The following is a 55,850-nucleotide window of genomic DNA, read 5'->3' as shown; positions in this document are numbered from 1 at the left end:
CGCGACGCTGAGCTCGTCGGTCGTCGCGGGGATCGAGTCGAACCCGGCGGTGCCGCCGTCGGTGCAGCAGCAGGCGAGTACCGAACTGGCCGCCGGGGTGCCGTTCCTGTCCGACACCCAGCTGACCGCGGCCCTCGACGAGGCCGGCATCCCGGCGGACACGGTGAATGCGGTGGTCGAGGTGAACGCGCAGGCCCGTCTCGAGGCGCTGCAGGTGGCGTTCTCGCTGGCCGCGCTGATCACGGCGGGTGCGCTCTTCGCGGCCCGCCGCCTTCCGCGCGATCCGGTCACCCGTGCGTGATCTTCACCCCGGTCGGGGTGAAGATCACGCACGGGCGCGTGGTGCCTCTACTTGCCGAGGGCCTCGGTGATGCGGTCGGCCTGCGCCTGGGCCTCGTAGAGCTGGCGCAGCAGCCACAGCCGCAGCACCCGCGCCACCGCTCCCGCCAGGTAGACGGCGGCACCGATGACGGTCAGCGCCAGCAGCGCGGTCGCCAGGATCTGGTACGAGGCGATGTTGCGCAGGTCGTCCAGGGACAGCGACGCGAAGTAGACGATGAAGGCCGCCACCGCGCCGACCACCATCAACACCAGGCCCACGATGCGGGCCTTGCCGTCACCGCCGCCGGTCTCGGTCTTCAACTTCAATTCGGACACGTCCTTCTTGAACTGGTCGCGACGGTCCTCCGCGATTGCGGTCATCGTCATCCTCCTAGGTAGCTGGTTGAAAGTTCACGGTCGATGTCGGCGGGTTTCCCGGTCCGGACCACCCGGCCCTGCAGGATCAGCGCCGCCGAGGTGGCGATCGGCAGGACGGCCCGGGCGAACTGTTCGGCGACGAGGATGGACAGTCCCTCGGCCGCGAGTTGCCCGACGATGTCGTACATCTCGGTCACGACACGGGGCGCCAGTCCCATCGACAGTTCGTCGAGGAGCAGTACCGTCGGCGCGGTGCCGAGCGCACGGGAGAGCGCCAGCATCTGCTGCTCGCCGCCGGACATCGATCCGGCGAGCTGTCCGCGCCGCTTGCCGAGAATCGGGAAGCGTTCGTATGCAACCTCTTCGAGATCCTTGAGGCTGGCACCGGTGCCGGTGGCCACCCAGAGGTTCTCGCGGACCGTGAGGTTGGCGAACACGCCCCGCCCCTCGGGGATGGTGCAGATCCCGAGCCGCGCCAGGGTGGCGGCGTCGACGCCGTTGACACATCGTCCGGCGAGCCGGAACTCACCGGAGGTCACCGGCAGGATGCCGGAGCAGATCTTCAGTGTCGACGTCTTGCCGCCGCCGTTCGGGCCGAGGAGCGCGACGACGGCGCCGGGGTGCAGCTGCAGGTCGACCCCGTGCAGCACCTCGATGGCCCCGTACCCGGCGCGCACGCCGGCCAGTTCGAGCAGCGGTTCCGGCTGCACCGCAACGGAATCCGCCGCGGTCTCGGTGGGTGCCGTCATGCCACCTCCTCCGTTCCGATGTAGGCGGCGATGACCGCCGGGTCGTTCTGGACCTCGGCGGGGGTCCCCGAGGCGATCAGGGATCCGTAGTCGAGGACGTGGATCTGCGAGCACACCCGCATGACGAGCGGCAGATCGTGCTCGACGAGGCAGATGCCGAGCCCCTCCCCCGCCAACCGCACGAGCAGTTCGGCGAAGTCCTCGGTCTCCTTCTCGGTCTGACCGGATGCGGGCTCGTCGAGCAGCAGCACCCGCGGGTCGGTCATCAGTGCGCGCGCCACCTCGACGACCCGGGCCCGGCCGGTCGGGATGTCGGACACGTCCTTGTCCGCGACGTCGGTCAGCCCGGTCAGTTCGAGGAGCCGATCCGTCTCGGCCGCGAGATCACGGCGACCGCGAACGCCGGTGCCCCGCAGTCCGGTGCCCCGCAGTCCGGTGCCATGGATGTCCCCGGCCACCCGCAGGTTGTCCCGCACCGACAGGGACAGGAACAGTTCCAGCCGCTGGAAGGTGCGGGCCAGTCCGAGCCGGGCCCGCTTGTAGGGCGCCTTGCCCGTCACGTCCTGCCCGTCGATCAGCACCCGCCCCGCGGTCGGCTTCTGCAGACCGGTGACGGTGTTGAACAGGGTGGTCTTGCCGGCGCCGTTGGGGCCGATGAGACCGGTGACGGAGCCGGCGTGCACGGCGAGGCTGACGTCGTTGACCGCCACGTGACCACCGAATCGCACGGTGACGCCCCGGGTTTCGAGCAGTGGTGTCGCATCAGGAGACGGCATTGGTCGTCAGCTCCTTCTCGGGCTCGGATCCGGCGGTGGTCGCCGGCGCGGCATCGTCGCGGGAGTGCCTGCCTGCCGCGGAGGTCGCCGCGACGGGTGAGGCCGGCCGCACGCTTGCGGGCAGGCCGAGTTCCCGGTCGACCCGTGCGATGACCTCGTCGTCGTACGGTTCGTCGATGCCGATCGTCTCGGGGTCGACGGGACGCCGCCGCGCGGCCTCCTCTTCGCCCAGAACCGCGGTCGGCATGAGCATCTCGCCGATCACCGGCAGCGCGAACCCGGTGACGATGGTGATCGAGGCGAACCACCAGTTGTCCAGGACACCGGTCAGTGCCAGCACGTACGCGACCGCGACGACCGCGGCCCCGCCGATCAGCACCGGCTTGGCATCCTTGAGCTTGCGGTAGCCCTCGACGACCTGGTGCACGCTGCCGGACGGGTTGTGTCCCACACCGATACCGATCAGCGCGGGGCTGACCGCGGCGATGTTGCCGAGCAGCAGGTACAGGCCCTCGAGGTCGGGCTGGGTCTTCGCCAGGTTGTTGAAGGAGACCATGATGACCGAGAAGCCGACGCCGGCCATCACGCCGCCGAAGAAGGCGCCGCTGACGTAACCGATGCCCGCGACCACGGTGAGCATGAGCAGCGACAGGCTGATGATGATCGTGAACGACTCCCCGGAGACCGAACCCATCGCCGACGACATCAGGATGCCGCCGAGACCGGCGATGCCCGCCGACAGCACGAACACACTGAGCTTCAGCTTGACCAGGCTCTGCCCGAGCATCGCCGACGCGGCGGGGCTGTCCTTCATCGCGGTGAGCCGGCGGCCGTAGCCGCTGTTGCGCAGCGCGATCAGCACGACGCCGAGCACCGCGAACACCACGGTGACGGTCATCAGGAATGTCGTCGGGTTCCCCAGGTCGAGCGGTCCGACCTGCAGCGGCGGGATCACCAGGTTGCCACCGGTGAAGATGGAGAACTTCTGCCCGAACAGCTCGTGCTCGGTGGTGTCGCGCAGCACCATGTTGGACAGGAACACGCCGAACGCCATGGTCGCCAGGGCCAGGTACAGCCCCCGCAGGCGCAGGGCGGGTAGTGCCACGAGTCCGCCGACGAGCGCCGCGACGATCACGCCGAGGATGACGCCGACGATGGTGAGCCGTTGCGCGAGACCGGATCCGGTGATGCCGAAGTGGTACACGATGATCGTGGCGATCGCGCCGAAGGACAGTGGGGCCAGGTTCATCTCGCCGGCGTATCCGGTGAGCAGGGTCAGTGACAGTGCGATGATCGCGAAGCAGATGCCGATGGTCAGGGTGGTCACCGCGGACTCGACCATCAGCAGACGGATCAGGTACACGATCACCACGAGCGCGACGGCCCAGCCGACGGCCTTGCGCACCGACGGCACGTGGTAGCGCTCGCGGGTGCGGACGGCGGCGCCGCGCAGGCGATCCTGCGGCAGCACGATCAGCACCACGAACAGCGCGATCATGGGCAGCGAGACTCGCAGGTTGGACGTCCACGTCCAGGTCGTGGGCGCGTACCCGAGCAGGTAGGTGCCGGCCAGGCCGAGCACGACCGCGCCGACGAACGTGCGCGGGATGCTGCGCAGCCGGCCGAACATGGCGGCTGCGAAGGCGTCGATCACCAGCAGCGTCAGCAGGTTGGCCTCGAGGGTGCCGCCGCTGATCGGGGTGATGAGGATGCCGGCGAGCACCGCGAGCATCGAGCTCAGCGCCCAGGAGAAGCCCGCGATCCGCTCGGGATTGTGGCCGCTCAGGCGGAGCAGGTCCGGGTCGTCGACGACACCACGCATGGTCGCGCCCATCCGGGTGCGGGTGAACAGCAGGCGCAGACCGAGAGCGATCGCCACAGCGGCGATCAGGCAGATCAGCTCGTGCACGTGCACCGTGGCACCGAAGAAGGAGAACTTGGCGTCGTCACCGAAGAACATCCGCAGGGTGCGCGGGTCCTCCGGGTGCCAGAACCACTGGGACAGGAACAGCATCCCGAGCATGATCGAGACGGTGACCACGATCTTGGTCACCTCGGCGGTGTCCCGCAGCCCCCGCATGATCAGGAAGTACAGGCCCAGGCCCATCAGCGGCCCGAAGACGCCGAGCACGATCAGCAGGGCCAGCGGGGTCGGCACCCCCCAGCCGACGCTCAGCTGCCAGTAGACGAACGCACCGAGCATGGCTTGTGCGCCGTGCGCGAAGTTGAAGATGCCGGAGGTGTTGTAGGTGAGCACCAGCCCGGAGGCGGCGATCGCGTACACGGAACCGAGCACGAGGCCCAGGATCGTGAATGTCACGAAAGTGTCCATGTGAGAACCCTTGGTGGTGGGGGCCCTAGGTGTTTAACGCTAGGTCGGATAACGGGGGCGGTGCGACGTGCGCCGCACCGCCCCCGTGAGAGTCCGTGAGCCGCAGCGATCAGACCTGCGGCTTGATCACGTTCGGTCCGAGGTACTTGGTGGAGATCCGGTCGGGGCCGAGCTCGGTGCCCCAGGTCGACGGGTCGGTCTTGATCAGGTACTTGTCGTTGCACTCGAACTCGGCGGCCTGCTCGGGGAAGACCTGGGTGTACTTGTCACCCTTCAGCGACACCATCAGGCCGCACTTGGCCGGCATGTTCTTGCCCGGGTCGGTCACCGCGTGCAGGCCGCCGCCGTCCCACTCGTGGATCTTGGACAGCTCGGTGACCATGCACTGGCGGGTCAGGTCGGAGCCGCACTCCTTCGCCGCGGTGGCCCACAGCAGGAAGGAGGAGGTGGACTGCATGCCGAGGAGCGCGGTCTTGCCGCCCTCCGCCGCGACCAACTCCTTGTACTTCGCGACGGCCGGAACCTTGTCGGCGTTCTCGAGCATCTGGAAGGTCATGTCGGCATTGAGGTTGTCGAGGATGCCGCTTTCCTTGTTGAAGGTCTGCGCGGAGTTTCCGTACCAGGTGGCCTCGCCGAAGATGATGGGGTCGATGCCGACCTGGTCCACCGCCTTGAAGAAGTTGAACTCGTTCGGCACCGGCGACCGGGAGGTCCACAGGCCCTTGACGCCGCACTGCTTGTACTTCTCCGCGAACGGCACGTAGCTCGGCTCACCCTGGTAGTTGAGGGTGACGCCGCAGTCCTTGAGCTTGAAGCCGGCGGCCTCGGCCATCGAGCGGGTCTTGGCCAGCGAGGTGATGATCGTCGGCATCGTCGACCCGACGAGATCGAAGTCGTTCAGCAGGTCGGGGTGCATCTGGGCCATCTGGAACCAGGCGGCACCGTTGGCGTAGTCCACCGGGAACGGCACGCCCTGATAGGACATCGGACCGCTCGCGGCGTCCGGGGAGACGGTGAAGCCGGGGACGGCGGCCATGTTGCAGGCCACGCGGGTCTGCTCGGCGGTCTGGTCCATGGCGAAGCCGTGGCCGACCATCATGAACTCGGAGCGGCACGCCTCCTGCATGACCGTGTTGGCGTTGGTCATCGCCGCGTCGTAGTCGGTGCCGACGATCTTGCGGCCGTTGATGCCGCCCTGCTCGTTGCACCAGTCGATCATCGCGGAGACGGCGTCGGACATCTCCTTGTTCAGGCCGGGGCTCTGCGCGTAGCCGCGGTCGTCGCCGAACCCGATCTTGATCTCGGTGTCGCTGACACCCTGATCGGTGGCGCCCTTCGCGTCGCCGGCGCCGCACGGGGAGGCGAGGGTGCCGAACTTGGTGTCGGACGCGGACGCGGACTTCGCGTCACCGGTGCCGCCCGAGGTCGGCACGCCGGCGTCGCCACCACGGTCGGTGGCGCACGCCGAGACCAACGCGGCCGACAGGGCGAGGGCCGCGAAGAGCTTCGCGGGCTTGCGTGGGTTCACGATCGGTGTCTCCGTTCTTGACGCGGTCGAGCTGTAGACGCGGAAAAGAAGTGTTCTGCGTCACTCGATGCGGGGACGCTAGCCAGCGGATAGCCGCCAGAATCGTCCATTCCCGGTGAGTGAGACCTGAGCGTGAGTTCGGCCACATCGACGAAACTCGTGTGATGCTTCCCACCCCCGAGACCCGATCGTGTCCTGCTCGCAGGGCCGATCGAACGACCAGGCCAGGGCTTGTCGCGCCTGTGCCGAAGAGCACGCCCCACAGCCGCCTCGTGACTCGACTTTTACGCCGTCGTAACGGAGGATGGAAGCTTGTGAACGCGGAACTCATCGTTCTTCTCGTCGTGGTCGTCACAGCCCTCGGGTTCGACTTCACCAACGGCTTCCACGACACCGGGAACGCGATGGCCACCTCCATCGCAACCGGGGCTCTTCGACCAAAAGTCGCGGTGGCACTGTCCGCAACCCTGAACCTGGTCGGTGCGTTCCTCTCCGTCGAGGTCGCCGCCACCGTCGCCAAGGGCGTGGTGAATCTCAGCTCGACCGGCGGCGAGGACCTCCTCCTGATCGTCTTCGCCGGTTTGGTCGGCGGCATCCTCTGGAATCTGTTGACGTGGTTGTTCGGCATCCCGTCGAGCTCCTCGCACGCCCTGTTCGGCGGCCTGATCGGCGCCGCGATCGCCGGCATCGGCATGAACGGCGTCGAGTGGGCGGGCGTGCTGAGCAAGGTGATCGTGCCCGCACTGCTGGCCCCCGTCGTCGCCGGTCTGGTCGCTGCCTGCGGGACCTGGCTGATCTACCGGATCACCCACGGCGTCCGCGAGGACACCAAGGAACGCGGCTTCCGGCTCGGCCAGGTCGGGTCGGCGTCACTGGTCTCCCTCGCCCACGGCACGAACGACGCCCAGAAGACGATGGGCGTGATCTTCCTGGCCCTGGTCGCGCACGGCACCATCACCGCGGATGCGCCGATGCCGTTCTGGGTCAAGCTCAGCTGTGCGGTCGCGATCGCGCTGGGCACCTATCTCGGCGGTTGGCGGGTCATCCGGACCCTGGGCAAGGGCCTGGTCGAGATCGCCGCGCCGCAGGGCATGGCAGCGGAGGCGTCGTCCGCGGCGATCATCCTGACCTCGAGCCACCTCGGTCTCCCGCTGTCGACCACCCACGTCGCGACGGGATCGATCATGGGCACCGGCATCGGCCGGCGCGGCGCCGAGGTGCGCTGGGGCGTGGCGGGCCGGATGGGCGTCGCGTGGCTGATCACCCTGCCGTCCGCCGCACTGGCAGGCGCGATCTGCTGGGGCATCGCCCACCTGATCGGTGGCCTGCCCGGCGTGCTGGTGGTCTTCGCGATCCTGCTGGCACTGGCCACGCTGATGTACCTGCGTTCGCGCCGTCAGCCGGTCGACCACAGCAACGTCAACGCGGAGTGGACCGGACGCGTCGAGCCGGAGGCCGCCGTCCCGTCCCTGCCGGACACGACGGACGTCGTGCTCGCAGATCTGACCGCCCTCGACGCCGCGCTGGTCAAGGACATTCCCGCCCCGCCCGGCGTGACCGAAGTCCTGCCGGACACCACAGCCGTCACGCCGGCCCCACGCGTCAAGCCCGCCGACAACGTGTCGGCCTGACCGACGGAAAGCACCCGATGGACCTGTTGACGAAAACCGCCGAATCGCTGTGGCAGGTGATCCTCGTCGGCCTCGTGCTCGGCGCCGGACTGCCCGCCATGTTCGCGTTCGGACTGCGCCTGCTCGGATCCGGCCCCACGACCGTGGACGAGTCGGGTGCCCCGGCGACCACCACCAGAAGCCCGCTGGCCACCGCGGCGGCCGTGGCATGCTTCGCGATCGTGGTGATCGCGATCGTCACCGGCATCCTGTTCATCATGGCGGACTTCCTCGATCACACGTTCGGAATCCAACTGTTCTAGCGTCGACCGCACTGGCGTGAGACCGCATGGTCGGGAGACCATGGCGTCGAGAGGCAACGTTTGTGAGCACCGTGAAAGCGTCATTCCCGCTGTCGGTCCTGAAGTGGTTGCGCGCCGGATACCCGGAGGGCGTGCCGCCGAAGGACCGTGTCCCGCTCGTGGCCCTGCTGTACCGGCAGATGTCCAGTGAGCAGATCAAGGACGTCTCGGTGGCGCTCGCCGAGGCTGCGGGCAAGGCGCCGGACCCGACGATCACGCGCAACGAGATCGGCGAACTGATCGAACAGGTCACCGACACCGAACCGTCCACCGAGGACATCACGCGGGTGGCATCGGTGCTGGTCGCCGCGGGATGGCCGCTCGCGGGCCTCGACGACGAACCCTAGGGAGAGGGGGTACCCAGTGAGCCTTCCACCGTTTCTCACCTCGATTCTCGGCTGGCTGCGTGCCGGGTATCCCAACGGCGTGCCGGAGCAGGACTACGTCCCCCTGATCGCCCTGCTGCGCCGTCGTCTGTCCGACGACGAGGTCCGCACGGTCACCGCCGCCCTCGTCGACCAGGAGTCGCCGGTCGACCGGGTCGACATCGGCGTACTGATCACGAAGGTCACCGACGAGATGCCACTCGAAACCGACGTCGCGCGGGTACGCGCACACCTCGCGGCCGGCGGCTGGCCCCTCGCCGGCCCGTGGGACGAGGAGCAGCAGAACCCGTACCGCCCGATTTGACCGGGAGATCCGAGTAGTCGGCCACTCGTGACGTCGCGGCACCCGATCACCGACGCTGGGTTGAAGCCAATCCAGTGTGAAAGAGGCGATCGTCATGACGATCCAGGGTGACCATGCCGTCGTGATCGGTGCGGGCGTCGGTGGACTCGTCGCCGCGCGGGTGCTCAGCGAGTTCTACCACCGGGTGACGGTTGTCGAACGAGACGCGCTCCCGACGGATCCGGTCCCGCGCAAGTGTGTGCCACAGGGGCGGCACGCACACGTGCTGCTGGCCCGGGGCGCGGACGCATTCGACGACCTTTTCCCCGGGTTCACCTCCGACCTGATCTCCAGGGGCGCCCCGACCGGCGACGCCGGCGAAACGTTCCGGGTGGTCCTCGACGGACAGCGTCACCTGTCGAGCCACGCGGGCGTGCGCGCGGTCGGAGCGAGCCGGCCGCTGATCGAGTGGCAGTTGCGGGACCGGGTGCGCGCGCTGCCGAACGTCTCCGTCGCCGAGTCCTGCGCTGCGGTCGATCTCACCGGTGACCAATCGGGCCGGCGGGTCACGGGCGTCACCGTGCGTCAGGCATCCAGGTACGTGGCGGTGGACGCCGATCTGGTGCTCGACGCGTCGGGCCGCAGTTCGCAGACGCAGCCGTGGCTCGAGTCGTTCGGGTGCCCCCGGCCCCCCGAGGACCGGCTGAGCATCGGCCTCGCCTACGCCACTCGCCACTTCCGGCGCGATCCGGCCCAACTCGCCGGCGCGCTCGGCGTGGCGGTGGGCGCGACCCCAGATCTCCCGCGCGGTGGGGTGATCCTCGCGCAGGAGGAGGGCGCCTGGGTGACCACCGTCACCGGCTACGCCCACGACGAACCGCCCCTGGACCCGGACGGTTTCGCGGCCTTCGCGGCCACGCTCCCGGCCCCCGAGTTCGGCAGGTTCGTCGCCGAGGCCGAACCCTTGGACGAGCCGGTGCGCTACCGGATCCCGACAACGGTCCGCCGCCACTACGAGGCGCTCCCGCTCCCCGAGCGCTATCTGCCGTTCGCGGACACGATCTGCTGCTTCAACCCGGTCTACGGCCAGGGCATGAGCGTCGCAGGCGCGCAGGCACTGGCGCTGCGCCGATGCCTGGGTCAGGGAGTCGAGGCGCTGGCACCCCGCTTCCTGCACCGCATCCGGCGGCTCCTCGACGACGCCTGGACGACGTCGTCGGACAGCGACCTGAACATTCCCTGCGTCGAGGGCCGGCGCAGTACCCGCACCCGGATCTCGAACGCATACACGGCCAGGGTGCATCGCGCCGCCGCCACCGACCCGAACGTCGGGGCGCAGTTCCTGCGCGTGATCAACCTGCTCGAGCGCCCCACGGCGCTGCTGCGCCCGGTGACCGCCGCTCGGGTCCTGCGCGGCAACCTGCGTCCGGCAGCCGCCCTCGGTGCCACCTCGCCCGTACCTGCCCGCCGCACTGCAGGCATGCCCGTGTGACCGGCGAGGCCCGAGCGTTCTGGCAGCATGGGGCGGGTGAGTTCCGTGCTGCAGACGTTGACCGTCCCGACCGGTCCGGCGGTCGCGGAGATTCTCCCCGCGCTCGAGCGCGCCCTCGTCGGCGGCGGTCCGGCACTGCTGCCGGTCCCCGCCGCCGACGACCGCGAGATCGCGCGGCTGTCCGGCGCACTGTCCCCGGGTGAACCGATCGACGGGTCGGTGGCGCTGGTCGTGGCGACCTCGGGCAGCACCGGTGTCCCGAAGGGAGCGCAGCTGTCGGCGGCGGCGCTGCGGTCCAGCGGCACCGCCACCCACGACCGGCTCGGCGGACCGGGGTCGTGGCTGCTTGCGCTGCCCGCCCACCACATCGCGGGCCTGCAGGTCCTGCTGCGCGGGCTGCTCGCCGGGCACGAGCCGGCGGTCGTCGATGTCTCGGGCGGCTTCGACCCCGGCGCGCTGCCCGGTGCGGTCGCCGCGATGCGCGGACCTCGGCGCTACACCTCCCTCGTCCCGACGCAGCTGGTCAAGACCCTCGACCACCCCGAGGCGACGGCGGCGCTGGCCGATCTGGACGCCGTCATGCTCGGCGGTGCCGCCACCCCGGCGCCGGTCCTCGAGCGCGCCCGGGCGGCCGGCATCACGGTGGTCCGCACGTACGGCATGAGCGAGACCTGCGGCGGCTGCGTGTACGACGGCGTCGCGCTCGACGGGGTGCGGGTTCGCGTCGACGACGACTCGCGAGTTCTGCTCGGCGGCCCGGTGCTGGCGTCCGGCTACCGCAACCTGCCGGAGCATCCGGCGTTCGCCGAGCCGGGCTGGTTCCGCACCGACGATGCCGGCGTCGTGGAGGACGGGGTGCTGCGCATCCTCGGCCGGCTGGACGAGGCCATCTCCACCGGCGGGCTCACCGTCGTCCCACAGGTGGTCGAAGCCGCGCTCGTCACCCACGCGGAGGTCGCGGAGGTCGCGGTGTTCGCACTGCCCGACGACCGGCTGGGGCAGCGGGTGACGGCCGCCGTGGTCCCGACGCCCGGCTCGAATCCGACACTGGAGTCGTTGCGCGAGCACGTGATTCGATCCCTCGACCCGACCGCCGCGCCCCGCGAGCTGCACCTGCTTGGCGCGCTGCCGCTGCGCGGTCCGGGCAAGGTCGACCGCCGCGCCCTCGCCGCCCGCTTCACGCGCCCCGAGCGCTGACCGGACGTCCCGGTCAGTGCCGCGCGATGCCGCGGAGCACGGTGGCGACCAGGGCGTCGATCAGCCGGTCGTCGGGCTCCGCCGCCGGAGGGACCGGGCCGGCCTGCAGTCCCCTCAGCACCAGGTCGTGCCAGGCGCCGCTGATCAGGGTGACGGCCGCGGGGACGTCGGCGAAGGCGGCGAGCCGTCCCAGTTCCTGCTCGCCGCGTAGGTAGTCCGCGAGCACCTCCCGCGCCGGAGCCGTGGCCTTCGGCAGGGATGCGTACGCGGACAACACCTTCGGCTGCGAGAGCAGTCCGGCGAACGCGGGCACGATCGCGATGTGCAGTGCGAATCCGCGGCGCACCAGCGTCCGCAGGTTCACCTCCACGGACCCCGAGCCCGGCTCCGGCACCGGGGCCGGCGGGTCGACGGCCCGCACGTGCGCGTCGAGGCCGAGCGCGAGCAACTCCTCCTTGCCCGCGAAGTGGTTGTAGAGCACGCCGTCCGCGACCTTGGCCTCACGGGCGATGTCGCGGACGGTCAGCCCGGCCGTTCCGCGTTCGGCGATGAGCCGGCGGGCCGCCTCGATCAGGTGGTCGCGCAGGCTGGTGTCGTCGCCGCGCAGGGCGGCCGCGGTTCTCGGGGACATCGGAGTCGATCGTAGGGACTCAGGGACGGACCGCCCGTACGAGCCACGCCGTCCCGCGCAGTCGCACCGCGTCCGGCTCCTCGTACCGGCGCATCGCCTGCAGGAGCGCGGCATGGACGTGCGCACCAAAAACATGAACACCTGTTCATGAACGTCTGTTCATGATGAACCCGGGCGGAATCCCGAGTCGAGACGCAAGGGCGACGCAAGGGGCGCGCAAGCGGGCCATCGGAGGGTGGGGACCAACACCGATCCGAAAGGACTCCGCATGAACCTGTCGACTCCCCCCGCCATCGAGGCGGACGGGCTGGTCAAGCGTTTCGGCGACTTCACGGCGGTCGACGTCAGCCTGACCGTCCCGACCGGTTCCGTGTACGGCGTGCTCGGCCCCAACGGCGCGGGCAAGACCACCACCATCCGGATGCTCGCGACGCTGCTGAAACCGGACGCGGGCACGGCCCGGATCTTCGGGTACGACGTCGCCGCGGAGCCGACCGCCGTCCGCTCGCTGGTGGGCGTCACCGGTCAGTACGCGTCCGTCGACGAGGACCTCACCGCCACCGAGAACCTGATGATCTTCTCCCGGCTGCTCGGCCTGAGCCGGGCGGACGCCCGACGCAAGACCGCCGACCTGCTCGAGGAGTTCGCGCTCACCGAGGCGGCGGGCAAGGCGCTGAAGTACTTCTCCGGCGGCATGCGCCGGCGCCTCGACCTGGCCGCCAGCCTGATCGCACACCCGCCGCTGCTGTTCCTCGACGAACCGACCACCGGACTCGACCCGCGCACCCGCGCGCAGATGTGGGACACCATCCGGCGACTGGTCGCCGAGGGCTCGACGGTGTTGCTGACCACCCAGTACCTCGACGAGGCCGATCAGCTCGCCGACCGGATCGCGGTGATCGACCACGGACGCGTGATCGCCGACGGCACCGCCGACGAACTCAAGGCGTCCGTAGGGACCTCGTCACTGCAACTGAACCTGGTCGACCGCGCGGACGTCGAGGCGACGCGCTCCCTGCTCGCCGACGCGCTGGGTGTCGACGTCGCGGTCAGCCCCGAAGCGGCGCGGCTGACCGCTCCCCTGACCGACACCTCGATCACCCCGGAGTTGCTGATCCGTCTGCGCGACAACGGAATCGTGGTCGACGAGATCACCGTCAGCAAGCCCAGCCTCGACGAGGTCTTCCTCACCATCACCGGCCACGACGCCGATCAGACGGCCGACGCCGACGACACCGAACGGAGCATCGCATGACCACCGCAGTGGCAACCCGGAGCAGCGTCCCCGAGGCCGGTGTCCCGCCCGCGGCCCGATCCGTCGGCCTCGGTGCGACCGTCGCGCAGTCGCTCACGATGGCCCGTCGCGGCCTGCTCAAGCTCAAGCACAATCCCGAGCAACTGTTCGACGTGGTGATCCAGCCGCTGATCTTCACGGTCATGTTCACCTACATCTTCGGTGGCGCCATCTCCGGCGACGTCTCCGCGTACCTGCCGATCATCATCCCCGGCATCCTCGTGCAGACGGTGATCACTGCATCCATCGTCACCGGCACCCAACTGCGCGAGGACATGGACAAGGGGGTCTTCGACCGATTCAAATCCCTTCCCATCGCGCGTATCTCCCCGCTCGCCGGTGCGCTGATCTCCGACATGGTGCGGTACGCCATCGCCACCACCATCACGTTCGCCATGGGCTACGCGATGGGCTACCGCCCGGACGGCGGGGCAGTCGGCCTCGTCGCCGCGGGCCTGTTGGTGATGGTGTGCGCGTTCGCGATCAGCTGGATCTTCGCCCTGATGGGAGTGCTCATGAGCAAGGCCTCGTCGGTGCAGGGCATCTCGATGCTGGTCCTGTTCCCGCTGACCTTCATGTCCAATGCGTTCGTGCCCGCCCACACCATGCCGGGCTGGATGCAGACGTTCGTGAGCGTCAACCCGGTCTCGCACCTGGTGACCGCCGTCCGCGAACTGGTGAACGACGGCCACGCCGGCATGCCCGTCGTGTGGTCGCTGGTCGGCGCCGCCGTCGTGATCGCGATCTTCGCCCCGCTCGCCGTCCGCACCTACATGCGCAAGACGTAGGACAGGCGCTGCGCGCTCGCGAGTGGTTCCGGTCCCCATGCGGGCCGGAACTACTCACGGGCGCGAAGCGCCTCGAGGATCAGGAGTCGGGCCCGGTGACGAGGCGTGCCGGTGACCGCGTCGAGCGCCTGCTCGACGCGGTCACCGCCGAGCACGTCCCGGGCCAGATCCAGGTGCCGCGCCACCCGCATCGACGGAAAGTCCTGCCGTGGGGCCACTCTCGTGGCCAGGGCGAGCAGGCGCAGACCACTGTCGTGACCGGTCGCGATGTCGTGGCTGCCGACCGCACACGCGACGGCGCCCGTCTGCGGATGGTCCCGGTGCCCGCCGGGCCCGAGCTGGTCGAGCACCCGCGGGGTCAACCAGTCGACCACATCCCCGGCCTCGGCCGCCCGACCGGCGAGGACGTGGGCGTCGACAACGGCCGACAACACCATCAGCCCGAACGGATCCGGATCGTCGTCGACCCCGGACTCCGGCCACCCGACCAGCCGCAGCGCCGACCGGTAACCGCGGAGCCCGGCGTCGAGGTCACCGGACGCCAGGTCCACCTCGGCCCGACTGGCCGCGATCGCCGCCGCGCCCTGCGTCCGATCGGATCCGGCCGTCCCCGCGGGGACGTCGGCCTGCGTCCCGGCCGCGAGGTCGGCCAGTGGTCCGGCCGACTCCAGTTCGCTCCGCGCCTCGTCGACGCGCCCCAACCCGACCAGCGCGGCGGCGATGTAGCTGTGCGTCGCCGCCGACTCGTCGAAGGCATGCAGTTCCCGCATCAACTCGGCGCCCCGGCGGTAGTAACGCACCGCCTCCTCGTAGCGGGCCGACTGGGCGGCGATGCTGCCCAGGTGCTGGCACACCATCGACACCGTCCACGACTCGCCGGCGCTGTCGGCCAGTTCGAGCGCCACCCGGGCGTCGACGCCGGAGCCGTACAGGTCGCCGGCGTTCTCGCGCAGATTCGCCCGCACGAGCAGTGCCGCGCAGCGGGACGCACGGTCGGGGTGACGGACGGCGAGGGCCAGTGTTCGCGGCACGCCGCGGCCGGTCACGGGGAGCACCATCAGTCCCGCACCCGTCGCAACCACCGGATCGAGATCGGTTCTCACCCGGACGATCTCGCGCAGTCGGACCCGCGCGAGCGCCAAGGCCCGGCTGACACCGCCGAACGCGATCACGCCGGCGAGCAGGACGTAGGTCAGCGCGACGTGGTTGCCGGGGACCGCCCGCGCCCCCGCACCCCGCGGGTCGAGGTCGAGGTCGAGGATTCGCGGCGCCCACGCGACCACCTCGGAGTGCGTGCCACGGAACGTCCACAGCGCGCCGAGCACCGGGAACACCGTCAGCGCCGAGGTGGACCTGCCCGCACCCACCGCGTGCCGCAGCACCGCGAGCAGGTTGTCGTGCTCGGCGTCGGCCGCGTGGGTGATCGCGGCCTGGTCGCCGTCCAGGAATCCGCGAACCGCGCTGCGGCAGAACCGCTCCGCCCAGCCGAGGGTCCGCTGCGTGACGATGGCGTCCTCGTCGGCACCGGCCAGGGCCAACTGCTCCTCGCCGAACTCGCGGACGGTTTCGAGCATGAGATACCGCAGACCGACTTGATCCTCGACGACCGTGAGCATCGACTGCGTGACCAGCCCCTCGACCGCGGCCGCCGCGTCGACGACCTCGCCCCACTCCGCGACCGCGACGGCGGCCTCGAGGGTGAAGCCGGCCGGGAAACGACACAACCTCCGCAGGGCCGCCCTCTGGTCGGGTTCGAGGAGGTTCCAGCTCCACTCGATGACGGCGTGCAGGGTGCGGTGCCGCTGCGGCGACGTCCGGTCACCGGTCCGCAGCAGCGTGAACCGGTCCGAGAGGCGATCGTTGATCTCCTCGACGCTCATCGTCCGGACACGCGCGGCGGCCAGCTCGATCGCCAGCGGCAGCCCGTCCAGCGTGCGGCACAGCCGGGCGACGGCCGACGGGTCCAGCCGCACCGACGGACGCACCGCCTGCGCCCGGGAGCGGAACAGTTCCGTTGCTGGCGAACCACTCTCGTCGACGGCGAGCGGCGGCAGCGGGTACACGGCCTCCGCGGTGATCGCCATCGGCGCCCGACTGGTCGCGAGCACCGTCAGCTGGTCGCTCGCCGCCACCAGGTCGGCGACGACCTCCGCGACGTCGTCGATCAGGTGTTCGCAGTTGTCGAGGATCAACAGCGACGGACGCGCCGACAGCGCCTCCCGCAGGCGGTCGCGGGCATCGCGGATCCGGGCGCGGGTCAGCGCCGTGCCCGGGGCGAGCTCCACCTCTCCGATACCGAGTGTGCCGCTGATCGCCGCGATGACGTCCGCACCGTTGCGCAGCGACGCCAGCTCGACCAGGGCAACCGGAAGTCGTTGCGCGGCACGGAGCCCGACCTCGTGCACGATGCGGGTCTTGCCGGTGCCGCCCGGACCGAGCACGGTGACGACCCGCGACGCGCCGAGCAGTGCCTCGACCGCGGCCAGGTCCGCGTCGCGGCCGAGCAGGGTGTTCGGCGCGGCCCGCAGCCCGACCGAGGTGGGCCGCAGCGACGCGGGTTCCGCGTCGATCGCCGGAATCGTCCGGGTCTTCGGCATCGGCGCCGTCCCGGTGAGCAGCGCCGTGTTCAGCTCCACCAGCCTCGGCGAGGGGTCGGTGCCGAGCCGGTCGGCGAGCCGCTCCCGCAGCCCGGCGAACACCTCGAGCGCCTCGTTGCCCAGCCCCAGTCCCGACAGCACCAGCATCAGCTGCCCGTGGGTCTGCTCGTCGAGCGGTGCCCGCGCGACCACCGCCCGCGCCAGCGGGAGCGCCTGCCGCAGTTCGCCCGTCGCGACGAGCGCGGTGAGCTCGACGACGTCCAGCGCCGCGGCCCTCGCCGCGGCCTCGCCGGCGAGTTCGTCGGCCTGCTCCCCGACCGGCAGGTCCGCGCCCGGGTCCCCGCGCCACAGTGCCCGCGCCTGCCGGACCGTCGTCACCGCGGCCAGAGGGTCCCCGTCGGCGTGTTGCTGCTGCGCCCGCTGTTCGAGTGCGCGGGCCAGCGTCACGTCGACCTGCGTCCGGGACAGGGCCAGCCGATAGCCGGCGGGGCCGCTCTCGAGGACACCGTCGGGCAACGCGGCCCGCAGCCGGGAGATCTGGGTGTGCAGCGCGTTCGTCGGCGAGCGCGGCGGGTCGTCGCCCCACACATCCTCGATCAGGGCCTGCGCGCTGCGGGCCCGACCGGGGGTCCGCGCCAACGCGACCAGGAGCGTGCGGGCGCGCGCGCCCGGCAGCGGGACCAGCGCGCCGCCACGCCGGGTCGCCACCTCGCCAAGCAAGGCCACCTCGACGCCGGTGGACGCGGCCGGGGCGAGGTCGTTCGAATCGGGTTGCACCGCCGCCAATGCTAGCCACCTACGCGGGCCCGCGGCCGCGTGGTGAAAGATCGGGGGATGGCTTCAGTTTCCGAATGGATCGAAGGCGCCCGCCCGCGCACCCTGCCGAATGCGATCGCGCCGGTGCTCGTCGGAACCGGCGCGGCGGCGTCGATCGACGGCGCAGTGTGGTGGAAGGCGGTGCTGGCGATGGTGGTGTCGATGGCGCTGATCATCGGCGTCAACTTCGCCAACGACTACTCGGACGGCATCCGCGGCACCGACGACGAACGGGTCGGCCCGCTGCGCCTGGTGGGTTCGAAGCTCGCGTCGCCGGCCGCGGTCAAGGGCGCCGCATTCACCTGCTTCAGTATCGCCGCGGTCGCCGGAGTGACGTTGTCGCTGGTGTCCGCGTGGTGGCTGATCCTCGTCGGCGCGGTCTGCATCCTCGGCGCCTGGTACTACACCGGCGGATCGAAGCCATACGGCTACAGCGGCTTCGGCGAGATCGCGGTGTTCGTGTTCTTCGGGCTCGTGGGCGTGCTCGGCACCCAGTTCGTGCAGGCCGAGCGGGTCGACTGGGTTGGCCTGGTGTCGGCGATCGCGGTCGGATCGTTCTCGTCGGCGGTGCTGGTGGCGAACAACCTGCGCGACATCCCCACCGACACCGAGTCCGGCAAGCTCACCCTCGCGGTGCGGCTCGGCGACGCCCGCACCCGCACCCTGCACCTGGCGCTGCTTGCGGTGCCGTTCGTCGTCACGCTGGTCCTCGTCGCCCGCACCCCGTGGGCGCTGCTCGGCCTGCTGGCGCTGCCGCTGGCGGTCAAGGCGAACGCGCCGGTCCGCTCCGGCGGCCGGGGCCTCGCGCTGATCCCCGCGCTCGCCGGGACCGGCGCGGCGATGCTGGTGTGGGGCGCCACAACCGGCCTCGCGCTCTGGATCGGCTGAGCGGGACGTCCGCCACCTCTCGCCGCACCGGGTTGTCTCGGGTCAGCGCTTGGCGCTGGGGAACACCGCCGTGAGCACGAAGTTGACGAGCGAGATGATCAACGCGCCCCAGACGGCCGTCCAGAACCCGTCGACGGTGATGCCGAGGCCGGTCGAGTCGGTGATCCACGACGTCAGCAGCAGCATCAGAGCGTTGATCACCAGGGTGAACAGTCCGAGCGTGAGGATCAGCAGCGGCAGCGACAGCAGCTGCACGATGGGCTTGACGAAGGCGTTCACCACGGTGAACACCAAGGCGATGAACAGCACCACGAGGACCTGGTTGACGTTGTCCTTGGTGGCGATGTCGATACCGTTCACCCATTCCGAGGCCAGCCAGATCGCGATCGCGTTGATCACCAGACGCAACAGAAAGCTCATGCGCCCATGCTGGCACACGCGCTAGACATGGGTGGTGATTCGAGCCGCCACCACCGCCGACCTGCCCCTGCTGCCCGTGATCGAGGTCGCCGCCGGTGAGCCGTTCCGCGCCCTCGGCATGACCGCGGTCGCGGACGACGCCCCGCCGACGGTCGCCGATCTCCTGCCGTTCCTGCGCGCCGGCCGGCTCTGGGTCGCCACCGCACCCTCCGCCTCGGCAGCCGGCGACCACCGGCCCGAGCGCCCGGTCGGCTATGCGACAGCCGAAGTCGTCGACGGGCGGGGCCACCTCGAGCAGGTGTCCGTCGATCCGCGCTGGGCCGGCCGCCGGCTCGGTGCCGCGTTGATCGACGCCGTCGTCGAGTGGGCCACCGACCGCGGCGACCTGTGGCTGACGCTGACCACCTTCGTCGACGTCCCGTGGAACGCGAGGTACTACCGGCGGCTGGGTTTCGAGCCGATCCCGGAGGCCGAGATCGGCCCCGGTCTGCGGGCCATCCGCGCCGAGGAGGCCGCGCACGGACTGGACGCCTGGCCGCGCATCGCGATGCGCCGCCACCTCTCTCCGGGGGCGTGACCGGATCGTCGGCTGCGGTCGGTCAGGCGGCGTCGTCGAGGAGTTCGACAACGCGACGCCGCAGTTCGGACGGCACGATGTGCGGCCCGATCACGGCGACGACCGCAGGATCGGCGCCCCGCAGCAATCCCAGCAGTACGTGCTCGGTGCCGATCTCGGTGTCCTTGCGGGCCAACGTCTCCCGTAGGGCGAGTTCGAGGGCCTTCTTCGCGTCGGAGGTGAACGGGATGTGGCCGGTGCGGCGCGCGAACCAGCCCCGCCGCCCGACGCCCTCGTCGCCGCGGTCGAGGGCGTCGGCACCGAAGCTCGCCTCGACGCTGTCACGGACCGCGTCGAGATCGATCCCGATCGACCGCAACGCCTCCGCGTCGGTCTCCCCGAGCGGCCGGTCCTCGGCGCCCCGAGCGAGGCTCGCCCGCACCTGCGGCGCAGTCAGGCCGGCCTCGGCGCACATCGCCCCGAGCGGCGAGTTCGATTCCACGACAAGGATTCCGAGAAGAACGTGATCCGTCCCGATTCGCGGCGCGGACAGGTCCTTCGCCTCCCCCTGAGCCTGGACGACGACCGAACGCGCCGCTGCGGTGAATCGCTCGAACATTTCACTTCCTCCGGTTGTGTTTCTGATGCACGGCCTGCCTGCTGACTTCGAGCGAGTCGGCGATCGCCTGCCAGGACCACCCCTGGTCGCGGGCGTTCTGCACCTGCACCGCCTCGAGCCGTTCGAGGAGCCGACGCAGCGCGAGCACCGCCCGCAGGCCGACCTTCGGGTCGGGGCTTCCCGCCGCTGCCGCCAGATTCGTCGCCTCGGTCATGCTGTCAATCTAGATTGACACGCGTGGCGCGTCAAGGAAAGTTGACAGATCGGGGGCGGCGCTACCGTGGATCAGAGTTGGACAACCACTCAGGAGGAGATTCCATGGCACTGAACAAGACCGCCGTATCCGCCCTCGCCGCAGGCGGGCTCGTCGGCGGCTACGCCGTCGCCCGGCAGACCGGCAACCGCCCACTCGGCGGCGCGGTGCTCGGCGTCGTCGGATCCGTGTGCGGGACGTACTGGGCGCGCACCTCCGGACCCGCCCGGACCGCCGCTCTCGTCGCCACCTACGTGGGCGCGTTCGGTGCCTCGCATCCGCTGGCGAAGAAGATCGGCGCGTGGCCGTCGGTCGGTGTCGTCGCCGCAGGCACCGCTCTGGCGTCGCAGCTCGTCAGCAAGTGACCCGCGCGGATCCGGGGCGGCTCAGGCGCCGAACCTCGGCGCGATGTGCGCGACGACGGCATGAATGCTGCCGTCCCGGATCTCGAACGTCTCGGTGATCTCCACGGTCATCAACTTCGCCCCGGCGATGCCCGCATCGAGCAGGTAGCGAGTGGAGACCACATCCCCCTGCTCGCTCATCTCCAGGTCCCGGATGCCCTGAATGACCCGGTACTGCGGACCGTGCGCGAGGTCCCAGGCCATCTGCGAACCGTTGAACCCGGTCTTGAGACCCGCCTCGACGCGGGTGGCACCGGACGCGAACCGCACCGCCGACGCGTCGTGGGAGAGCAGAGCGTCGATGTAGGCGCGGGCGACCGCTTCCCGTTCGGTGTCGACGCGCGTCGGGTCGGCCGACACGGCCGGGCCGGCGGCCGCCGGCCCGGCGGCGAGAACCACCGCGGCGACCGCGGCAACGGCTCCGAGGACGGACAGGGCGACGAGTCGAGGGGTGCGCATGCCCCGGAGCCTAGCGAGAACGTGTTCCAGATGTGAACACAACGCCGCAGGTCGTGCACTCAGGGTCACGCGTTCCCCGGACACCGACCGGCCGGTCGCGTGAGGATGAACGGGCAGTACGCGTTCCGAGGCCGACGAACCGGCACGTCACCGGCGTACGGCCCCGAGGGATCCCGCAGCGAAACGATTCGCACCGAAGACCACCTCGATCGCCGAACGGACCGACCGTCATGCGCACTCTCCCCCGTCTGGCAGCCACCGCCGCCCTGACGACCACCACCGCTCTGGCCCTCGCCGCGCCGCCCGCCCAGGCCACAGCCGCGCAAGGCGTCACCGCAGAGACGCTCGCGGAACTCGAACTCGCGCCGACGCTCCTGCCGCCACCTCCGCCCGGACACCCGCCGGTCCCGGACGAGACGGAGGGCACCCTGCGACGGATCGTCATCGACCCCGGAGGCAGCACCGGCTGGCACCACCACGACGGCCACGTCCAGGGCCTCGTCGTCGCGGGCACCCTCACCCGGGTCCTCGCCGACTGCTCTCGGATCAGCTCACCCGCGGGATCCTGGGTCACCGAGGACCCCGGAGACGACCACGTCGGACTCAACCTCGGACCGGACCCGGTTGTCCTGCTGGTGACCTACCTGTTGCCGGACGACGAACCCTTCTCGGAGGACGCACCCGCCCGATGCCCCTGACCTCCCCGCCTTGACCTGAAGTTCACTTGAGGTCCTACGGTCGCCCTTGCCGCGCACCCGGGAAAGTACGGCGGACAGGGTATGTCGCACCCGGGCCGTAGCGTTGCACCGAGCAGCACCGAAACCGAGGGGACGGCAGTGAACAACGTCGTTGCAGAGCACGGAACGAGCATCGAGGGAGTCCGGTCATGAGTATGGAATCGGTCGCCTGGAGTTCGATGTACCGGATGATGAACGCCAGCGACGACCGCCGGCCGTTCTCGATGGCGACGATGCGGCGCATCCTCGGATTCGCCCGGCCCCACCGCCGCAAGATCGCACTGTTCCTGATCGTCAGCGTCGTCACCGCGGCTCTGGCCGTCGCGACCCCGGTGCTCGCGGGCCGGGTGGTCGACGCGATCGTCAAGGGCACCGACTCCGGTGTCGTGATCGGTCTCGCCGTCACGATCGCCGTCATCGCCGTGGTCGAGGCCGCGATGGGTCTCTACAACCGGTTCCTGTCGTCGAGCATCGGCGAGGGCCTGATCCTCGACCTGCGCACCTCGGTGTTCGATCACGTGCAGAAGATGCCGATCGCGTTCTTCACCCGCACCCGGACGGGAGCGCTGGTCAGCCGGCTCAACAATGACGTGATCGGCGCGCAGCGGGCCTTCAGCGACACCCTGTCCGGAGTGGTCGCGAACCTGGTGACGTTGGTCCTGACGCTGGTCGTGATGCTCGGGATCTCCTGGCAGATCACGGTGCTGGCACTGCTGCTGCTCCCGGTGTTCGTGCTGCCCGCCCGCCGGATCGGCGCCCGGATGGCCGGCCTGCAGCGCGAGGCCGCCAACCACAACGCCGCCATGAGCACGCAGATGACCGAACGGTTCTCGGCCCCCGGCGCCACCCTGGTCAAGCTGTTCGGACGGCCCCGGGAGGAATCCGCCGAGTTCGAGGTCCGCGCCCATCGGGTCCGCGACATCGGGGTCCGCACCGCGATGACGCAGTCCGCGTTCGTGACCTCCCTGACGCTGGTGTCGGCGCTGGCACTGGCCCTCGTCTACGGACTCGGCGGCTGGTACGCGCTCAACGGCCGACTCGAGGCCGGATCGGTGGTCGCGCTCGCCCTGCTGCTGACGCGGCTCTATGCACCCTTGACGGCGCTCGCGTCCGCGCGGGTCGAGGTGATGAGCGCCCTCGTGAGCTTCGAGCGGGTCTTCGAGATTCTCGACCTCGAGCCCCTGATCGCGGATCCCGAACACCCGAGGCCGATGCCGGACGGCCCGGTCGCGGTGGAGTTCGAGCGGGTCCGGTTCGCGTACCCGTCGGCGGACAAGGTGTCCCTCGCGTCGCTCGAAGAGGTCGCGGCCCTCGACAGCCGCGGCGGTGTCGAAGTACTCCACGACCTCTCGTTCCGCGCCGAACCGGGCCAGATGGTCGCGCTGGTCGGCTCGTCCGGGGCGGGCAAGTCGACGATCGCCCAGCTGGTGCCGCGGCTCTACGACGCCGACAGCGGCACTGTCCGCCTCGGCGGAGTCGACGTGCGCGACCTGTCGGCGGACGCCATCCGGGCGACGGTCGGCATGGTCACCCAGGACGGTCACCTGTTCCACGACTCGATCCGGGCGAACCTGCTGCTCGCCCGGCCCGAGGCGACCGAGGACGAGCTGTGGGAGGTGCTCGGCCGGGCCCGGCTCACCGAGCTGATCCGGGCCTTGCCCGACGGCCTCGACACCGTGGTGGGCGAGCGCGGCTACCGGCTGTCCGGCGGCGAGCGGCAACGGCTGACGATCGCCCGGCTGCTGCTGGCGCATCCGCGGGTGGTGATCCTCGACGAGGCGACCGCACACCTGGACTCGACGTCGGAGGCGGCGGTGCAGGCGGCACTCGGGGAGGCACTGGCGGGCCGCACGTCGGTGGTGATCGCGCACCGGCTCTCGACGATCCGGGCGGCCGACCAGATCCTGGTGGTCGAAAGCGGCCGCGTCGTCGAACGCGGCACCCACACCGAACTGCTCGCCGCGGGCGGCCGATACGAGCAGCTCTACCGCACCCAGTTCGCCGACACCGACCAGCGCGCGCCGGTCCACTGAGGCGGCACGCGCACCGCGGGAGCCCGGACCGGGCGCACTGCGCCGGGGTTCAGCCGCGCCAGTTGCCGGTGGCCGCGAACTCGGCGAGCACCGCGCTCGGACCGGTCAGGTCCATGCCCTGGTCGCGCACCCAGTCGTCGTCGAAGTAGGTGCCCGCGTAGCGCTCGCCGCCATCACAGATCAGGGTGACGATGCTGCCCGCGCGCCCGGCTGCCCGCATCTGCGCGAGCACCGTGAACGCGCCCCACAGGTTCGTTCCGGTCGAGGCGCCGACCCGGCGGCCGAGGACACTGCTGGCGTGCCGCATCGCGGCGACGGACGCGGCGTCCGGGACGGTCATCATCCGGTCCACGACCTGCCCGATGAACGACGGTTCGACGCGCGGCCGGCCGATCCCCTCGATCCGGGACGGCATTCCGGTCCGGTGGTCGGCCGACCCGGTCTCGTAGCCTCCGATGAACGCCGAGTTCTCCGGATCCACCACCAGCAGCCGGGTCGCGTGCCTGCGGTAGCGGATGTAGCGGCCGATGGTCGCGCTGGTGCCGCCGGTGCCCGCCCCGACGACCACCCAGTCCGGCACCGGGTGCCGTTCGAGTCGCATCTGGTCGTAGATGCTCTGGGCGATGTTGTTGTTCCCGCGCCAGTCGGTCGCCCGCTCGGCGTGCGTGAACTGGTCCATGTAGTGCCCGTCGACCTCGTCGGCCAGCCGCTGCGCCTCGGCGTAGATCTCGGACGGCCGGTCGACGAAGTGGCAGCGACCGCCCTGTTCCTCGATCAACGCGATCTTCGCCGGGCTCGTGCTGCGCGGCATGACGGCGACGAAGTCCAGGCCGAGCAGTTTCGCGAAGTACGCCTCGCTGACCGCGGTCGACCCCGAGGACGCCTCGATGACGGTGGTGCCCTCGGTGACCCAGCCGTTGCAGATCGCGTACAGGAAGAGCGAGCGGGCCAGCCGGTGCTTGAGGCTGCCGGTGACGTGCGTGGACTCGTCCTTGAGGTAGAGGGCGACGTCCCACTCCCGCGGCAGCGGATACCGCAGCAGGTGGGTGTCCGCGCTGCGCTGGGTGTCGGCGTCGATCAGCCGCACCGCGCCGTCGAGCCAGTCGCGCGGGCCGCTGCGGTCCACGACGGTGGGCGTCACCTCACTTCTCGCCGCGCAGCTTCGAACGCAGGTCGTCGCGGTCCTTGCGGCGCTGTTCGTCCACCACCGCGATCTGCTGGTTGACCCGGGTGCGCAGCGACTTGAACAGCACCAGGGAGAGCGGCAGCGCGATCAGGACCGCGAAGATCAGGGCAACCAGCAGCGGCACGTCGACACCGACCAGCCGGCTGCCACCGAGGATGACCGCCGCGAGAGCCACGACCAGGCCGAGCCGGGCAACGGTGTAGAGCGCGAGATCGCGGGCCAGCTTGCCCTTCGCGTTCGGTGGGGTGGGGGCGGGGGTCGAGTCAGTCACCCCTCCAGGTTACCGACCGGGCCCAACCGGCCGGCCACTGCCGGACTTATCCGATTTGCGAATTACCTCCCCTTTACCGAACTTAGACAGTTCGAGTACCCGGGGGGTTGAGTGCCACGATGTCCGCACTGCCCGCGAAGCTACGCCCGCGGCCGAGGCCGCAGCGTGCCAAGACTCTAGAGGGAGGGTCTCGATGAGCGTCCCCGCGTTCCACGCCACCCAGGAATCACTTCTCACCCCTGGCCAGGTGGCCGCCCTGTTCCACGTCGACCCCAAGACGGTCACCCGATGGGCACACGCGGGACGCCTGGGATCCCTGCGCACTCCGGGCGGACACCGCCGGTTCCGCGAGTCCGAGGTGATGGCACTGCTCCAGTCGCTGACCACCGAGGCCACCGCGCACTGACCTTCGGCGGCGCGTCAGCCCCACCGAGTGAGCGGAAGCGGCCGGTCGACCACCTCGACCGACCGCTTCCGCTCATTCCGTTCGGGCGGGCTCCGGCGGCTCGGCGATGCCGTCGCGCTCGTCCCGATCGGCCCACTCCAGCAGCGGCGTCAGATCGTAGGGCGCGTCGTCGATACCGGCATGCAGGTCGCCGAGTCGAGCGAACCGCGCGGGCATCGACGCCAGCGTGAAGTCGTCCGGGAGCGCGTCATCCAGCTCGTCCCAGTGAACGGGAGCCGACACCCGCGCGGTCGGCACCCCGCGTACCGAGTAGGCGGCGGCCATCGTGTGGTCCCGCGCATTCTGGTTGTAGTCCACGAACAGGGCCGCCGGGTCCCGATCCTTGCGCCACCACGTGGTGGTGGCGTCGCCGGGGGCGCGCCGTTCCACCTCACGCGCGAACGCCAGCGCCGCGCGCCGCACGTCCGCGAATCCGTGGTCGGGCGGGATCCGGACATAGACGTGCAGGCCACGACCCCCGGACGTCTTCGGCCAGCCGATGGCACCGAGCTCGCCGAGGACCTCGCGCACGACACCCGCGACCCGCAGCACCCGGTCCCACCCGCAGTCGGGCATCGGGTCCAGGTCGATCCGCCACTCGTCGGGTTTCTCCACGTCGGCGCGCCGCGAGTTCCACGGATGGAACTCCACCGTCGACATCTGCACCGCCCAGATCACGTCGGCCAGTTCGGTGACGCACAGTTCGTCGGCGTCCCGGTCGTAGCGCGGGAAGTGCACCCGGACGGTCTGCAGCCACGGCGGGGCGCCGCGCGGCACCCGCTTCTGGTGCACCTTGTCCCCCGCGAGACCGTCGGGGAACCGGTGCAACATGCACGGCCGCTCCCGCAGCGCCCGCACGATGCCGTCACCGACGGCGAGGTAGTACTCGACCAGGTCCAGTTTCGTCGCGCCCGTCGCCGGGAAGTAGACCCGGTCGGGGTGGGTGACCCGCACGATTCGACCGCCGACCTCGATGGAGGCGGCACCCGAACCGGCGGCGGCCATGCCGCTCAACCTACCCCGGAGTCAGGGCCCGCTGGGTGGGAACTCGGCCCCGAAACCGGCCCGATTCGTGTAATACTGCAACGCGTTCTACCCGCCTCGTGACCACCCGCCGAGTCGGGTCTTGCCCCTGCAGATGAGGACTTGATGAGCGACGCGACCCCCGCCGTCGAGGGCTGGTTCACCACCGGCCCCGAGCCGGCCCTGATCGGAAGCTCGTGCCGGTCCTGCGGCACGATCTCCTTCCCCCGGGAAACCACCTTCTGCAAGAACCCTGCGTGCTCCGGCGAGGAGTTCGACGACGTCGAGCTGTCCCGCCGCGGCACCGTCTGGTCGTACACCGACGCGCAGTACAAGCCGCCGGCACCGTACATCCCGACCACCGACCCGTACGTGCCGTTCGCACTGGCCGCGGTCGAGCTGGCCGAGGGCCTGGTGGTCCTGGGCCAGGTCGCGGACGGCTTCGGCGTCGCGGACCTGAAGGTGGGCAACGAGGTGGAGTTGGTCGTCGAGACGCTCTACACCGACGAGACCGGTGATCGCACGATCTGGCGTTGGAAGCCGGTCACCGCACAGAACGGGGCACAGGCATGAGCAGCAACCACGATGTGGCGATCCTCGGCGTCGGCATGCACGCCTGGGGCAAGTGGGGCCAGCCGTTCGTCAAGTACGGCGTCGCCGCGGCCCGCGCCGCCCTCGCCGACTCGGGCGTGGACTGGCAGGACGTCGACTACATCGTCGGCGGCGAGACCGTCCGCAACGGCTACGGCGGCTACGTCGCCGGCGCCACCTTCGCGCAGGCCCTCGGCTGGAACGGCGCCCGCGTCGCCACCTCCTACGCGGCGTGCGCGACCGGCGCCCAGGCCCTCGACACCGCCCGCGCCCGGATCCTCGCCGGCCTGTCCGAGGTCGCACTGGTCGTCGGCGCCGACACCACCCCGAAGGGCTTCCTCGCCCCCAATGCCGGTGAGCGCTGGGACGACCCGGACTGGCTGCGGTTCCGCCTGATGGGCATGACCAACCCCGGCTACTTCGCGCTCAACGCCCGCCGCCGCATCGACCTGTACGGCGCGACCGTCGAGGACTTCGCCGCGGTTAAGGTCAAGAACGCCAAGCACGGCCTGAACAACCCGTACGCGCGGTACCGCAAGGAGGTCGCCGCCGCTGACGTGCTGGCGTCGCCGATGGTCGCGGACCCGCTGCACCTGCTCGACATCTGCGCCACCTCCGACGGCGGCGCGGCGATCGTGCTGACCTCGATGGAGTACGCCCGCAAGAAGGGCATCGTCGACCCGGTCAAGATCAAGGCGATCTCCACCGTCACCCCGACGTTCCCGCAGACGATCATGGACATGCCGAACTTCTCGACCGAGTCGGCCTCCGCGGTCCCGGCCCCGGAACGCACGTTCAAGCAGTCCATCGGCCACGCCGCCTACGAGGAGGCCGGCATCGCGCCGGAGGACATCGACGTCGCCGAGGTGTACGACCTGGCGACCTCGGTGGAGCTCGACTGGATCGAGGATCTCGCGCTGTGCAAGCCGGGCGAGGCCGAGCACCTGCTGCGCGCCGGGGACACCACCATCGGCGGCCGCATCCCGGTCAACCCGTCCGGCGGTCTGGCCTGCTTCGGCGAGGCCGTCCCCGCACAGGCGCTCGCGCAGGTCTGCGAACTGACCTGGCAGCTGCGCGGCCAGGCCGAGGGCCGTCAGGTCGAGGGCGCCCGCGTCGGCATCACCGCCAACCAGGGCCTGTTCGGCCACGGCTCGTCGGTGATCGTTTCCGTCTGACGTCGCACGCACCGAGAAGCCCTCGCCCGGACCACCGGGCGAGGGTTTCTTCGCCCTGTGACGGGGCGTGACCGTGGCGACTAGCCTTGAGGCAAGGAGGTGCGACGTGATCTACCTGTTGGCGCTCATCGGACTGGTGACGCTCGCTGTGCTGCTGTGGAAGGCATTCGGTCCCGACTTGCAGACGCCTGCCGGACGCGTGCAGGGACCGGACGACGATCCCGAGTTCCTGTGGCGGGTCGACCGGGAGAACCATCGCAGGACCGGGGACGCCCCGGACGGCACCCCGGGTGACCCCCAGGAGTGACCCGATCCGCAGTGCAGCGAACGAACCGTTCGGGAGCTCACGCAACCTGACCGGTTCGTCCACGCGGGATGGCGGCGGTCACTCCGCCGGCTTGGCCAGCGCCTTGAACATGCGGTCCGTCATCTTGACCGCCTGGTCGCCGCCGTCGGCGTCCTGAACGAACACCGCGAAGGCCAGGTCTCCCCGCGACCCGTAGAACCACCGGTCGTCTTCGTCGGCGCCGGTCGCGCCGATCAGGTCGCCGTAACCCGCGAGCAGGTTCGCCGGTCCCCGGTGCACGGTGTCCCTCATGATGCCGCGCAGCTGGTCGGTGACCTGCGCCGGGAGCTGCGACAGTTCCTCGTCCGTCGTGGCAGGTTGCCCGGCCGCGATGGTCGGGACGGTCGGCGCGCCTCGGGCGATCGACGCGGCCACCAGTGCCATGCCGAACGGGCTGACCGTCACCTGGTCGTCGCTCTTGCGGTCCGATGCGGCGCGCATCAGGTTCGGCCCACCGCCGACGAAGGACGCGGTCTTCTGGTCCAGGCCGGGAATCGTGTAGTCCACGCCGAGGCCCAGTTGTTTCGCCGCGTGTTCGACGTCGGTGTTCTGCGCGGTCGCCGCGATCCGGACCAGGTCGAGGGTGGAACCCGACGGGTAGAGCCCGGTGAACGCGATCGGTCCCAGGTCGCTGGCCTGGTTGTTCTGTGCAACCGCGAGGATCGCGCCGGTGGACGGCTGCAGCGCGACGATCGCGGCGGGGGTGCCGACACTGACCGCCGCGTCCTCGGCCGCCATCTGCAGCCGCGGCTCGATCGTCGAGCGGATGTCCGGACCGGGCGGCCCCTGGTAGCCGGTCAGCCGGACCGTCCGGCCGTCGGGCTCGACCGCGTTGACGGCCCAGCCGGCGGTCTCGTCCCGATTCGCCTGCCACACCCCTCGCATCGCGTCGACCACCGGCCCGTACACACGCCGGTCGATGGTGATCAGCTTGGGCTGCGACTCGACGACCACCCCGGGGATCGGGCGCAGCCGGTCCTCCAGCACGGCGAAGTCCGCGTCGCGCAGGTTGACCGCGGTGATCGCCTGTCCCTTCGCGGCGGCGAGGTCCTGCTGCAGCGACTCCGAGGTGATCAGCGGCGCGACCGGCTCGATGGCCTTCGCGAGGGCGGCGGCGCTGCCGACGAGGTCCGGCGTGCGGGCCGGGTCGAGGCGGATCGCGTTGATGGTCTGCTCGGTCATCATCGGCGCGCCGGTGATGTCGAACACGGTCGGCGGCGCGGCGTCGGTGCGGTCGAGGCGGACGGTCCGTCCGTTTCCGAGACCGGGCATGAACGTCGCCGGATTCCACGACACCCGCCAGCCGACCGACAGGTTCCGAACCCAGCCGTCGACGTTGTAGGTCCAGACCCGGTCCTTGCCGAGGTCCCAGGTGGCGACCGCGTTGAACATCCCCGACGAGGCGTCGAGATCGATGATCTGGTTGATGTCGAAGTGCACCGACTCGGGGGCGAGCGAGTCGAACGCCTGCGACATCGATTCCTTGGCGGCGTTCGGGTAGGACGTCAACTCGGCGGCGGCGTCGATGTCACCGTCGTTGATTGCGTCGACATAACGGGCGAGGACGGTGGGGGCGTCACTCTTCGGTTTCGACAGGACGCCGGTGACCACCCCGACCGCGAGCAGCAGGACGGCGCCGAGCGCAATCATGTTCCAGATCCGAAGCCGCCCCGACGCCCTGCGCATGTGTCGATCATCCGATACCGCAGCGGTCACTTCCAAGATCTCCCGGGACCTATGTGGTCACAACTCCGCCACGGTTCCGTGACCGTTAGTGTTTTTCGCTGTCGATTCGTGACCCGGTTTGCCGGACAAACGGCCGTCGGCTCAGTTCAGGCCCGCGTAGGAGTGCAGTCCGGACACCACCATGTTGATGATGAACAGGTTGAACAGCATCGCCACGAAGCCGGCCACATTGATCCACGCGGCGCGCGTGTCGCGCCAGCCCGACGTCGCGCGGGCGTGCAGATAGGCGGCGTAGATCACCCAGGCGATGAACGAGACCGTCTCCTTCGGGTCCCAGCCCCAGAACCGACCCCAGGCGGCTTCCGCCCAGATGGCACCCAGGATGATGCCCGCACCGAAGAGCGGGAACGCGACGATGGTGGTCTTGTACGCGAGGCGGTCCAGCGTCTGCGCATCCGGGAGCCGGCCCGCGAGCTTGCCGAGGATGCCGCCGGACTCCTGGCCCTGAGGCTGCCGGATACGAAGCAGGAACAGCAGGCTGGCGACGCCGGAGACGAGGAAGATGCCGCTGCCGACGCTGACGATCGTCACGTGGATGGGAAGCCAGTACGAACGCAGCGCGGGGACCACCGGGGCCGCGTCGGCGTACAGCACGGTGCCCGCGAGGAACATCAGGATCAGCACAGGGATGAGCAGGAACGCCCACAGCGACCGGTAGGTCTGCTTGCGCAGCCCCACCACGCCGACCGCGGTCGCGGCGGCGACCGCCATGCTGACGAACTCGTACATGTTGCCGAGGGGGAACCGTTCGGTCGCGAACCCACGGAGCACGATCGACGCCCACTGCAGCACGACGCCGACGACGAGCACCGACATCGCCATGTTGCCGAGCCGCTCGGACAGCGGCTTGGCCTGCGTGTCGCTGACCCGCCCCGGGCCGGCGGCCTCGGAGGTCGGCACACCGCCGGCGGCGACCAGCTCACGCTCCTGGACCGCCCGCGCCCGCGTCGTCGCGTACTGCGCGATGAGCAGCACGAACGCCAACACGAAGATCGCGAACGCGGACTCGAAGGCGAGGTCGCTGTACCGCGCCAGGGTCTCGTTGATCGGCATGGTTCTCTCTCCTGCGCGTCAGGCGCGGCTGTGCGGTGTCGTCTCGGTCGTCTGCGCGGGGCCGAGGTCCTCGAGCAGTCGTTGGCTGAGCCGGTCGAACTCGTCGCCCCAGCCCGCCTGATCCGTGCGGGCGAGGCCACCCAGCTCTACTACGGTACGTCGTCTTTCCGATCCCAATGTATCCGACACCGTGTCGGCATCTCCGTCCGAGGGGGCCGGATAGGTGCGCACCCAGATGCGGCGGCGCTTGACCACCAGCGACACCAGCAGGCCACCCATCATCGTCAGGGCGAACACCAGCACCCACTGCTGCGCCGGGTCGTGCGAGACCTGCAGGTTGACGAAGTCCGTCGCCCCGTCGAACCGCACCACGGTGCCGTCCGAGAGGGTCGCCGACTCGCCCGGCCTCAGGTTCACCCGGTCCTCCTTGACGAGCCGGCCCTGGTTCACCAGTTCCTTGCTCAGCGAGAAGATGGACTGCGGGTTGCCGGTGTCGAGGCCGGTGTCGCCCCGGTAGATGTCGATGGCGACGGCCGGATCGGTCAACGCCGGGTAGCTCGAGGAGAGCAGGTTGCCGTGGAGCACGGCGGTCGGCGCGAAGAGTCCCTCGATGCCGATCTGGTTCTTCCGGCGCTCGGCCTCGTCCGGGTACATGCCGCCGGGCGGGTCGAAGCGCATGGCGCCACTGGACAGGAAGGTGGTCGCGTCGTCGGGCCGCCACTGCAGTGTCTCGGTGCGGGTCTCGCCGTTCGGGAAGGTCACCGTGAACGTCGGCGCGTAACCGTGCCCCTGCAGGTAGACGCGGTCGCCCGCGGCGCGCAGCGGATGGTTGACCTGCAGCGTCGCCTGCCGCCACGTGTCGGATTCGAGGTCGTCGCCGGACTGGTAGTCGATGTTGGAGGTGAACATCTCGGCCTGACCGTTGTCGAGGTAGTCGGCCTTGAAGTCGTTGACCTTCACGCACAGCGGGGTCAGGCCGGTGCCGTCCTCCTTGAGTCCGGCCCGGAACGAGTCGAACATCGCCGGTGACGTGGTGCAGATACCGGGACCGCCGTCGGCGATCACGATGACGTTGCCCTCGTAGCTGAACAGTTTTCCGATCGCGATCGCGGCGAGCAGGCCGACAAGCGACAGGTGGAAGACCAGGTTGCCTGCCTCGCGCAGGTAGCCCTTCTCCGCGGACACCGTGATCTCGCCGGGCTTGCCGGAACGCAGCTCTTCGCCGGTGCGGGTGACCGTCTTCCACCCGCGCAGCCGGGACACGGTGGCAGCCGCCACCTCGTCCGGGGTGGCGTCGACGACGGCGTCGGTGTGGTGCGGCAGCCGGGACAGCCGACGCGGTGCGGCGACCGGCCGGGTCCGCAGCGCCTGGAAGTGATCCCAGCAGCGCGGGATGATGCAGCCGATCAACGAGACGAACAGCAGCACGTAGATCGCGGTGAACCAGAAGCTGCCGAACACGTCGAACAGTTCGAGCCGATCCATCCACGGTCCGAGGGTCGGGCGGTTCGCGATGTACTCGTCGACCTTGCCCGCGTTGAGGCTGCGCTGCGGCAGCAGCGCGCCCGGAATGGCCGCGAACGCGAGCAGGAACAGCAGGACCAGCGCGGTGCGCATCGACGTCAGACCGCGCCAGGTGTTGCGGCCGAGCGCCACCAGACGTCCCACCGCCGACTGCCGAGAAACCGCACTCCGGCTCTCGTCCGTCACTGCGTCCTCCTTCTGGTCTGCCGTCATCGGATGTTCGACGCGGATGCTCCCTTCGCAAGGGAGTGGATGCGCCGGTCTCCTTTCTGTCGGTGGGGTCGGTTAGGTTGCCCAGCATGGGGGAAGTGGTGCGGTACACGTTCCGGTTGCGGCCCGGCGCGCAGGCGGCGCGTGCGTTGACCCACGAGTGGCATCGGTGCCGGTTCCTGTGGAACGAGGCGGTCCACCAGCAGAAGTCGGGACTGCGACCGACGTTCGGAAGGCTGTCGAAACTTCTGACGGAGGCGCGGTCGCACAACGCGTGGCTGCGGGAGGGTTCGCAGGTCGCGCAGCAGCAGACGCTGCGCACCTACGCCCAGGCTCTCGACCAGTCGTTCACGGTGAAGGGGCGCGGCCGCCCGACGTTCAAAAACCGCAAGACCACGTTGCCAAGTCTGGAGTTCACGCGGCGCGGCTTCCGGATCCGCGACGGACGCCTGGTCCTGCCGAAAGGCATCAGCATTCCGGTCGTGTGGTCTCGGGAGTTGCCGTCCGAGCCGTCGAGTGTCCGGATAACCCTGGATGCGCTCGGTCACTGGTATGCCTCGTTCGTCGTCCGACGAGACGTACCGGCTGCGCCGGAAGCCAGAGGTGGGATCGGTGTCGACTGGGGTGTGTCGTGCACGGCCACCACAACGAACAGTGACTTCGACCTGCCGTATCTCGGACACCGCAAGCGGTGCGCCGCGGAGTTGACGAGGGCACAGCGGAAGATGGCCCGCCGCCACACCGGCAAGCGGGGCCCCCAGTCCAGTGGCTACCACCGTGCGAAGCGGCAGGCGGCGAGACTCCAGAAGAAGGCGGCCCGTCAGACCCAATACGATTCCCGGGTGTGGGCGAAGCAGGTCGTCGACAGCCACGATCTGATCGCGGTGGAGGACTTCAGTCCGAAGTTCCTGACCAAGTCCAGGATGGCGCGCAAGGCCGCGGATGCCGCGATCGGTGCGGCGAGGCGGGAACTTCTCGAGCGCGGCGTGCGGGCCGGCCGGAAGGTGGTGTTGGTGCGGCCCGCCTACACGACGATGACGTGTTCGAGGTGTTTCGCGAGAGCCAAGCAGCGCCTCGAACTCGGCGAACGAACATTCCGATGCTTCGACTGCGGGCACTCCGACGGTCGGGATCGGAACGCTGCCAGGGTGATCCTGGCTGTGGCAGAGCGCGGCCACACATGTGTTGACGACGTCAGACAATCTGTTCACCTCCTTCGGGTTGGTGGTCGGGTTGCGGTCTGAGCGTGGAATCTCCCGCTTTCGAGAGAAGCGTTAAATCGGCAGCGTCACTTCCGACACGAACGCATCCCTGATCCATCCGACGAACACATCCCAGGCGCCGGTGACCAGCGCGACACCGACCGCGACGAGCATGATGCCGCCGAACACCTGGATCGCCCGCGCGTTGCGGCGCAGCCAGCCGACGCCGCGCAGCGCGCTCGCCGATCCGAAGGCCAGCAGCACGAACGGCAGGCCCAGCCCGATGCAGTAGGCGACCATCAGCACCAGCCCGCGGGCCGCGGTCGAGCCCTCGGTGCCTGCGGCGACTGTGAGCACCCCGGTCAGCGTCGGGCCGAGGCACGGCGTCCAGCCGAGCGCGAACACGCCGCCGAGCAGCGGGGCCCCGATCAGGCCGGAGATCCGGCGCGGCTCGAACCGCACGTCGCGCTGCAGCGCCGGGATCAGGCCGATGAACACGAGGCCCATCGCGATGGTCACGACGCCACCGATCCGCTGGAACATCTCCCGGTTCACGGACAGCGCGGACATCGCGCCGAACACCGTCATCGTGGCCAGCACGAACACCACGGTGAATCCCGCGACGAACAGGGCCGCCGCGCCCGCGACCCGCAGCCGCGCGGTGCGGGTCTCGGTGCGCACGCTCGCCTGCTCGACCGTCACCGCCGGCGCGTCCGCGCCGACGACGCCGGCCAGGTACGACAGGTAGCCGGGCACGAGCGGCACCACGCACGGTGATGCGAACGACACCAGCCCCGCCAGGATGCAGACGGCGAACGCCAGCAGCAGCGGGCCGGTGGCGGCGGTGTCCTGGAAGGTCGCGCCGATTCCCTGGGCGCTCACGCTCACGCCCTGCGCGAGGATTGCAGTACTCACTGTTCGGCCGCGATCCTCTCGACCACGGGTTGCAGGTCGTCGACGAGCAACGCAGTCAGAAACACCGCCGCCACCCGGTGCTGACGGTCGAGCACGAGTGTGGACGGGATGACGCTGGTCGGGTAGCTGCCGCCGAGCGCCGTCAGGCTGCGCATCGACGGATCCCAGATCGACGGGAAGGCCACCTTGTTGTTGGTGACGAAGTCCTGCGCCTTGTCGCGCTGCGGGTCCTTGACGTTGATGCCGAGGAACGCCACACCCTGGTCGCGGGTGTTCTCGTACACCTTCTCGAGGTCGTCGACCTCGCCGCGGCACGGCCCGCACCACTGGCCCCACAGGTTCACGACGACGACCTGGCCCGCGAAGTCGGACAGCGAGAGGGTCTTCCCCTCCTCCATCAGGTCCTCGCCGGTGAGATTGCCGATGGTGCCGCGGTCGGCGGGCGGGTCGTAGAAGATCGACGTCTTGCCGCCGGGCGAGACGAAGTCGAAGGTGCCACCCTGCGCGACCGCGTCGTCACCGGTGGCGCAGGCGCTGGCCACGCCGCCGAGCAGCAGGCTCAGCAGCACGGCAACCAGCGCCCGTGCGCGTTCTTGGTAGCCCCTGCCACCAAGAGCGCGCACGGGTGGTGTAGCCGCACTCATGCCCCGGTCACCGTCGGATCGGAGGCGCCGGCGGGCTCGGAGTAGACGATGTCGACGAGGGTGTCGCCCTCGTAGACCAGCGACGTCAGCGACGCCAGACCGCACTGCCGGTGGCGCGGGTCGTGCCAGAGCCGCTCACCCTGCAGGAACCGGCGCAGCGTCCACACCGGAAGCTGGTGGCTCACGCACACCGCCTCGTGACCGACCGCGGAGATCCGGGCGGCGTTGACGGCGGCGAGCATCCGGTGCGCGATCTGCAGGTACGGCTCGCCCCACGACGGGGTGAACGGGTCGCGCAGCTTCCACCAGTGCCGCGGCCGGCGCAGCGCACCGTCCCCGACCGAGACCTTCAGGCCCTCGAAGTCGTTCGCCGCCTCGATCAGGTTGTCGTCGGTCGCCAGGGTCAGTCCGTGGGCGTCCGCGATCGGGGTCGCGGTCTCCTGCGCCCGCTGCAGCGGCGACGCAACGACATGGGTGATGTCGTGCCCCGACAGGACCGACGCGACCGTGCGGGCCTGGGCCTGCCCGGCCACCGAGAGCCGGTATCCGGGGAGCCGCCCGTAGAGGATGCCCTTCGGGTTGTGCACCTCGCCGTGCCGCAGCACGTGCACGATCGTGCGGGACTCGGCGGGGTCTGCGGACGGCGTCTGCTGCGGACTGGTCACGGTGGGCTGCTCCGGGAGCTTCGGTGGTTGACGGGTGGAGTGGTGTGTCGGACGGTCGGGTTCAGCCGGCGGGCGTCGCGGCTGCGGCCGCCGCGGCGGCGGCGGGCAGTGCGTCCGCGATCCGGTCGAACGCGCCGTCGTCGAGGGCGGCCGAGACGAACCACGTCTCGTACGCACTCGGGGGTGCGCACACGCCACGGGAGAGCAGCGTGTGGAAGAAGGCGGGGTACCGCCAGGTCTCGCTGGCCTTCGCCTCCGCGTAGTTGGTGACGGGCTGGTCGGCGAAGAACACGTTCACCATGGTGCCTGCAAATTGCACCTGGTGCCGCACCCCTGCCGCGTGGAGTGCGTCACCGATCAGCGTCCCGAGCGTCGCGGCGTTGCGGTCCAGCGCGTCGTACACGCCCTGATCTGCGGCTTTCAGGCTGGCGAGGCCGGCGGCGACGGCGACCGGGTTCCCGGACAGCGTGCCCGCCTGGTACACCGGTCCGGCCGGCGCCAGGTGTGCCATGACGTCCGCGCGACCACCGAACGCGGCGGCGGGCAGCCCGCCGCTCATCACCTTGCCGAACGTCATCAGGTCTCCGGCGACCCCGTCGATGCCGTACCAGCCCGTGCGGCTGGCCCGGAATCCGGTCATCACCTCGTCCATGATCAGCAGTGCGCCCTGCTCGGTGCACAGCCGGCGCAGTCCCTCGTTGAATCCGGGGAGCGGCGCGACGGTGCCCATGTTGCCTGCGGCGGCCTCGGTGATCACGCAGGCGATCTCGCCGGGGTTCGCGGCGAACGCCTGTGCGACCGCGTCGAGGTCGTTGTACGGCAGCACGATGGTGTCCGACGACTGCGCGCCCGTCACGCCGGGCGAGGTCGGCAGCCCGAAGGTGGCCAGGCCGGAACCGGCCTCGGCGAGCAGGGCGTCCACGTGCCCGTGGTAGCAGCCGGCGAACTTGACGATCTTGCTGCGGCCGGTGAATCCGCGCGCCAGCCGGACCGCGCTCATCGTCGCCTCGGTGCCGGAGTTGACGAGCCGAACCTGCTCGACCGGCGCGATCCGGTCGACGATCACCTCGGCGAGTTCGATCTCGCCCTCGGTCGGGGCGCCGAAGGACAATCCGGTCGTGGCCGCCTTCTGCACGGCCTCCACGACGGCGGGGTGTGCGTGCCCGAGGATCATCGGACCCCACGAGCAGATCAGGTCGACGTAGTCGTTGCCGTCCACGTCGGTGAGCGTGCACCCCTTGGCGGACGCGATGAACCGTGGTGTGCCACCGACCGAGCCGAACGCCCGGACCGGCGAGTTGACCCCACCGGGGATGACCGCGGAGGCCCGCTCGAAGAGCTGCGCGGACCGGACGGAAACTTGCCCGGCACCGCCGGGAGAGGGCTGCGCGGAGGCGCCGGGGGTGACAGTCACGGCCTCCAGTGTCCCAGTTCCCGAGATTCTGTCCACGACAGGGTGTAGGACAGCGATCCGGATGCCGGACTCGAGTCGATGAGTGAGGATGTGCGGCATGACATCGGAGCTCGAGTCCCTCCAGCAGCATCGACACCTGTTGTACGACCGATTCGCGATCGCCCAGGTCGCCGTCTCCGCCGACGGGCACGAGGTTCCGTTCGCGGGGCCGATGGAGACCGGTGTCCGGGTCGGCGGGTTCGCGGTGGTCGAGGACGACACCGGGGCACGCGTCGTGGTGCAGGTGCGCAAGGTCGAGGTGGTCGAGAAGGAGGGGCCCGAACTCGACGTGGACCTCGGGGAGCAGGTGCACGGGTTCGGGGTGTCCGCAGCACGAGCCCGGCCGATGGTGCGGGCCGTGCACGGGCGGGCGGTGACCCTCGGCGAGTTCGACGGAGACCGGTTCAACCTGCGCGGGCGCGTGGAGCCGTTCGGTGAACGCCCGATCCGTCCGGCCACCCCGGAGGAGGTCGCGGCCGTCGCCGCCGGGCTGTCCGCGGACGGTCCGGCATTCGACGTCGGCGCAATGGCACAGGCACCGGAGGTCGCCGCCCGCCTGCAGTCCCCCGGATTCGGCAGGCACACGTTCATGTGCGGCCAGTCCGGTTCGGGAAAGACGTACACGACCGGCGGGCTGCTCGAGAGGCTGCTCGCGTCGACGACGCTGCCGATCCTGGTGATCGACCCGAACTCCGATCACGTCTTCCTCGGCGAGGTCGCCGACCCCGACGACGATTCGCCCGCCGCGGTCCGGCACCGTGCGGTCGCCGCGGGTGTGCACGTCGCGCGGGCCCGCGGTTTCGGCTCCCCGATCACGCTGTGCATCGACTTCAGCGACCTCGACGTCGACACCCAGGCGTTGCTCCTGCAGATGCACCCGGTCCGGGATCTGGACGACTACCACGCACTACGTGAGGTGACCGCGACCCTGACCGCCCCCTATTCGGTCGCGGAGGTGGCGGCCGCCGCGAGTTCCTCCGTCGACGGCGATCGGCTGGCGAAGCGGATCGCGAACCTCGGGATCGTGGATTGGGAACTGTGGCGGCGCGACGGCGAGCGCTCGGCGGTCGAGTACGACATCCGGGCGTCGCGGTGCGTCGTCGTTGACGTCGGCAGCCTGGCGACCGCGGACGAGCGAACCGCGATCGTCCTGGCCCTGCTCGGCCGCCGGTGGGCGGCGCGGCGGTCGCGGGAGCCGGTGCTCATGGTGATCGACGAGGCGCACAACGTGCTGCCCGCAGTGACCGACAACCCGCTGCTGGCGGCGACCGCCGAGTTGGGCATCCTGATCGCCGGCGAGGGCCGCAAGTTCGGATTGCACCTGTTCGTCGCCACGCAGCGACCCGGCAAGGTGCACCCGAACGTGGTGTCCCAGTGCGACAACCTGGTGCTGATGCGGATGAACGGCTCCGCGGACATCGCGGAACTGGCGGGCTACTTCTCACACGTACCCGAACCGATGCTCGCGCAGGCCACCGGATTCGGGCTGGGCGAGGCCCTGTTCGCGGGGCCGATCGCCCCGGTGGCGCTGCTCGCGAAGGTCGGGCGCCGGGTCAGCCCGCAGGGTGGCGGTGACGTCCCCACCACGTGGGCCGAGGTTCTGCCGGGGTGCGAGTCCCCCGCCTGACGACGAAGGCCCGGGGCGACCGCGTCGCCCCGGGCCTTCGGCCTCGAAAGGTGCTGTGTCAGAGGACCACCGGGCTGGGCGCGTCGACGATGATGCCGTGGCAGACGCCGGTGGGCAGGCAGAATTCGTTGATCCGGGCCATGCCGATCCGGACGCCGTCGACGACGCGGTAGAAGGAGAAGGTGCGGCCGTCGATGCTGTGGGCACGCACGTCGGGCATCGTGGTGATGTCCTTGTTCGTGTTCAGCAGGTCGTCCTGCGTGAGGACGGGGTTGACGAGGAACTCGGTGTGCGAGCCGTCGGCCAGCGGGGTGAACCGCTCGGAACCGGCCGGGGCCGGGGCGGCGGTCGCGATCGCGGCGGCGCCGGCCAGCACTGCGACGGCACCGGCGGCGACGGTGGTGACTCGGGCGATTCGGGTGACTGCGCTCATAGTCCACTGATAGAACACGACCGGCGCCCGTATTTCCACCGCTAGCAGTACCGATCGGGTCACGGCGAGTGAACTGGCGATTGACTGTGTGGTCCCATCCGGTGCCGCCTGGGGCCGGTGACAGTGGGCCGGGACGACCCCTTGCCGAAGGCGCGCGAGCCGGGCCGCACGCGGTGCAGCACGGCTCGCGGCGACCGGGAGCACCGAGCAGTCGCCGGCCGGTCAGCCCATGTGCACGGCGCCCTCGGCGGGGAGGTCGTCCTTTTTCGCCTGCACCAGGACGGCGCAGCTCCAGCGCATGATGATCTGGGGACAACTGCAGGGCGAGGCCGCCCGCATGCGCGAGCAGGCCCAGAGCCACGACGAGTGGGCGATCCACATGGACTCGATCCGCCGGGCCCAGGCCGAGGGCCGGGTGGCGGCGCGGTGGGAGCCGATCGAACTGGTGACGCTGATCTTCGGAATCGTCTTCGGCTGGGTCGTCGCCCCCGGCACCGAGAGCAACGTGACGTGCGGCGCCGACGAGATCGCGCGACGGAGGGAGGCGGTCCGCGACGCGGTGACGCGCCTGTGTCGTCCATGACGGCGGTGTCAGCCGGCCACGTCGGGATGCCCCACGATCCGGCTCACAGATTTCCGCGCGCCGCCTGTTCGCGTTCGATGGATTCGAACAGCGCCTTGAAGTTGCCCTTGCCGAAGCCGAGCGAGCCGTGGCGCTCGATGAGTTCGAAGAACACCGTCGGCCGGTCTCCCAGCGGCCTCGTGAAGATCTGCAACAGGTATCCGTCCTCGTCCCGGTCGACGAGGATGCCGCGGGCCTTGAGCTGGTCGACGGGCACCCGGACCCGGCCGATCCGGGCCCGCAGTTCGGGGTCGTCGTAGTACGCGTCGGGGGTGGCGAGGAACTCGACGCCCTCGGCGCGCAACGCGTCCACGCTGGCGAGGATGTCGTCGGTGGCCAGGGCGAGGTGCTGGCAGCCGGGCTCGCCGTAGAAGTCGAGGTACTCGTCGATCTGGGACCGCCTGCGCCCCACCGCCGGTTCGTTGAGCGGGAACTTGACGCGGTGGTTGCCGTTCGCGACGACCTTGCTCATCAGCGCCGAGTACTCGGTGGCGATGTCGTCGCCGACGAACTCGGCCATGTTGATGAAGCCCATGACCTCGTTGTAGAAGCGCACCCAGTGATCCATCCGGCCCATCTCGACGTTCCCGACCGCGTGGTCGAGGGCCGCGAACACGTGCTCGGGTGCGCCGGGCCTGCGCACGAATCCCGAAGTGCGGGGCTCGAATCCGGGCAGGTACACCCCGCGGTAGCCGGACCGGTCGACGAGTGTGTGCCGGGTGCTGCCGTAGGTGGCGAGCGCGGCGAGCCGGACGGTGCCGTGCTCGTCACGGACGTCGTGTGGTTCGTCGAGGACGACGGCGCCGCTGCGTCGCGCATGCGCGACGCAGCGGTCCACGTCGACGACTTCGAGGGCCAGGTCGGTGACGCCGTCGCCGTGCCTGCGGTGGTGGTCGGCGAGCGCGCTGCCCGGGTCGACGGCGCCGCTGAGCACGAAGCGGGCGGACCCGGACTCGAGCACATACGACTTGTGGTCGCGCAGACCGGTTTCCGGCCCGGCGTAGGCGACGAGGGTCATGCCCCACACCGAGACGAAGTAGTGGGCGGACTGGGTGGCGTTGCCGCACACGAACTCGACCGCGTCCATGCCGAGGACGGGGAACGGATCGGCGGCGTCGTCGTGGTCGACCAGTCCGACCAGCCGTCGCAGCCGGCCGGCGCGCAGGTGGGCGGCGCGTTCGTGACTGGTGAGGCGCGCGGTGGTCATGCCTCACTGTCGGCCGATCGCGGCGGTTGCGCAACGGTCCGCGTTGACGCTGGTCATCGTGTACAGAATGCTGGTTCGTGAGGCGGTTTCACTGGACAGGATGACCAGGAGGCGACCATGACGATCGACCGGCTCGACGCGGCCCTGCTGACCCTGCTGCACGACGAGCCGCGGGTGGGCGTGCTGGAGGCGTCGCGTCGTCTCGGCGTCGCCCGCGGCACCGTGCAGGCCCGCCTGGACCATCTGGAACGCGACGGGGTGATCGCCGACCGCTCCCCCACCCTGGACGCGGCCGCGCTGGGGTTCCCGGTGACCGCGTTCGCGGCCCTCGAGATCACGCAGGGCCAGGGGCACGCAGCGGTGATCGAGCACCTGTCCGCGATCCCGGAGGTGCTCGAGGCTCACACCACCACCGGTGCAGGGGACCTGCTGATCCGGGTGGTGGCCCGCACCCACGGGGACCTGCAGCGGGTGATCAACGAGATCGTCGACGGCAGGCACGTGCTGCGTTCGTCGACCTCGATCGCGCTGGAGACCCCGATCCCGTTGCGGCACGTGCAGTTGGTGTCGGTCGCGCGGGACGGGCCCGGGTGAGTTTCAGTCCTGTCCGCCCGACAGGTGCGGCTCGATTTCGCGCATGATCGCGGCGCGCGACCGTGCGCCGGGCAGCCGGACGACCCGCTCGCCGCCGACGAACAGCGCGAGCGTCGGGGTTCCCATCACCTGGTGTTCGCTGGTGGTGACGGGGTTCGCGCCGACGTCGAGCGAGACCACGCGCAGCCGGCCGTCCTGCTCGGCCGCGATCTGTTCGAGCACCGGGGCGATCATCCGGCACGGCCCGCAGTTCGGGGCGGTGAAGTCGACGAGCACCGGCAGGTCGGCGCCGAGGACGTCGGCGGCGAAGCCGGCGTCGGTCGTGGTGGCGAGCGTCATGAACTGTCCTTCTTCCTGTCGTCGGGTGAAGCTGTCAGCGATTGACCTGCGCGAGGAGGCGTTGTCCCGGAATCACTTCCGCGCCGCACTCGCACACGAGGCGCGCACCGACCCGGCCTCCGCACCCGCCGTGCCGGTAGGCCACGTCGGACGCGGCGGCGGAGTCGAGGTGACGCTCCCCCCAGTCGGTGAGGGCGGCGAGAACGGGAAGCAGATCGAGTCCGGCGGCGGTGAGCGTGTACTCGAGCCGCGCCCGGCTGCCGGGGACGCGGTACTCCCGGGTGCCGAGCACCCCGGCCGCGACGAGCCGGTGGAGTCGGTCCGACAGCACGGTGCGCGGTGCGCCGGTGGCCTCGCGCAGTTCGTCGAAGCGTCGCAGCCCGAGCGACACCTCCCGCACGACGAGCAGCGCCCAGCGCTCACCGAGCAGGGCCAACGTGTCCGAAAGGGTGGTCACGAGGCTGAGTCTACATTTGATACTCAGGCAGCGGAACCCCGGCCGGCGTCAGTCCTCCACCGCGAGCATCACCTCGGTGGACTTGATCAGCACGGTGGCTGGTTTGCCGGGCTCGAGGCCGAGTTCTTCGACCGCCTCCCTCGTGATCGACGCCGTGACGATCTGGTCACCGCCGTCGAGACGCACCTTGACGGTGGCCATCACCGCACCGACCGTGACGTCGACGACGGTTCCGGACAACTGATTTCGGGTAGACAGGCGCATCGGTCTCCTCGATTCGGCCGGAGGGGCTCGGCGAACGGTGACCCAGCGCCCACCGGGAGGTGTCGCGAACGGCGACCGCCCGTCCTCACCAGCGGAGCGCACCTGAGGTGAAGCGCGGTTCACAGATCCGCAATGGCGGAAGAAGGATCCCGAAACATCCGTGTTCGAGACTCTGTGACGTTGGGTCGGCCAACGAGAAGGCCAACCGGGAATCGAGGAGGAGCACGTGGGCGCATCCGGCGACGCCGACATGGTCGACACGCTCTGCGCCTACTGCGGGGTGGGGTGCGGACTGGTCCTCGAGATCACCACCGACCCGGAGACGGGCCGACGCCGGGCCGCGAAGTCGTCCGGCCGCAAGACCCACCCCACCAACTTCGGCAGGCTCTGCACCAAGGGCGCGACCACCGCCGACATGCTCGCCGGCCCCGGGCGGATGGAAACGCCGTACCGGCGCCCCGAGCGCGGCGCGCCGGTCGAGGCCACCGACATGGATGCCGCGATCGCCGACACCGCGCGAGGGCTGCGGGCGATCGTCGACGAGCACGGACCGGACGCCGTCGCGCTCTACGTCTCGGGGCAGATGTCGCTCGAAGCCCAGTACCTGTCGAACAAGCTGGCCAAGGGGTTCATCGGCACGAATCAGATCGAGTCGAACTCGCGGCTGTGCATGGCCAGCGCCGGAACCGGCTACAAGCAGTCCCTCGGCGCGGACGGACCGCCCGGGTCGTACCAGGACTTCGACCACGCCGATGCCTTCTTCGTGATCGGCGCGAACATGGCGGACTGCCACCCGATCCTGTTCCTGCGGATGATGGACCGGGCCAAGGCAGGCGCGAAGGTGATCGTCGTCGACCCCCGGCGCAGCGCGACCGCGGAGAAGGCCGACCTGTTCCTGCAGATCGCGCCCGGCACGGACCTCGCCCTGCTCAACGGACTGCTGCACCTGATCGTGGCGAACGGGCACACCGACCCCGAGTTCATCGCCGAATTCACCGAGGGCTGGGACGCGATGCCCGGATTCCTGGAGGAGTTCACCCCGGACCGGGTCGGCGAGGTCACGGGCATCCCCGAGGCCGACATCCGCACCGCGGCAAGGTGGATCGGCGAGGCCGGGAACTGGATGAGCCTGTGGACGATGGGCCTCAACCAGAGCACCCACGGCACCTGGAACACCAACGCCCTCTGCAACCTGCATCTGGCGACCGGCGCCATCTGCAGACCCGGCAGCGGCCCCTTCTCCCTGACCGGACAGCCGAACGCCATGGGCGGTCGGGAGATGGGCTACATGGGACCGGGTCTGCCGGGTCAGCGGTCGGTGACTGTCGACGCCGACCGTGAGTTCGTCGAGGATCGATGGGGCATCCCGCGCGGCACCCTGCGCACCGAGGTCGGCGGCGGCACCATCGACATGTTCTCCCGGATGGCCGACGGCGAGATCAGGGCATGCTGGATAATCTGCACCAATCCCGTTGCCACCGTGGCCAACCGCAAGACCGTCCTGGCGGGACTGGAGAGGGCGGACCTGGTGATCACCCAGGACGCGTTCCTCGAGACGGAGACCAACGAGTACGCCGACGTCCTGCTGCCCGCAACTCTGTGGACCGAGTCGGACGGGGTGATGATCAACTCCGAACGCAACCTCACCCTGTTCCAGCAGGCCGTCGACCCGGTCGGGCAGGCTCTCCCGGACTGGCAGATCATCGCCCGGATCGCCTGCGCGATGGGCTACGCGGACGCCTTCACGTACTCGTCGGCGGAGGAGGTGTTCGAGGAGATCACGCAGTTCTGGAATCCCCGAACCGGATACGACCTGCGCGGGATCGGCTACCAGCGGCTGCGCGAGACCCCGATCCAGTGGCCGTGCCCGCCCGGCGTCGACAGCGACCGCCACCCGATCCGCTACCTCAACGACGGCGTCAGCCAGACCCTTCTCGTCCGCCCGGACGGCACGACCCCACGGCTGGCGTTTCCGACCGAGAGCGGCCGGGCCGTGTTCTTCGCGCGCCCGCACATGCTGCCCGCCGAGATGCCGGACGACGACTACCCGTTCCTGCTCAACACCGGTCGCCTGGCTCACCAGTGGCACACGATGACCAAGACCGGCAAGGTCGCCAAGCTGAACAAGCTCGACTCCGGCCCGTTCGTCGAGATCCACCCCGACGACGCGCAGCGCCTCGGTGTCACGGACGCCGATCGGATCGAGATCGCGTCCCGCCGCGGCCGCGCCGTCCTGCCCGCCGTGGTCACCGACCGGGTGCGGCCGGGGAACTGCTTCGCCCCGTTCCACTGGAACGACGCCTTCGGCGAGTACCTCGCGATCAACGCCGTCACCAACGACGCGATCGATCCGGTGTCCCAGCAGCCCGAATTCAAGGCCTGCGCAGTCACTCTCACCAAGGTCGCCGCCACGGATGTTCCGGTCACCGATGTTCCGGCCACCGATGTTCCGGCCACCGATGTTCCGGCCACCGAGACCGCGGAGCGGCCGGACGGCTCCGCCGCACAACCCTCGACGCAGGAGTTCAGCGTGCCCCGACTCGACACCCTCGCGGAGATCCTGGGCGTGGCCGACGAGCCCGCGCCCGAGCTGGGACACGTGGAGCGGCGCTACCTCGCCGGCCTGCTCGCAGCATTGAGGACCGACGCCGCGAGTGGTGCCTCCGGAGTGCCGGCGCTGCCCGCGGGCGCCCCGTTCGATCCCGGCACCCGCGCGTGGGTGGATGGCGTCCTCGCCGGGTTGTACTCCCGGAGCCCGATGCCCGGCGGGGGCGTTCCCGTCGCGCCGCCGCACAGCGAGTTCCCGGTGATAGCCTCCGGACCTGCCGGCCCGGAACCGAGCGGCGAACCCACTCCCGAACGTGCACCGATCGTGGTGCTCTGGGCGTCGCAGACCGGTAACGCCGAGGAGTTCGCGGCCACCTGTGCGACCTCGCTGGCGGGGGCGGGACTGCCGGCCGTACTGCGCGGCATGGACGAGTTCCCCGCCGCGGATCTCGCGTCCACCCGGGAGCTGCTGGTGATCACCAGCACCTACGGGGACGGCGAAGCGCCCGACAACGGGGCGGATCTGTGGGATGCGCTGTCCGGCGACACCGCGCCGCGGCTCGCCGACACCCGTTACGCCGTGCTCGCGTTCGGCGACTCCAGTTACGACGACTTCTGCGGCCACGGACGCACACTCGACGCCCGGCTGACCGAACTCGGCGCCACCCGCATCCTCGATCGAGTCGACTGCGAACCCGACTACGACACCGCCGCCGCCACCTGGCTCACCGCAGTCACCGAGGCGCTCAGGTCGGCACCCGCCCGCGTCGGCGCGGGTGCCGGTGGCGGTGATCCGTCCCCGGCGTCGACCACCGTCATCTCGTCTCCGGCACCCGCTGCGGAGCCGCCCGCCGCGGGCACGCGGTACGGCAAGAGGGAACCACTGTTCACCACCCTGACCCGCAACGTCCCGCTCTCGCTGCCGGGGTCGTCGAAAGACGTGCGACAGTTCGGGTTCCACCTTCCCGCCGACACCCTCGACTACGAGGCCGGCGACGCGCTCGGGGTCTGGCCGCGCAACAGCACACCCTTCGTCGACGACTGGCTCGCCGTCACCGGCCTCGACTGCGAGGCGACGGTCGACCTTGCGGACCACGGCCCGATGACGTTGCGCACCGCCCTCACCGAACGGCTCGACATCACCCGCATCACCGCCGACCTGCTCCGGTTCGTGCACGAACACACCCGCGACGGGGGCCTCGCCGAACTGATGAAGCCGAAGAACAAGTCGCTTCTGGATGACTGGTTGTGGGGCCGCCAATCCCTCGACCTCCTCGGTCGGTCCCCCGTTCGTGCCTCCGTGGACGCCTGGCTCACCGTCCTCAAACCCCTTGCCCCACGGCTGTACTCCATCTCGTCCAGCCCCAAGGAGAACCCCGGCGAGGTGCAGCTGACGGTCTCCGCGGTCCGCCACAACGTCCACGGCACCGCTCGTCGCGGGGTGTGCTCGACCTACCTCGCCGACCGTGCGGAAACCGACGACATCGGCATCTACGTACAGAAGTCACGCCATTTCCGGCCGCCGGCGGATTCCCGCACCCCCATGATCATGGTCGGTCCCGGTACCGGCATCGCACCCTTTCGCGCCTTCCTGCACGAACGACGAGCATTGGGGCACACCGGACCGAACTGGTTGTTCTTCGGAGAACAGCACGCCGCCACCGACTTCTACTACCGCGAGGAGATCGAGCAACTCCACAAGGACGGATTCCTCACCGAACTCGACGTCGCGTTCTCCCGGGACCAGTCCGAGAAGGTCTACGTCCAGGACCGGATGCGGGAGCGGGGTGCGCTGCTGTGGGAGTGGTTGCAAGGCGGTGCGCACTTCTACGTCTGCGGCGATGCGAACCGGATGGCCAGGGACGTCGATCAGGCACTGTGCGGCGTCGTGGCACAGCACGGCAGGCTGGCGCCGCGCAGCGCCGAGGCGTACGTGAAGGCACTCGCAGCCGAGAGACGCTACGTGCGCGACGTGTACTGACCCCGTCTTCTCATGGAACCGGGATTGCGGCAAACTGGTCTCGAATGATCCGCGATTACCGACAGTCCACCTGTTCTGTTCCGCAAATACGAAAGGAGCGCGATGCCGTCGCTTCGCATCAAGGACGCCGCCGGCCTGCTCGGGGTCAGTGACGACACCGTGCGCCGCTGGATCGACAGCGGCGCCCTCGTCGCCGAGAAGGACGCGGCGGGCCGCAAGGTGATCGACGGCAGGGTGCTCGCGGAGTTCGCGACCGAGCACGCCAGCCCACCGCCGAATCCGATCGGAACGGCGAGCTCGGCCCGCAACCGGTTCGTCGGCCTGGTCACCAAGGTCACCGCCGACACCGTGATGGCCGAGGTCCAGATGCAGTGCGGGCCGTTCACCGTCGTCTCGCTGATGAGTTCGGAATCCGTGCGCGAACTCGGGCTCGAACCCGGCTCCGTCGCCGTCGCGATGGTCAAGGCCACCACCGTCATCGTCGAAACCCCCGAAGGAACTTCGTGACACACCATCTCGTGACAACCGGAAGACTCGCAACCCTGGTCGCCGCCCTCGCCGCCACCGCCGCGCTTGCGGGCTGCTCGAGCTCGTCCACCGACGACTCCGCGACGGCGACCACCGAGGCCGGCTCGGCTGAAGTGACGGGCGATGTGACGGTGTTCGCGGCGGCATCTCTGAAGTCGACGTTCACCGAGCTCGGTGAGCAGTTCGAGGCCGCGCACCCCGGCACCTCCGTCACCTTCAACTTCGCCGGGTCGTCCGACCTGGTGGCGCAGCTCCGGCAGGGCGCGCCTGCGGACGTGTTCGCCTCGGCGGACACAGCGAACATGACGAAGGCGCAGGACCTGGTCGCAGACGCCCCGGTGGACTTCGCCACCAACACCCTGACGATCGTCACGCCGCCCGGCAATCCCGCGCAGGTGACCTCGTTCGCCGATCTCGCGAAGCCCGGCGTCCAGGTGGTGGTGTGCGCCCCGCAGGTACCGTGCGGCGCCGCGACCGAGAAGATCGAGAAGTCCACGAACGTCCCGCTGTCCCCGGTGAGCGAGGAGTCGTCGGTCACCGACGTGCTCGGCAAGGTCACCTCGGGTCAGGCGGACGCCGGTCTCGTCTACGTCACCGACGCGACCGTCGCAGGCGACAAGGTCACCGCGGTCCCGTTCCCGGAGTCCGCCGGGGCGGTGAACACGTACCCGATCGCCACGTTGAGCGCGTCGGACAACCCCGATGCCGCGGCCGCCTTCGTCGCGCTGGTGACGGGACCCGAAGGCCGGAAGGTGCTGTCCGAGGCCGGATTCGCGGCGCCGTGATCTCCGGGCGGCGGGTGGATCACGACCCGGACGGGCGGGTCCGGATCGGACTGCCCGCCGTGGCGTATCTGCCCGCCGCCGTCGGCGCCGCCTTCCTGATCCTGCCCCTGGTCGCGGTGCTGCTCGAAATCGACTGGGGCAACTTCGTTTCCCTGATCACCTCCGAATCCGCGCGCACCGCCCTGCTCCTGAGCCTGAAAACGGCGACCGCGAGCACCGTGGCCTGCGTCCTGCTCGGTGTTCCGATGGCTCTGGTCCTGGCGCGCGGGCAGTTTCGCGGCCGCTCGGTGCTGCGCTCGCTGGTACTGCTGCCGCTCGTGATGCCGCCAGTGGTCGGCGGTATCACGCTGCTGTACACCTTCGGTCGCAACGGCCTGCTCGGCCAGCAGCTCGAGGCGTTCGGGATCCGGATCGCGTTCTCCACCACCGCGGTCGTGCTGGCGCAGACGTTCGTCTCGCTGCCCTTCCTGGTCGTGAGCCTCGAGGGGGCGCTGACGGTGGCGGGCCGGCGGTACGAGGAGGTCGCCGCGACGCTCGGGGCCCGGCCGACGACGGTGCTGCGCCGAGTGACGCTGCCGCTGGTGCTGCCCGGACTGGCGTCCGGCGCCGTGCTCGCGTTCGCCCGCGCGCTCGGCGAGTTCGGCGCGACCATCACCTTCGCCGGGTCGTTGCAGGGAGTGACCCGCACCCTGCCGCTCGAGATCTATCTGCAGCGCGAGACCGACCCCGAGGCCGCGGTCGCGCTGTCCCTGCTCCTGATCGTCGTGGCGGCGGTGATCGTGCTGCTCACGCACCGCAGCCGCCCGGCGGGTGCCCTGTGAGCGTGCTGCGGGTCGACGCCCGCCTCGACCGCCGCGGCACCGCCTTCGAGGTCACTCTCGCCGACGGTGAGGTGCTGGCCGTCCTCGGACCCAACGGAGCGGGCAAGTCGACGCTGCTGTCGCTGATCTCCGGACTGCTGCGACCCGACCACGGCCACGTCACCCTGGACGGCCGCACCCTCACCGACGCGGCGACCGGGGTGTTCGTCCCGCCGCACGACCGCGGAGCGGCGCTGCTGTCCCAGCAGGCGCTGCTGTTCCCGCACATGACCGCCGCGGCGAACGTGGCGTTCGCACCCCGCAGTCGCGGGCTGTCCCGCCGCGCGTCCCGCGACGCCGCGGACCGCTGGCTGCGCGAGGTGGGCGCGCAGGACCTCGCCGATCGCCGGCCCTCGCAGCTCTCCGGTGGCCAGGCGCAGCGGATCGCGATCGCCCGGGCGCTGGCCGCCGAGCCGCGACTGCTGCTGCTCGACGAGCCGATGGCCGCGCTCGATGTGGCAGTTGCACCGGCGCTGCGGCGGCTGCTGCGCCGCATCCTGCGAGAGCAGCGACGGACCGCGGTGATCGTCACCCACGATCTGCTCGACGCGCTCGCGCTCGCGGACCGGGTGATCGTCGTGGAGTCGGGCCGCGTCGTCGAATCCGGCACGGTCCGTGACGTCCTCGCCGCACCCCGCAGTGCCTTCGCCGCGCGGATCGCGGGCGTGAACCTCGTTCCCGGCACGCTGATCGGGCCCGGCACGCTGGAGTCGCCGTGGGGCGTGACGGTATCCGGGACCGCGGGTGCGGACGGCCCGGAGGTCGGGTCGTCCGCGGTCGCGCTGTTCCGGCCGAGCGCGGTGGCGGTGCACACCGATCCCCCGCACGCCAGCCCCCGCAACGCCTTCGCCGTCACGATCGCCGAGCTGGAGTTGCACGGCACCGCGATCCGGGTCCGCGCCGAGGAGAGTCCGGACGGCGGCACCGGCCTGGCCGCGGACGTGACGCCGGCCGCGGTCGCCGACCTCGACCTCGCCCCCGGTCGGCGGGTGTTCTTCGCGGTCAAGGCGCAGGAGGTGTCGCTGCATCCCGCCCTGCCGCCGCTCAGTGATTAGCTTGCCCCACGCATACACAGCAGGACGCGTCACACACGAATTCAAAGGCTTTGCAGGCGAGGAACTTCCACACCTTCCGGTCTCGCCGACGATGACGTGTCACGAGATGGGGGTTCGACCCTCGGGGTCGGGTACGACCACGGCGACCTCCCTGATCGACGCCCATTCGCACGCGCGAATGGACGCCCGGCGCACATCCGCGCTCGTGACACCGTGGCGGCGATCAGTCGGTGCGCGACGGTCACCGCTTGCCAGTAGAGGATTCCGACCAGTATCGACAGCGCGAAGGCCGGCCATGGATGCCGGTCACGGAGCGGTAGGTATACCTCGAAGTGGGTTATGTAGATGTAGAGCGATGCACTCGCCAATATCCCCGCCACCCGGATCAGTGCAGTGGGGCAGCGCACGGACCGGACCCACACGAGCAGGCACAGTCCGGCGATGACGATGACTTCCCGTTGGGTGTCGCCGAAGAAGAAGCCCGGCACGGTCGCCACGATCGCCGCCGTGACACAGATCCGCTGCCAGGCCGTTCCGGCCTTGGCGGCGGCCCAGCCAAGGGCGAACAGCCAGAAGACCACAGACGCGGTGAGGATGCGGTTGGTGCCATCGTCGACCGGGACGACTGCGTATCGGGTGAGCAGGCCGACCGCGACCAGTCCCATCGCGAAAAGGAAGGGGTACGCGCGTTCGGCGCGGTCCACGAGCGGGATGTACAGCACGGCGGCAGCGACCAGCACGATGTAGACGATCGCCTCGACGAACCAGTACCGCCACTCGATGGTCCATCCAGGCGGACCCAGGATCCCGTTGAGCAGGAACGCACTGGTGACGCGGTACTCGCCGGTCCAGGCGATGACCCCACCGATGAACACCATGGCCGGAATGGCGATCTGCGCCACGCTCCGGAGAGTGCGGCGCATCCGTTCGGCGCGGTCGTCTCCGCTGAGGTGGAACCGGGCGAAGTTGTAGCCGGCGACACCGAGGAGCACGTGCGCCCCACCGAGGATCGCGAACACGTGGATGTGCGAGCCCACGATCAGGACGATCGCGATCGCGCGGAGGAGCACATTGATTTCCACGGCCGGCCACCGACGTCGGCGTCGCGGCGTGAAATCCCCGATGCGGGTGGTGTGCCAGTCCTCGGGGAGATGGCCGAGCATCTGCTCGAGGCGCAGGGACATCCGCACGTAGGAGAGCGAGTCCCCACCCAGGCTCACGAAGGAGCTGTCGTCGGTGACGTTCGGGCAGTGCAGGATGTCGGCGTACAGTGCGCGCAGAGCCGCGGTGTCGGTGATCGGCTGCGCATCCTGCCGCGTCTCGTCGCCGCGGGCCAGGGCGTCCGCGGCCTGAAAATCGGGTTTGCCGGTGGCGGTGCGCGGTAGCGCGTCGACGCCGCACACCCGGATCGCGCCGACCGGAAGACCGGCGGCTTTCGCGGCCGCCGCTCGAGCCAGGGCCGCGTCGGCGTTTTCGGCAACCACGACCAGTTCGTCCGCACCGCCAACGCAGCAGGTCCGCAGCCCGCTCTCCGCGAGGGAGGACTCGACGCGCTCGAGATCGATCCGCAGGCCGAAGATCTTGGCAAACCGGCTGCGCCGCCCGACCACTTCGTACAACCCTGCGCCGCGCTGCCGGGCGAGGTCGCCGGTGCGGAGTTCGCCCCCGAGCGTGTCGCCGAGTTGCAGGTCGTCGGCGGAACGCGCGTAGCCGAGCATCACGTTCGGCCCCTCGTAGACCAACTCGCCGGCGCCGGCCGGTGCGTCGGCGACGGGGTCGAGCCGGAAGGATCCACCCGGAATCGGCTGCCCGATCGCCTCGGGATGGGTGGCTGCGAGCCCCGGTGGCAGGTACGCCATCCGGGCGGTCGCCTCCGTCTGCCCGTACATGACGAACAGCTCCCAGCCGCGCCGCCGGCCCAACTCGGCATACGCCCGGACCCGGTCCGGTGCCAGCCGGCCGCCGGCCTGCGTGACATAGCGCAGGTCGGGCAGGTCGAAACCGTCGAACCCGATGCGGTCGAGCAGGTCGAAGGTGTACGGCACGCCCGCGAAGGAAGTGCCGCCTGCGGTGCGGAACAGTTCCCAGAACCCGGGGTCGGTGACCGGACGCGACGTCAGGATCACGCCTGCACCTCGGAGCAGGTGGCTGTGGATGACGGACAGTCCGTAGCAGTAGTGCATGGGTAGAGTCGTCGCGGCCCGATCGCTGCTCACGATGGCGAGGTACTGCGCGATCGATTCGGCGTTGGCCTGAATGTTGCTGTGCGACAGGCGGACCAGCTTCGGCGATCCGGTCGACCCGGAGGTGGTGAGCAACAGCGCGAGGTCGGGGTGCAGCGAGTGCGCCGAGCCGGCGCGGACCTCCTCGAGCACCGCGTGTCCGGCGCTGTCACACCCGCGCACCACCACGTCCGGGCGGTACTCGGCAATCAGGGAGTCCAGGCTGTCCGGCCTGTCGCCAGGCACCAGCAGCACCGGATGTCCGGCGGACAGGGCCGCGAGGTAGACGACGATCAGATCGATCTCGTGGGCACCGGCGATCAGCACGAGGCGGCGGGTCTCCCCCAGCCGGTGGACCACCTCGGCGACTCGGTCGGCGAGGTCTCGGTACGACACCGAACCGTCCTCCGTGACCAGTGCGACCGCATCGCCGTACTCGCCGAGCCGGCACGCGAGGGGTACCCCGGGGCGGCGCTCGACACGGTTGGACTGGCTCGGCATCGGTCGATTGTATGAGGCATGCCGTCTCTGACCTCCGGAGAGTCGTGCGGGGCGGCACCGAAGGGCTCCACGGGAACAGACTGGACGGCTGGTCTTTTCGCCGTTTCCGCATCTACTCCGGCGGGACCCCATTCGACTCGCGTCCGGTGAGGGTTGCCAACCCTTCAAGTGGCAAGATCGTCGGGGAGACAGCCGGGAGAAGTCCCGCTGGGAAGAAGGACGGACGGGCGATGAGGAAACGGATCGGGCTGATGTCGGGGGTGGCTGCGGCCGCCGCTGCGATGATGGTGGTGTCGGGGTGTTCGAATTCCGGTTCGGACTCCGAGGGAGGCTCCGCCAACACGATCACCGTCTACAACGCCCAGCACGAGTCACTGACGAAGGAATGGGCCGACGCCTTCACTGCGGAGACCGGCATCGAGGTGGAGCTGCGCAACGGCAGCGACACCGAACTCGGCAACCAGATCGTCGCCGAGGGCGACAAGTCGCCCGCCGACGTGTTCCTCACCGAGAACTCCCCGGCCATGACCCTGGTGGAGAACGCCGGGCTGTTCACCGATGTGGCGCCGGACGTCCTCGATCAGGTGCCGAGCCAGTACCGGCCGTCGAGCGGGAAGTGGACCGGAATCGCGGCCCGTTCAACCGTTTTCGCATACAACAAGGACCTGCTCCCCCCCGACCAGCTACCGAAGTCGCTGCTCGACCTGCAGGACCCCGCGTGGAAGGACAGGTGGGCCGCGTCGCCGTCGGGGGCGGACTTCCAGGCCATCGTCAGCGCGCTCCTCGAACTCAGAGGTGAGGACGCCACCCGCCAGTGGCTGGCCGGCATGAAGGAGAACGTCCGCACCTACAAGGGCAACAGCACGGTGATGAAGGCCGTCAACGCCGGGGAGATCCCCGGTGGTGTCATCTACCACTACTACTGGTTCGGCGATCAGGCGAAGACGGGCGAAAACAGCAACAACGTCGCCCTGCACTACTTCAAGAACGAGGATCCGGGAGCATTCGTCAGTGTCTCCGGTGGCGGAGTTCTGCGATCGAGCACCAAACAGGATGCGGCGCAGCGGTTCCTGAAGTTCGTCACCGGCCAGAAGGGCCAGGAGGTTCTCCAGAACGGGACGTCGTTCGAGTACACCGTGGGCAGCGGCGTGCCCGCCAACCCGAAGCTGGTGCCCCTCGCCGATCTACAGGCCCCGCAGGTCGACCCAGCGAAGCTGAACAGCCCGCAGGTGACCGAGCTGATGACCGAAGCGGGTCTGCTCTGAATCTCGCACTGATCGGCCGGGCCCGGCCGGGGGACGCGAACACGCGTCGCCCGGCCGGTCGGCCGCGCCTTCCACTCCCGCTGGCCGTTGCCGCGCTCGCCGTGGTGGCCGCCTCGTTCATCCCGCTCGGCTACATCGTCGCAGCGAGCCTGGACACCGGCTGGGACACCGCGTCGGCGCTGTTGTTCCGGCCCCGGGTGCGGGA

Annotated in this window: 56 protein-coding genes (2 of these 56 running past the window's edge); 29 read left to right on the top strand and 27 right to left on the bottom strand. The window is 70.0% G+C overall.

Annotation, left to right across the window (positions count from 1 at the left end; genetic code table 11):
* Positions 1 to 301 carry the 3' portion of an MFS transporter gene (locus ACWDUM_RS24045; RefSeq protein ID WP_450135914.1) on the top strand. It extends 1,310 nt beyond the left edge of the window, so only the last 301 of its 1,611 coding nucleotides appear in the window; its start codon lies off the left edge, out of view; it ends in the stop codon at positions 299 to 301.
* A gap of 47 nt (positions 302 to 348) precedes the next feature.
* On the opposite strand, the gene ACWDUM_RS24040 is transcribed toward ACWDUM_RS24045, so the two are convergent.
* The 5 genes from ACWDUM_RS24040 to ACWDUM_RS24020 all read right to left on the bottom strand — a co-directional run bounded on the left by ACWDUM_RS24040 (position 349) and on the right by ACWDUM_RS24020 (position 6,084).
* Complete coding sequence (locus tag ACWDUM_RS24040) at positions 349 to 702, bottom strand: hypothetical protein (RefSeq protein WP_450135913.1); 354 nt, start codon at positions 700 to 702, stop codon at positions 349 to 351.
* 2 nt (positions 703 to 704) lie between these two features.
* Positions 705 to 1,448 carry an ABC transporter ATP-binding protein gene (locus ACWDUM_RS24035; protein ID WP_450114402.1) on the bottom strand — a complete coding sequence of 248 codons (744 nt, stop codon included), beginning with the start codon at positions 1,446 to 1,448 and terminating at the stop codon, positions 705 to 707.
* Positions 1,445 to 2,224: an ABC transporter ATP-binding protein gene (locus ACWDUM_RS24030; protein WP_450135912.1), complete on the bottom strand. Its 780-nt coding sequence runs from the start codon at positions 2,222 to 2,224 to the stop codon at positions 1,445 to 1,447. Before ACWDUM_RS24030 ends, ACWDUM_RS24035 begins: the two co-directional genes overlap by 4 nt.
* A complete protein-coding gene (locus ACWDUM_RS24025) occupies positions 2,211 to 4,556 on the bottom strand; it encodes an ABC transporter permease (protein ID WP_450135911.1) in 2,346 nt (781 codons plus the stop codon). The genes ACWDUM_RS24030 and ACWDUM_RS24025 overlap by 14 nt, the downstream gene beginning before the upstream one ends.
* Positions 4,557 to 4,665: 109 nt before the next feature.
* Positions 4,666 to 6,084 (bottom strand): ABC transporter substrate-binding protein, encoded by a 1,419-nt coding sequence (locus ACWDUM_RS24020; protein WP_450135910.1) that lies wholly within the window; start codon positions 6,082 to 6,084, stop codon positions 4,666 to 4,668.
* 314 nt (positions 6,085 to 6,398) lie between these two features.
* Here ACWDUM_RS24020 and ACWDUM_RS24015 point away from each other — a divergent pair, with 314 nt between their 5' ends.
* From ACWDUM_RS24015 to menE, 6 genes are all read left to right on the top strand, one after another.
* On the top strand, positions 6,399 to 7,715 hold the full coding sequence (locus ACWDUM_RS24015; RefSeq protein WP_450135909.1) for an anion permease: 1,317 nt from the start codon (positions 6,399 to 6,401) through the stop codon (positions 7,713 to 7,715).
* A gap of 17 nt (positions 7,716 to 7,732) precedes the next feature.
* Positions 7,733 to 8,017 (top strand): hypothetical protein, encoded by a 285-nt coding sequence (locus tag ACWDUM_RS24010; protein ID WP_450135908.1) that lies wholly within the window; start codon positions 7,733 to 7,735, stop codon positions 8,015 to 8,017.
* A 62-nt stretch (positions 8,018 to 8,079) separates the two neighbouring features.
* Positions 8,080 to 8,403 (top strand): DUF3349 domain-containing protein, encoded by a 324-nt coding sequence (locus ACWDUM_RS24005; protein ID WP_450135907.1) that lies wholly within the window; start codon positions 8,080 to 8,082, stop codon positions 8,401 to 8,403.
* A gap of 16 nt (positions 8,404 to 8,419) precedes the next feature.
* The gene (locus tag ACWDUM_RS24000; protein ID WP_450135906.1) at positions 8,420 to 8,746 is read left to right on the top strand and encodes a DUF3349 domain-containing protein; all 327 of its coding nucleotides are present in this window, start codon (positions 8,420 to 8,422) and stop codon (positions 8,744 to 8,746) included.
* A 94-nt stretch (positions 8,747 to 8,840) separates the two neighbouring features.
* Positions 8,841 to 10,217: an FAD-dependent oxidoreductase gene (locus ACWDUM_RS23995; RefSeq protein WP_450135905.1), complete on the top strand. Its 1,377-nt coding sequence runs from the start codon at positions 8,841 to 8,843 to the stop codon at positions 10,215 to 10,217.
* Positions 10,218 to 10,253: 36 nt separating this feature from the next.
* Positions 10,254 to 11,414, top strand: a complete 1,161-nt coding sequence (menE, locus tag ACWDUM_RS23990) for an o-succinylbenzoate--CoA ligase (RefSeq protein ID WP_450135904.1) — start codon at positions 10,254 to 10,256, stop codon at positions 11,412 to 11,414.
* A gap of 13 nt (positions 11,415 to 11,427) precedes the next feature.
* Here menE and ACWDUM_RS23985 read toward each other — a convergent pair whose 3' ends face one another.
* Entirely contained in the window at positions 11,428 to 12,045 is a 618-nt protein-coding gene (locus ACWDUM_RS23985) for a helix-turn-helix domain-containing protein (RefSeq protein ID WP_450135903.1), read from the bottom strand.
* A 268-nt stretch (positions 12,046 to 12,313) separates the two neighbouring features.
* Between ACWDUM_RS23985 and ACWDUM_RS23980 the strand changes: the two genes are divergently transcribed.
* Positions 12,314 to 13,300 carry an ATP-binding cassette domain-containing protein gene (locus ACWDUM_RS23980; RefSeq protein ID WP_450135902.1) on the top strand — a complete coding sequence of 329 codons (987 nt, stop codon included), beginning with the start codon at positions 12,314 to 12,316 and terminating at the stop codon, positions 13,298 to 13,300.
* Complete coding sequence (locus ACWDUM_RS23975) at positions 13,297 to 14,127, top strand: ABC transporter permease (protein WP_450135901.1); 831 nt, start codon at positions 13,297 to 13,299, stop codon at positions 14,125 to 14,127. Before ACWDUM_RS23980 ends, ACWDUM_RS23975 begins: the two co-directional genes overlap by 4 nt.
* A gap of 50 nt (positions 14,128 to 14,177) precedes the next feature.
* On the opposite strand, the gene ACWDUM_RS23970 is transcribed toward ACWDUM_RS23975, so the two are convergent.
* On the bottom strand, positions 14,178 to 17,501 hold the full coding sequence (locus tag ACWDUM_RS23970; protein WP_450135900.1) for a BTAD domain-containing putative transcriptional regulator: 3,324 nt from the start codon (positions 17,499 to 17,501) through the stop codon (positions 14,178 to 14,180).
* Positions 17,502 to 17,558: 57 nt separating this feature from the next.
* Between ACWDUM_RS23970 and ACWDUM_RS23965 the strand changes: the two genes are divergently transcribed.
* Positions 17,559 to 18,428: a 1,4-dihydroxy-2-naphthoate polyprenyltransferase gene (locus ACWDUM_RS23965; RefSeq protein ID WP_450135899.1), complete on the top strand. Its 870-nt coding sequence runs from the start codon at positions 17,559 to 17,561 to the stop codon at positions 18,426 to 18,428.
* Between the two features lie 42 nt (positions 18,429 to 18,470).
* On the opposite strand, the gene ACWDUM_RS23960 is transcribed toward ACWDUM_RS23965, so the two are convergent.
* The gene (locus ACWDUM_RS23960) at positions 18,471 to 18,848 is read right to left on the bottom strand and encodes a phage holin family protein (protein ID WP_450115412.1); all 378 of its coding nucleotides are present in this window, start codon (positions 18,846 to 18,848) and stop codon (positions 18,471 to 18,473) included.
* Between the two features lie 34 nt (positions 18,849 to 18,882).
* On the opposite strand from ACWDUM_RS23960, the gene ACWDUM_RS23955 reads away from it, so the two are divergent.
* Positions 18,883 to 19,425 (top strand): GNAT family N-acetyltransferase, encoded by a 543-nt coding sequence (locus ACWDUM_RS23955; RefSeq protein ID WP_450135898.1) that lies wholly within the window; start codon positions 18,883 to 18,885, stop codon positions 19,423 to 19,425.
* A gap of 22 nt (positions 19,426 to 19,447) precedes the next feature.
* Here ACWDUM_RS23955 and ACWDUM_RS23950 read toward each other — a convergent pair whose 3' ends face one another.
* The gene (locus tag ACWDUM_RS23950) at positions 19,448 to 20,023 is read right to left on the bottom strand and encodes a Clp protease N-terminal domain-containing protein (protein WP_450135897.1); all 576 of its coding nucleotides are present in this window, start codon (positions 20,021 to 20,023) and stop codon (positions 19,448 to 19,450) included.
* Position 20,024: 1 nt separating this feature from the next.
* Positions 20,025 to 20,237, bottom strand: coding sequence for a helix-turn-helix domain-containing protein (locus tag ACWDUM_RS23945; RefSeq protein ID WP_450135896.1), 213 nt, complete (start codon positions 20,235 to 20,237; stop codon positions 20,025 to 20,027).
* 104 nt (positions 20,238 to 20,341) lie between these two features.
* On the opposite strand from ACWDUM_RS23945, the gene ACWDUM_RS23940 reads away from it, so the two are divergent.
* Entirely contained in the window at positions 20,342 to 20,641 is a 300-nt protein-coding gene (locus ACWDUM_RS23940; RefSeq protein ID WP_450115416.1) for a hypothetical protein, read from the top strand.
* Between the two features lie 21 nt (positions 20,642 to 20,662).
* Here ACWDUM_RS23940 and ACWDUM_RS23935 read toward each other — a convergent pair whose 3' ends face one another.
* Entirely contained in the window at positions 20,663 to 21,139 is a 477-nt protein-coding gene (locus ACWDUM_RS23935; RefSeq protein WP_450135895.1) for a hypothetical protein, read from the bottom strand.
* A gap of 230 nt (positions 21,140 to 21,369) precedes the next feature.
* Between ACWDUM_RS23935 and ACWDUM_RS23930 the strand changes: the two genes are divergently transcribed.
* On the top strand, positions 21,370 to 21,837 hold the full coding sequence (locus tag ACWDUM_RS23930) for a cupin domain-containing protein (RefSeq protein WP_450135894.1): 468 nt from the start codon (positions 21,370 to 21,372) through the stop codon (positions 21,835 to 21,837).
* A 188-nt stretch (positions 21,838 to 22,025) separates the two neighbouring features.
* A complete protein-coding gene (locus ACWDUM_RS23925; protein ID WP_450135893.1) occupies positions 22,026 to 23,909 on the top strand; it encodes an ABC transporter ATP-binding protein in 1,884 nt (627 codons plus the stop codon).
* Positions 23,910 to 23,958: 49 nt separating this feature from the next.
* On the opposite strand, the gene ACWDUM_RS23920 is transcribed toward ACWDUM_RS23925, so the two are convergent.
* Together ACWDUM_RS23920 and ACWDUM_RS23915 are read right to left on the bottom strand one after the other, a co-directional pair.
* Positions 23,959 to 25,050, bottom strand: coding sequence for a PLP-dependent cysteine synthase family protein (locus ACWDUM_RS23920; RefSeq protein WP_450135892.1), 1,092 nt, complete (start codon positions 25,048 to 25,050; stop codon positions 23,959 to 23,961).
* A 1-nt stretch (position 25,051) separates the two neighbouring features.
* Entirely contained in the window at positions 25,052 to 25,366 is a 315-nt protein-coding gene (locus tag ACWDUM_RS23915; RefSeq protein ID WP_450115421.1) for a DUF4229 domain-containing protein, read from the bottom strand.
* Between the two features lie 193 nt (positions 25,367 to 25,559).
* Between ACWDUM_RS23915 and ACWDUM_RS23910 the strand changes: the two genes are divergently transcribed.
* Positions 25,560 to 25,772, top strand: coding sequence for a BldC family transcriptional regulator (locus tag ACWDUM_RS23910; RefSeq protein ID WP_450115422.1), 213 nt, complete (start codon positions 25,560 to 25,562; stop codon positions 25,770 to 25,772).
* Between the two features lie 72 nt (positions 25,773 to 25,844).
* Here the strand turns inward: ACWDUM_RS23910 and ligD are convergent, their stop codons facing one another.
* Entirely contained in the window at positions 25,845 to 26,816 is a 972-nt protein-coding gene (gene ligD / locus ACWDUM_RS23905) for a non-homologous end-joining DNA ligase (protein ID WP_450135891.1), read from the bottom strand.
* A 144-nt stretch (positions 26,817 to 26,960) separates the two neighbouring features.
* On the opposite strand from ligD, the gene ACWDUM_RS23900 reads away from it, so the two are divergent.
* The 3 genes from ACWDUM_RS23900 to ACWDUM_RS23890 all read left to right on the top strand — a co-directional run bounded on the left by ACWDUM_RS23900 (position 26,961) and on the right by ACWDUM_RS23890 (position 28,907).
* Positions 26,961 to 27,407: a Zn-ribbon domain-containing OB-fold protein gene (locus tag ACWDUM_RS23900; protein ID WP_450135890.1), complete on the top strand. Its 447-nt coding sequence runs from the start codon at positions 26,961 to 26,963 to the stop codon at positions 27,405 to 27,407.
* On the top strand, positions 27,404 to 28,600 hold the full coding sequence (locus tag ACWDUM_RS23895; RefSeq protein WP_450115425.1) for a lipid-transfer protein: 1,197 nt from the start codon (positions 27,404 to 27,406) through the stop codon (positions 28,598 to 28,600). The genes ACWDUM_RS23900 and ACWDUM_RS23895 overlap by 4 nt, the downstream gene beginning before the upstream one ends.
* Before the next feature lie 106 nt (positions 28,601 to 28,706).
* Positions 28,707 to 28,907 carry a hypothetical protein gene (locus tag ACWDUM_RS23890; protein WP_450115426.1) on the top strand — a complete coding sequence of 67 codons (201 nt, stop codon included), beginning with the start codon at positions 28,707 to 28,709 and terminating at the stop codon, positions 28,905 to 28,907.
* A gap of 78 nt (positions 28,908 to 28,985) precedes the next feature.
* On the opposite strand, the gene ACWDUM_RS23885 is transcribed toward ACWDUM_RS23890, so the two are convergent.
* The 3 genes from ACWDUM_RS23885 to resB all read right to left on the bottom strand — a co-directional run bounded on the left by ACWDUM_RS23885 (position 28,986) and on the right by resB (position 33,482).
* Entirely contained in the window at positions 28,986 to 30,632 is a 1,647-nt protein-coding gene (locus ACWDUM_RS23885; protein WP_450135889.1) for an NTF2-like N-terminal transpeptidase domain-containing protein, read from the bottom strand.
* A gap of 141 nt (positions 30,633 to 30,773) precedes the next feature.
* A complete protein-coding gene (gene ccsB / locus ACWDUM_RS23880; protein ID WP_450115428.1) occupies positions 30,774 to 31,745 on the bottom strand; it encodes a c-type cytochrome biogenesis protein CcsB in 972 nt (323 codons plus the stop codon).
* Between the two features lie 18 nt (positions 31,746 to 31,763).
* Positions 31,764 to 33,482, bottom strand: a complete 1,719-nt coding sequence (gene resB / locus ACWDUM_RS23875) for a cytochrome c biogenesis protein ResB (protein WP_450135888.1) — start codon at positions 33,480 to 33,482, stop codon at positions 31,764 to 31,766.
* A gap of 86 nt (positions 33,483 to 33,568) precedes the next feature.
* Here resB and ACWDUM_RS23870 point away from each other — a divergent pair, with 86 nt between their 5' ends.
* A complete protein-coding gene (locus tag ACWDUM_RS23870) occupies positions 33,569 to 34,723 on the top strand; it encodes an RNA-guided endonuclease InsQ/TnpB family protein (protein WP_450135887.1) in 1,155 nt (384 codons plus the stop codon).
* Between the two features lie 30 nt (positions 34,724 to 34,753).
* On the opposite strand, the gene ACWDUM_RS23865 is transcribed toward ACWDUM_RS23870, so the two are convergent.
* The 4 genes from ACWDUM_RS23865 to hemL all read right to left on the bottom strand — a co-directional run bounded on the left by ACWDUM_RS23865 (position 34,754) and on the right by hemL (position 38,319).
* On the bottom strand, positions 34,754 to 35,596 hold the full coding sequence (locus ACWDUM_RS23865; RefSeq protein ID WP_450135886.1) for a cytochrome c biogenesis CcdA family protein: 843 nt from the start codon (positions 35,594 to 35,596) through the stop codon (positions 34,754 to 34,756).
* Entirely contained in the window at positions 35,593 to 36,240 is a 648-nt protein-coding gene (locus ACWDUM_RS23860; protein ID WP_450135885.1) for a TlpA disulfide reductase family protein, read from the bottom strand. Before ACWDUM_RS23860 ends, ACWDUM_RS23865 begins: the two co-directional genes overlap by 4 nt.
* Positions 36,237 to 36,905, bottom strand: a complete 669-nt coding sequence (locus ACWDUM_RS23855) for a histidine phosphatase family protein (RefSeq protein WP_450115433.1) — start codon at positions 36,903 to 36,905, stop codon at positions 36,237 to 36,239. The genes ACWDUM_RS23860 and ACWDUM_RS23855 overlap by 4 nt, the downstream gene beginning before the upstream one ends.
* Before the next feature lie 61 nt (positions 36,906 to 36,966).
* Positions 36,967 to 38,319: a glutamate-1-semialdehyde 2,1-aminomutase gene (gene hemL, locus ACWDUM_RS23850; RefSeq protein ID WP_450135884.1), complete on the bottom strand. Its 1,353-nt coding sequence runs from the start codon at positions 38,317 to 38,319 to the stop codon at positions 36,967 to 36,969.
* 97 nt (positions 38,320 to 38,416) lie between these two features.
* On the opposite strand from hemL, the gene ACWDUM_RS23845 reads away from it, so the two are divergent.
* Positions 38,417 to 39,985: an ATP-binding protein gene (locus ACWDUM_RS23845; protein ID WP_450135883.1), complete on the top strand. Its 1,569-nt coding sequence runs from the start codon at positions 38,417 to 38,419 to the stop codon at positions 39,983 to 39,985.
* 58 nt (positions 39,986 to 40,043) lie between these two features.
* Here ACWDUM_RS23845 and ACWDUM_RS23840 read toward each other — a convergent pair whose 3' ends face one another.
* Complete coding sequence (locus ACWDUM_RS23840) at positions 40,044 to 40,418, bottom strand: hypothetical protein (protein WP_450115436.1); 375 nt, start codon at positions 40,416 to 40,418, stop codon at positions 40,044 to 40,046.
* Positions 40,419 to 40,647: 229 nt separating this feature from the next.
* On the opposite strand from ACWDUM_RS23840, the gene ACWDUM_RS23835 reads away from it, so the two are divergent.
* Positions 40,648 to 41,001, top strand: a complete 354-nt coding sequence (locus tag ACWDUM_RS23835; protein WP_450135882.1) for a hypothetical protein — start codon at positions 40,648 to 40,650, stop codon at positions 40,999 to 41,001.
* Between the two features lie 43 nt (positions 41,002 to 41,044).
* Here the strand turns inward: ACWDUM_RS23835 and hppD are convergent, their stop codons facing one another.
* Positions 41,045 to 42,247: a 4-hydroxyphenylpyruvate dioxygenase gene (hppD, locus tag ACWDUM_RS23830; RefSeq protein WP_450135881.1), complete on the bottom strand. Its 1,203-nt coding sequence runs from the start codon at positions 42,245 to 42,247 to the stop codon at positions 41,045 to 41,047.
* A 117-nt stretch (positions 42,248 to 42,364) separates the two neighbouring features.
* Here hppD and ACWDUM_RS23825 point away from each other — a divergent pair, with 117 nt between their 5' ends.
* A complete protein-coding gene (locus ACWDUM_RS23825; RefSeq protein WP_450115438.1) occupies positions 42,365 to 42,841 on the top strand; it encodes an Lrp/AsnC family transcriptional regulator in 477 nt (158 codons plus the stop codon).
* A gap of 3 nt (positions 42,842 to 42,844) precedes the next feature.
* Here the strand turns inward: ACWDUM_RS23825 and ACWDUM_RS23820 are convergent, their stop codons facing one another.
* Genes ACWDUM_RS23820 through ACWDUM_RS23810 form a run of 3 tightly spaced genes read right to left on the bottom strand, consistent with a single transcriptional unit; the run spans position 42,845 to position 43,901 of the window.
* On the bottom strand, positions 42,845 to 43,180 hold the full coding sequence (locus ACWDUM_RS23820) for a thioredoxin family protein (RefSeq protein ID WP_450115439.1): 336 nt from the start codon (positions 43,178 to 43,180) through the stop codon (positions 42,845 to 42,847).
* Between the two features lie 34 nt (positions 43,181 to 43,214).
* Positions 43,215 to 43,637 carry a winged helix-turn-helix transcriptional regulator gene (locus ACWDUM_RS23815; protein WP_450115440.1) on the bottom strand — a complete coding sequence of 141 codons (423 nt, stop codon included), beginning with the start codon at positions 43,635 to 43,637 and terminating at the stop codon, positions 43,215 to 43,217.
* Positions 43,638 to 43,685: 48 nt separating this feature from the next.
* A complete protein-coding gene (locus ACWDUM_RS23810) occupies positions 43,686 to 43,901 on the bottom strand; it encodes a TOBE domain-containing protein (RefSeq protein WP_450135880.1) in 216 nt (71 codons plus the stop codon).
* A gap of 250 nt (positions 43,902 to 44,151) precedes the next feature.
* Between ACWDUM_RS23810 and ACWDUM_RS23805 the strand changes: the two genes are divergently transcribed.
* From ACWDUM_RS23805 to ACWDUM_RS23785, 5 genes are all read left to right on the top strand, one after another.
* Entirely contained in the window at positions 44,152 to 48,429 is a 4,278-nt protein-coding gene (locus ACWDUM_RS23805) for a molybdopterin-dependent oxidoreductase (RefSeq protein ID WP_450136033.1), read from the top strand.
* A gap of 102 nt (positions 48,430 to 48,531) precedes the next feature.
* On the top strand, positions 48,532 to 48,936 hold the full coding sequence (locus ACWDUM_RS23800) for a TOBE domain-containing protein (protein WP_450115442.1): 405 nt from the start codon (positions 48,532 to 48,534) through the stop codon (positions 48,934 to 48,936).
* 11 nt (positions 48,937 to 48,947) lie between these two features.
* The gene (gene modA, locus ACWDUM_RS23795) at positions 48,948 to 49,742 is read left to right on the top strand and encodes a molybdate ABC transporter substrate-binding protein (RefSeq protein ID WP_450135879.1); all 795 of its coding nucleotides are present in this window, start codon (positions 48,948 to 48,950) and stop codon (positions 49,740 to 49,742) included.
* Positions 49,739 to 50,563 (top strand): ABC transporter permease, encoded by an 825-nt coding sequence (locus tag ACWDUM_RS23790; protein ID WP_450135878.1) that lies wholly within the window; start codon positions 49,739 to 49,741, stop codon positions 50,561 to 50,563. Before modA ends, ACWDUM_RS23790 begins: the two co-directional genes overlap by 4 nt.
* The gene (locus ACWDUM_RS23785; RefSeq protein WP_450135877.1) at positions 50,560 to 51,657 is read left to right on the top strand and encodes a sulfate/molybdate ABC transporter ATP-binding protein; all 1,098 of its coding nucleotides are present in this window, start codon (positions 50,560 to 50,562) and stop codon (positions 51,655 to 51,657) included. Before ACWDUM_RS23790 ends, ACWDUM_RS23785 begins: the two co-directional genes overlap by 4 nt.
* Before the next feature lie 41 nt (positions 51,658 to 51,698).
* Here the strand turns inward: ACWDUM_RS23785 and ACWDUM_RS23780 are convergent, their stop codons facing one another.
* A complete protein-coding gene (locus ACWDUM_RS23780) occupies positions 51,699 to 54,380 on the bottom strand; it encodes an AMP-binding protein (protein ID WP_450135876.1) in 2,682 nt (893 codons plus the stop codon).
* A 230-nt stretch (positions 54,381 to 54,610) separates the two neighbouring features.
* Here ACWDUM_RS23780 and ACWDUM_RS23775 point away from each other — a divergent pair, with 230 nt between their 5' ends.
* Both ACWDUM_RS23775 and ACWDUM_RS23770 read left to right on the top strand, forming a co-directional pair.
* Positions 54,611 to 55,645: an iron ABC transporter substrate-binding protein gene (locus ACWDUM_RS23775; protein WP_450115445.1), complete on the top strand. Its 1,035-nt coding sequence runs from the start codon at positions 54,611 to 54,613 to the stop codon at positions 55,643 to 55,645.
* Positions 55,646 to 55,653: 8 nt separating this feature from the next.
* Positions 55,654 to 55,850, top strand: the start of a protein-coding gene (locus tag ACWDUM_RS23770; RefSeq protein ID WP_450136032.1) for an ABC transporter permease. It continues 1,378 nt past the right edge of the window; the window shows 197 of its 1,575 coding nt (coding positions 1–197); its start codon is at positions 55,654 to 55,656; its stop codon lies off the right edge, out of view.

This window comes from Rhodococcus sp. NPDC003322, from assembly GCF_053589555.1.
This window is presented reverse-complemented; position numbering and strand designations above follow the sequence as displayed.

Coding starts and splice junctions, on each gene's coding strand:
- ACWDUM_RS24040 (WP_450135913.1), bottom strand. CDS start 702: ATGACCGCAATCGCGGAGGACCGTCGCGACCAGTTCAAGAAGGACGTG.
- ACWDUM_RS24035 (WP_450114402.1), bottom strand. CDS start 1,448: ATGACGGCACCCACCGAGACCGCGGCGGATTCCGTTGCGGTGCAGCCG.
- ACWDUM_RS24030 (WP_450135912.1), bottom strand. CDS start 2,224: ATGCCGTCTCCTGATGCGACACCACTGCTCGAAACCCGGGGCGTCACC.
- ACWDUM_RS24025 (WP_450135911.1), bottom strand. CDS start 4,556: ATGGACACTTTCGTGACATTCACGATCCTGGGCCTCGTGCTCGGTTCC.
- ACWDUM_RS24010 (WP_450135908.1), top strand. CDS start 7,733: ATGGACCTGTTGACGAAAACCGCCGAATCGCTGTGGCAGGTGATCCTC.
- ACWDUM_RS23995 (WP_450135905.1), top strand. CDS start 8,841: ATGACGATCCAGGGTGACCATGCCGTCGTGATCGGTGCGGGCGTCGGT.
- ACWDUM_RS23985 (WP_450135903.1), bottom strand. CDS start 12,045: ATGTCCCCGAGAACCGCGGCCGCCCTGCGCGGCGACGACACCAGCCTG.
- ACWDUM_RS23980 (WP_450135902.1), top strand. CDS start 12,314: ATGAACCTGTCGACTCCCCCCGCCATCGAGGCGGACGGGCTGGTCAAG.
- ACWDUM_RS23975 (WP_450135901.1), top strand. CDS start 13,297: ATGACCACCGCAGTGGCAACCCGGAGCAGCGTCCCCGAGGCCGGTGTC.
- ACWDUM_RS23965 (WP_450135899.1), top strand. CDS start 17,559: ATGGCTTCAGTTTCCGAATGGATCGAAGGCGCCCGCCCGCGCACCCTG.
- ACWDUM_RS23960 (WP_450115412.1), bottom strand. CDS start 18,848: ATGAGCTTTCTGTTGCGTCTGGTGATCAACGCGATCGCGATCTGGCTG.
- ACWDUM_RS23950 (WP_450135897.1), bottom strand. CDS start 20,023: ATGTTCGAGCGATTCACCGCAGCGGCGCGTTCGGTCGTCGTCCAGGCT.
- ACWDUM_RS23945 (WP_450135896.1), bottom strand. CDS start 20,237: ATGACCGAGGCGACGAATCTGGCGGCAGCGGCGGGAAGCCCCGACCCG.
- ACWDUM_RS23940 (WP_450115416.1), top strand. CDS start 20,342: ATGGCACTGAACAAGACCGCCGTATCCGCCCTCGCCGCAGGCGGGCTC.
- ACWDUM_RS23935 (WP_450135895.1), bottom strand. CDS start 21,139: ATGCGCACCCCTCGACTCGTCGCCCTGTCCGTCCTCGGAGCCGTTGCC.
- ACWDUM_RS23930 (WP_450135894.1), top strand. CDS start 21,370: ATGCGCACTCTCCCCCGTCTGGCAGCCACCGCCGCCCTGACGACCACC.
- ACWDUM_RS23925 (WP_450135893.1), top strand. CDS start 22,026: ATGAGTATGGAATCGGTCGCCTGGAGTTCGATGTACCGGATGATGAAC.
- ACWDUM_RS23910 (WP_450115422.1), top strand. CDS start 25,560: ATGAGCGTCCCCGCGTTCCACGCCACCCAGGAATCACTTCTCACCCCT.
- ligD (WP_450135891.1), bottom strand. CDS start 26,816: ATGGCCGCCGCCGGTTCGGGTGCCGCCTCCATCGAGGTCGGCGGTCGA.
- ACWDUM_RS23900 (WP_450135890.1), top strand. CDS start 26,961: ATGAGCGACGCGACCCCCGCCGTCGAGGGCTGGTTCACCACCGGCCCC.
- ACWDUM_RS23895 (WP_450115425.1), top strand. CDS start 27,404: ATGAGCAGCAACCACGATGTGGCGATCCTCGGCGTCGGCATGCACGCC.
- ACWDUM_RS23885 (WP_450135889.1), bottom strand. CDS start 30,632: ATGCGCAGGGCGTCGGGGCGGCTTCGGATCTGGAACATGATTGCGCTC.
- ccsB (WP_450115428.1), bottom strand. CDS start 31,745: ATGCCGATCAACGAGACCCTGGCGCGGTACAGCGACCTCGCCTTCGAG.
- resB (WP_450135888.1), bottom strand. CDS start 33,482: ATGACGGCAGACCAGAAGGAGGACGCAGTGACGGACGAGAGCCGGAGT.
- ACWDUM_RS23870 (WP_450135887.1), top strand. CDS start 33,569: ATGGGGGAAGTGGTGCGGTACACGTTCCGGTTGCGGCCCGGCGCGCAG.
- ACWDUM_RS23860 (WP_450135885.1), bottom strand. CDS start 36,240: ATGAGTGCGGCTACACCACCCGTGCGCGCTCTTGGTGGCAGGGGCTAC.
- ACWDUM_RS23845 (WP_450135883.1), top strand. CDS start 38,417: ATGACATCGGAGCTCGAGTCCCTCCAGCAGCATCGACACCTGTTGTAC.
- ACWDUM_RS23840 (WP_450115436.1), bottom strand. CDS start 40,418: ATGAGCGCAGTCACCCGAATCGCCCGAGTCACCACCGTCGCCGCCGGT.
- ACWDUM_RS23835 (WP_450135882.1), top strand. CDS start 40,648: ATGTGCACGGCGCCCTCGGCGGGGAGGTCGTCCTTTTTCGCCTGCACC.
- hppD (WP_450135881.1), bottom strand. CDS start 42,247: ATGACCACCGCGCGCCTCACCAGTCACGAACGCGCCGCCCACCTGCGC.
- ACWDUM_RS23825 (WP_450115438.1), top strand. CDS start 42,365: ATGACGATCGACCGGCTCGACGCGGCCCTGCTGACCCTGCTGCACGAC.
- ACWDUM_RS23820 (WP_450115439.1), bottom strand. CDS start 43,180: ATGACGCTCGCCACCACGACCGACGCCGGCTTCGCCGCCGACGTCCTC.
- ACWDUM_RS23810 (WP_450135880.1), bottom strand. CDS start 43,901: ATGCGCCTGTCTACCCGAAATCAGTTGTCCGGAACCGTCGTCGACGTC.
- ACWDUM_RS23805 (WP_450136033.1), top strand. CDS start 44,152: ATGGTCGACACGCTCTGCGCCTACTGCGGGGTGGGGTGCGGACTGGTC.
- ACWDUM_RS23800 (WP_450115442.1), top strand. CDS start 48,532: ATGCCGTCGCTTCGCATCAAGGACGCCGCCGGCCTGCTCGGGGTCAGT.
- ACWDUM_RS23780 (WP_450135876.1), bottom strand. CDS start 54,380: ATGCCGAGCCAGTCCAACCGTGTCGAGCGCCGCCCCGGGGTACCCCTC.
- ACWDUM_RS23775 (WP_450115445.1), top strand. CDS start 54,611: ATGAGGAAACGGATCGGGCTGATGTCGGGGGTGGCTGCGGCCGCCGCT.